Origin of the sequence: Campylobacter hepaticus (assembly GCF_001687475.2) — a bacterium.
Classification (GTDB): domain Bacteria; phylum Campylobacterota; class Campylobacteria; order Campylobacterales; family Campylobacteraceae; genus Campylobacter_D; species Campylobacter_D hepaticus.
Genome location: NZ_CP031611.1, coordinates 980,415 through 1,038,085, shown reverse-complemented (window position 1 = coordinate 1,038,085; position 57,671 = coordinate 980,415). Strand labels below are relative to the sequence as shown.

55 protein-coding genes and 1 pseudogene (2 of these 56 cut by a window edge) are annotated in these 57,671 nt (G+C 26.4%); 26 read left to right on the top strand and 30 right to left on the bottom strand.

Going from position 1 to position 57,671, the window contains the following annotated elements; all coding sequences use genetic code 11:
• The 11 genes from A2J15_RS05100 to A2J15_RS05050 all read right to left on the bottom strand — a co-directional run.
• On the bottom strand, window positions 1-2,447 hold the 5' portion of the coding sequence (locus tag A2J15_RS05100) for an autotransporter outer membrane beta-barrel domain-containing protein (protein ID WP_116980501.1). The gene continues 2,182 nt to the left of window position 1, outside the view; 2,447 of the gene's 4,629 nt are visible here — the first part of the coding sequence; it begins with the start codon at window positions 2,445-2,447; its stop codon lies beyond the left edge, outside the window.
• A 249-nt stretch (window positions 2,448-2,696) separates the two neighbouring features.
• On the bottom strand, window positions 2,697-3,452 hold the full coding sequence (locus A2J15_RS05095; protein WP_066777667.1) for a TSUP family transporter: 756 nt from the start codon (window positions 3,450-3,452) through the stop codon (window positions 2,697-2,699).
• 1 nt (window position 3,453) lies between these two features.
• A complete protein-coding gene (locus tag A2J15_RS05090; protein WP_066777664.1) occupies window positions 3,454-4,224 on the bottom strand; it encodes a TIGR02757 family protein in 771 nt (256 codons plus the stop codon).
• 10 nt (window positions 4,225-4,234) lie between these two features.
• The gene (gene flgK, locus A2J15_RS05085; RefSeq protein ID WP_066777661.1) at window positions 4,235-6,061 is read right to left on the bottom strand and encodes a flagellar hook-associated protein FlgK; all 1,827 of its coding nucleotides are present in this window, start codon (window positions 6,059-6,061) and stop codon (window positions 4,235-4,237) included.
• 9 nt (window positions 6,062-6,070) lie between these two features.
• A complete protein-coding gene (locus tag A2J15_RS05080) occupies window positions 6,071-6,505 on the bottom strand; it encodes a flagellar protein FlgN (RefSeq protein WP_066777659.1) in 435 nt (144 codons plus the stop codon).
• Between the two features lie 42 nt (window positions 6,506-6,547).
• Entirely contained in the window at window positions 6,548-6,739 is a 192-nt protein-coding gene (locus A2J15_RS05075) for a flagellar biosynthesis anti-sigma factor FlgM (protein WP_066777656.1), read from the bottom strand.
• A gap of 66 nt (window positions 6,740-6,805) precedes the next feature.
• Window positions 6,806-7,135, bottom strand: coding sequence for a rod-binding protein (locus A2J15_RS05070; RefSeq protein WP_066777650.1), 330 nt, complete (start codon window positions 7,133-7,135; stop codon window positions 6,806-6,808).
• Window positions 7,135-8,181, bottom strand: a complete 1,047-nt coding sequence (locus A2J15_RS05065; RefSeq protein ID WP_066777645.1) for a flagellar basal body P-ring protein FlgI — start codon at window positions 8,179-8,181, stop codon at window positions 7,135-7,137. Before A2J15_RS05065 ends, A2J15_RS05070 begins: the two co-directional genes overlap by 1 nt.
• Before the next feature lie 64 nt (window positions 8,182-8,245).
• Entirely contained in the window at window positions 8,246-8,878 is a 633-nt protein-coding gene (rsmD, locus tag A2J15_RS05060) for a 16S rRNA (guanine(966)-N(2))-methyltransferase RsmD (protein ID WP_116980500.1), read from the bottom strand.
• Complete coding sequence (locus A2J15_RS05055; protein WP_066777640.1) at window positions 8,868-9,251, bottom strand: ornithine carbamoyltransferase; 384 nt, start codon at window positions 9,249-9,251, stop codon at window positions 8,868-8,870. The genes rsmD and A2J15_RS05055 overlap by 11 nt, the downstream gene beginning before the upstream one ends.
• On the bottom strand, window positions 9,248-10,321 hold the full coding sequence (locus A2J15_RS05050) for a hypothetical protein (protein ID WP_066777637.1): 1,074 nt from the start codon (window positions 10,319-10,321) through the stop codon (window positions 9,248-9,250). The genes A2J15_RS05055 and A2J15_RS05050 overlap by 4 nt, the downstream gene beginning before the upstream one ends.
• Before the next feature lie 88 nt (window positions 10,322-10,409).
• Between A2J15_RS05050 and A2J15_RS05045 the strand changes: the two genes are divergently transcribed.
• Window positions 10,410-11,231, top strand: a complete 822-nt coding sequence (locus A2J15_RS05045; RefSeq protein ID WP_066777635.1) for a thiamine-phosphate kinase — start codon at window positions 10,410-10,412, stop codon at window positions 11,229-11,231.
• A complete protein-coding gene (gene truD / locus A2J15_RS05040) occupies window positions 11,200-12,318 on the top strand; it encodes a tRNA pseudouridine(13) synthase TruD (RefSeq protein ID WP_066777632.1) in 1,119 nt (372 codons plus the stop codon). Before A2J15_RS05045 ends, truD begins: the two co-directional genes overlap by 32 nt.
• Window positions 12,319-12,340: 22 nt before the next feature.
• On the opposite strand, the gene A2J15_RS07750 is transcribed toward truD, so the two are convergent.
• The 7 genes from A2J15_RS07750 to A2J15_RS05005 form a co-directional block, all read right to left on the bottom strand.
• Window positions 12,341-13,825 (bottom strand): hypothetical protein, encoded by a 1,485-nt coding sequence (locus A2J15_RS07750; RefSeq protein ID WP_240621313.1) that lies wholly within the window; start codon window positions 13,823-13,825, stop codon window positions 12,341-12,343.
• 202 nt (window positions 13,826-14,027) lie between these two features.
• Window positions 14,028-14,615, bottom strand: a complete 588-nt coding sequence (cysC, locus tag A2J15_RS05030; RefSeq protein ID WP_066778119.1) for an adenylyl-sulfate kinase — start codon at window positions 14,613-14,615, stop codon at window positions 14,028-14,030.
• A gap of 8 nt (window positions 14,616-14,623) precedes the next feature.
• Window positions 14,624-16,336 carry an SLC13 family permease gene (locus A2J15_RS05025; protein WP_066778126.1) on the bottom strand — a complete coding sequence of 571 codons (1,713 nt, stop codon included), beginning with the start codon at window positions 16,334-16,336 and terminating at the stop codon, window positions 14,624-14,626.
• Window positions 16,333-17,748: a sulfate adenylyltransferase subunit CysN gene (gene cysN, locus A2J15_RS05020; RefSeq protein WP_066778120.1), complete on the bottom strand. Its 1,416-nt coding sequence runs from the start codon at window positions 17,746-17,748 to the stop codon at window positions 16,333-16,335. Before cysN ends, A2J15_RS05025 begins: the two co-directional genes overlap by 4 nt.
• A complete protein-coding gene (cysD, locus tag A2J15_RS05015) occupies window positions 17,748-18,653 on the bottom strand; it encodes a sulfate adenylyltransferase subunit CysD (RefSeq protein ID WP_066778122.1) in 906 nt (301 codons plus the stop codon). Before cysD ends, cysN begins: the two co-directional genes overlap by 1 nt.
• Before the next feature lie 36 nt (window positions 18,654-18,689).
• Window positions 18,690-20,276: a hypothetical protein gene (locus tag A2J15_RS07670; RefSeq protein ID WP_185198696.1), complete on the bottom strand. Its 1,587-nt coding sequence runs from the start codon at window positions 20,274-20,276 to the stop codon at window positions 18,690-18,692.
• 240 nt (window positions 20,277-20,516) lie between these two features.
• Window positions 20,517-22,118 (bottom strand): glycosyltransferase family 2 protein, encoded by a 1,602-nt coding sequence (locus tag A2J15_RS05005; RefSeq protein ID WP_116980499.1) that lies wholly within the window; start codon window positions 22,116-22,118, stop codon window positions 20,517-20,519.
• Window positions 22,119-22,247: 129 nt separating this feature from the next.
• Here A2J15_RS05005 and A2J15_RS05000 point away from each other — a divergent pair, with 129 nt between their 5' ends.
• On the top strand, window positions 22,248-24,077 hold the full coding sequence (locus tag A2J15_RS05000; protein WP_116980498.1) for a DUF2972 domain-containing protein: 1,830 nt from the start codon (window positions 22,248-22,250) through the stop codon (window positions 24,075-24,077).
• Here the strand turns inward: A2J15_RS05000 and A2J15_RS04995 are convergent.
• The 8 genes from A2J15_RS04995 to A2J15_RS04960 all read right to left on the bottom strand — a co-directional run bounded on the left by A2J15_RS04995 (window position 24,066) and on the right by A2J15_RS04960 (window position 33,868).
• The gene (locus A2J15_RS04995; RefSeq protein ID WP_066777629.1) at window positions 24,066-26,576 is read right to left on the bottom strand and encodes a CDP-glycerol glycerophosphotransferase family protein; all 2,511 of its coding nucleotides are present in this window, start codon (window positions 26,574-26,576) and stop codon (window positions 24,066-24,068) included. The genes A2J15_RS05000 and A2J15_RS04995 overlap by 12 nt on opposite strands.
• Before the next feature lie 5 nt (window positions 26,577-26,581).
• Window positions 26,582-28,216 carry a galactosyltransferase-related protein gene (locus tag A2J15_RS04990; RefSeq protein ID WP_066777624.1) on the bottom strand — a complete coding sequence of 545 codons (1,635 nt, stop codon included), beginning with the start codon at window positions 28,214-28,216 and terminating at the stop codon, window positions 26,582-26,584.
• A complete protein-coding gene (locus A2J15_RS04985; protein WP_066777620.1) occupies window positions 28,216-29,163 on the bottom strand; it encodes a KpsF/GutQ family sugar-phosphate isomerase in 948 nt (315 codons plus the stop codon). Before A2J15_RS04985 ends, A2J15_RS04990 begins: the two co-directional genes overlap by 1 nt.
• Window positions 29,164-29,172: 9 nt before the next feature.
• The gene (locus tag A2J15_RS04980) at window positions 29,173-30,831 is read right to left on the bottom strand and encodes a polysaccharide biosynthesis/export family protein (RefSeq protein ID WP_066777617.1); all 1,659 of its coding nucleotides are present in this window, start codon (window positions 30,829-30,831) and stop codon (window positions 29,173-29,175) included.
• Window positions 30,832-30,833: 2 nt separating this feature from the next.
• On the bottom strand, window positions 30,834-31,952 hold the full coding sequence (locus tag A2J15_RS04975; RefSeq protein ID WP_066777614.1) for a KpsE/RkpR family capsule polysaccharide export protein: 1,119 nt from the start codon (window positions 31,950-31,952) through the stop codon (window positions 30,834-30,836).
• A complete protein-coding gene (locus A2J15_RS04970; protein WP_066777611.1) occupies window positions 31,952-32,614 on the bottom strand; it encodes an ABC transporter ATP-binding protein in 663 nt (220 codons plus the stop codon). The genes A2J15_RS04975 and A2J15_RS04970 overlap by 1 nt, the downstream gene beginning before the upstream one ends.
• Entirely contained in the window at window positions 32,611-33,393 is a 783-nt protein-coding gene (kpsM, locus tag A2J15_RS04965; RefSeq protein ID WP_066777608.1) for a capsule polysaccharide transporter KpsM, read from the bottom strand. The genes A2J15_RS04970 and kpsM overlap by 4 nt, the downstream gene beginning before the upstream one ends.
• Before the next feature lie 67 nt (window positions 33,394-33,460).
• Window positions 33,461-33,868, bottom strand: coding sequence for a hypothetical protein (locus A2J15_RS04960; protein ID WP_066777606.1), 408 nt, complete (start codon window positions 33,866-33,868; stop codon window positions 33,461-33,463).
• Window positions 33,869-34,309: 441 nt separating this feature from the next.
• Here A2J15_RS04960 and dut point away from each other — a divergent pair, with 441 nt between their 5' ends.
• A complete protein-coding gene (gene dut, locus A2J15_RS04955) occupies window positions 34,310-34,990 on the top strand; it encodes a dUTPase (protein WP_066777597.1) in 681 nt (226 codons plus the stop codon).
• Between the two features lies 1 nt (window position 34,991).
• Window positions 34,992-35,702 (top strand): EI24 domain-containing protein, encoded by a 711-nt coding sequence (locus A2J15_RS04950; protein WP_066777594.1) that lies wholly within the window; start codon window positions 34,992-34,994, stop codon window positions 35,700-35,702.
• Here A2J15_RS04950 and tilS read toward each other — a convergent pair.
• Both tilS and rimO read right to left on the bottom strand, forming a co-directional pair.
• Entirely contained in the window at window positions 35,685-36,650 is a 966-nt protein-coding gene (gene tilS, locus A2J15_RS04945) for a tRNA lysidine(34) synthetase TilS (protein WP_066777591.1), read from the bottom strand. The genes A2J15_RS04950 and tilS overlap by 18 nt on opposite strands.
• Entirely contained in the window at window positions 36,640-37,959 is a 1,320-nt protein-coding gene (gene rimO, locus A2J15_RS04940; RefSeq protein ID WP_066777588.1) for a 30S ribosomal protein S12 methylthiotransferase RimO, read from the bottom strand. Before rimO ends, tilS begins: the two co-directional genes overlap by 11 nt.
• 80 nt (window positions 37,960-38,039) lie before the next feature.
• Here rimO and prfB point away from each other — a divergent pair, with 80 nt between their 5' ends.
• The 10 genes and pseudogenes from prfB to hddC all read left to right on the top strand — a co-directional run bounded on the left by prfB (window position 38,040) and on the right by hddC (window position 49,666).
• Window positions 38,040-39,137, top strand: a complete 1,098-nt coding sequence (gene prfB / locus A2J15_RS04935) for a peptide chain release factor 2 (RefSeq protein WP_066777586.1) — start codon at window positions 38,040-38,042, stop codon at window positions 39,135-39,137.
• Window positions 39,138-39,180: 43 nt separating this feature from the next.
• Entirely contained in the window at window positions 39,181-40,434 is a 1,254-nt protein-coding gene (locus A2J15_RS04930; protein ID WP_240621312.1) for an alpha-2,3-sialyltransferase, read from the top strand.
• A gap of 21 nt (window positions 40,435-40,455) precedes the next feature.
• Complete coding sequence (locus tag A2J15_RS04925; RefSeq protein WP_066777543.1) at window positions 40,456-44,166, top strand: glycosyltransferase; 3,711 nt, start codon at window positions 40,456-40,458, stop codon at window positions 44,164-44,166.
• The gene (locus A2J15_RS04920; protein WP_066777546.1) at window positions 44,166-44,711 is read left to right on the top strand and encodes a dTDP-4-dehydrorhamnose 3,5-epimerase family protein; all 546 of its coding nucleotides are present in this window, start codon (window positions 44,166-44,168) and stop codon (window positions 44,709-44,711) included. The genes A2J15_RS04925 and A2J15_RS04920 overlap by 1 nt, the downstream gene beginning before the upstream one ends.
• Window positions 44,711-45,751 carry a GDP-L-fucose synthase family protein gene (locus A2J15_RS04915; protein WP_066777549.1) on the top strand — a complete coding sequence of 347 codons (1,041 nt, stop codon included), beginning with the start codon at window positions 44,711-44,713 and terminating at the stop codon, window positions 45,749-45,751. Before A2J15_RS04920 ends, A2J15_RS04915 begins: the two co-directional genes overlap by 1 nt.
• 25 nt (window positions 45,752-45,776) lie before the next feature.
• Window positions 45,777-46,812: pseudogene (locus tag A2J15_RS04910) on the top strand (GDP-mannose 4,6-dehydratase).
• A 23-nt stretch (window positions 46,813-46,835) separates the two neighbouring features.
• Entirely contained in the window at window positions 46,836-47,774 is a 939-nt protein-coding gene (locus A2J15_RS04905) for an NAD-dependent epimerase/dehydratase family protein (RefSeq protein ID WP_066777550.1), read from the top strand.
• A 70-nt stretch (window positions 47,775-47,844) separates the two neighbouring features.
• Window positions 47,845-48,864 carry a D-glycero-D-manno-heptose 7-phosphate kinase gene (gene hddA, locus A2J15_RS04900; RefSeq protein WP_066777553.1) on the top strand — a complete coding sequence of 340 codons (1,020 nt, stop codon included), beginning with the start codon at window positions 47,845-47,847 and terminating at the stop codon, window positions 48,862-48,864.
• Window positions 48,852-49,010: a hypothetical protein gene (locus A2J15_RS07590; protein ID WP_162876107.1), complete on the top strand. Its 159-nt coding sequence runs from the start codon at window positions 48,852-48,854 to the stop codon at window positions 49,008-49,010. Before hddA ends, A2J15_RS07590 begins: the two co-directional genes overlap by 13 nt.
• A complete protein-coding gene (gene hddC, locus A2J15_RS04895) occupies window positions 48,998-49,666 on the top strand; it encodes a D-glycero-D-manno-heptose 1-phosphate guanosyltransferase (protein ID WP_066777555.1) in 669 nt (222 codons plus the stop codon). Before A2J15_RS07590 ends, hddC begins: the two co-directional genes overlap by 13 nt.
• Before the next feature lies 1 nt (window position 49,667).
• Here hddC and A2J15_RS04890 read toward each other — a convergent pair whose 3' ends face one another.
• A complete protein-coding gene (locus tag A2J15_RS04890) occupies window positions 49,668-50,588 on the bottom strand; it encodes a class I SAM-dependent methyltransferase (RefSeq protein WP_066777556.1) in 921 nt (306 codons plus the stop codon).
• Between the two features lie 116 nt (window positions 50,589-50,704).
• Window positions 50,705-50,878 carry a sugar transferase gene (locus tag A2J15_RS07745; RefSeq protein ID WP_227655904.1) on the bottom strand — a complete coding sequence of 58 codons (174 nt, stop codon included), beginning with the start codon at window positions 50,876-50,878 and terminating at the stop codon, window positions 50,705-50,707.
• Between the two features lie 94 nt (window positions 50,879-50,972).
• Between A2J15_RS07745 and A2J15_RS07740 the strand changes: the two genes are divergently transcribed.
• The 11 genes in view from A2J15_RS07740 to A2J15_RS07665 are tightly spaced (at most 25 nt apart) and all read left to right on the top strand, a layout consistent with a single transcriptional unit that may run on beyond the window.
• Complete coding sequence (locus A2J15_RS07740) at window positions 50,973-51,116, top strand: hypothetical protein (RefSeq protein WP_227655905.1); 144 nt, start codon at window positions 50,973-50,975, stop codon at window positions 51,114-51,116.
• On the top strand, window positions 51,088-51,609 hold the full coding sequence (locus A2J15_RS04885; RefSeq protein ID WP_227655906.1) for a PI-PLC domain-containing protein: 522 nt from the start codon (window positions 51,088-51,090) through the stop codon (window positions 51,607-51,609). Before A2J15_RS07740 ends, A2J15_RS04885 begins: the two co-directional genes overlap by 29 nt.
• Window positions 51,602-52,240: an HAD family hydrolase gene (locus A2J15_RS04880; RefSeq protein WP_066777557.1), complete on the top strand. Its 639-nt coding sequence runs from the start codon at window positions 51,602-51,604 to the stop codon at window positions 52,238-52,240. Before A2J15_RS04885 ends, A2J15_RS04880 begins: the two co-directional genes overlap by 8 nt.
• The gene (locus A2J15_RS04875) at window positions 52,234-52,971 is read left to right on the top strand and encodes a glycosyltransferase family 2 protein (RefSeq protein WP_066777560.1); all 738 of its coding nucleotides are present in this window, start codon (window positions 52,234-52,236) and stop codon (window positions 52,969-52,971) included. The genes A2J15_RS04880 and A2J15_RS04875 overlap by 7 nt, the downstream gene beginning before the upstream one ends.
• Window positions 52,952-53,287 carry a nuclear transport factor 2 family protein gene (locus tag A2J15_RS04870; RefSeq protein ID WP_066777563.1) on the top strand — a complete coding sequence of 112 codons (336 nt, stop codon included), beginning with the start codon at window positions 52,952-52,954 and terminating at the stop codon, window positions 53,285-53,287. The genes A2J15_RS04875 and A2J15_RS04870 overlap by 20 nt, the downstream gene beginning before the upstream one ends.
• 2 nt (window positions 53,288-53,289) lie before the next feature.
• The gene (locus A2J15_RS04865) at window positions 53,290-53,619 is read left to right on the top strand and encodes a hypothetical protein (protein ID WP_066777566.1); all 330 of its coding nucleotides are present in this window, start codon (window positions 53,290-53,292) and stop codon (window positions 53,617-53,619) included.
• Window positions 53,616-54,341 carry a glycosyltransferase family 2 protein gene (locus A2J15_RS04860; RefSeq protein WP_066777569.1) on the top strand — a complete coding sequence of 242 codons (726 nt, stop codon included), beginning with the start codon at window positions 53,616-53,618 and terminating at the stop codon, window positions 54,339-54,341. Before A2J15_RS04865 ends, A2J15_RS04860 begins: the two co-directional genes overlap by 4 nt.
• 25 nt (window positions 54,342-54,366) lie before the next feature.
• The gene (locus A2J15_RS04855; RefSeq protein WP_066777572.1) at window positions 54,367-54,762 is read left to right on the top strand and encodes an HAD-IIIC family phosphatase; all 396 of its coding nucleotides are present in this window, start codon (window positions 54,367-54,369) and stop codon (window positions 54,760-54,762) included.
• On the top strand, window positions 54,759-56,282 hold the full coding sequence (locus tag A2J15_RS04850; protein ID WP_066777576.1) for a capsular biosynthesis protein: 1,524 nt from the start codon (window positions 54,759-54,761) through the stop codon (window positions 56,280-56,282). Before A2J15_RS04855 ends, A2J15_RS04850 begins: the two co-directional genes overlap by 4 nt.
• On the top strand, window positions 56,279-57,007 hold the full coding sequence (locus A2J15_RS04845; protein WP_066777578.1) for a glycosyltransferase family 2 protein: 729 nt from the start codon (window positions 56,279-56,281) through the stop codon (window positions 57,005-57,007). Before A2J15_RS04850 ends, A2J15_RS04845 begins: the two co-directional genes overlap by 4 nt.
• Window positions 57,008-57,012: 5 nt before the next feature.
• A protein-coding gene (locus A2J15_RS07665) for a hypothetical protein (protein ID WP_193699176.1) crosses the window boundary here: on the top strand, window positions 57,013-57,671 show its 5' portion. It continues 604 nt past the right edge of the window; the window shows 659 of its 1,263 coding nt (coding positions 1-659); it begins with the start codon at window positions 57,013-57,015; its stop codon lies beyond the right edge, outside the window.

Here is a 57,671-nt window from a genome sequence, read left to right as displayed (position 1 = left end):
CCTGATTCTTTTATAAGAATAGCTGCTTTGCTTTCTTCATCACTTTGTTGGCTTTCATCAAGGGAGCGGCGTTTTCTGCTTTTACCATTAGCATCAGCTTTTATGGTGCCTTCGTTGACTAATTGTCCTTGTATTTGAGCGTCATTTTGTATTGTTATGCCAGATGTTATAGTGCCTTTGTTTTGAATATCACCTATAATTTTGGTATTTGTTCCACTTATGGTTATTTTATCGATAGTTCCTAAATTACTTATAGCTGTATTAGAATATGATTGAATTAATGCTCCATTATTTACATTTATATCTGCTATTTTACCTTTTGCGTTTAAAATAGCTTCTTGTCCTGATTTTATTGTTGAGTTATCAATGTTAAGTCCGCTTAAATTAGCTTGATTTTCTAATTTAATCGCATTTTGTTTTGCTTGAACTACAGCTTGATTTTTTAGTTCTATTTTAGAAGCTTGAGATCCTGTGCCTAAAAAAATTCCATAATGATTACTATAAATTCCACTAGCTATTTGAGAGCTTCCAACTATAATAAGTTCATCTAAATTTTGCCACTGTGCTATGCAAACACCAAAATGTTCTCCATAAACTATACTACCTTCTTCTAAAGTAATGGTACCAAACTTACCATAAGTTACAGAGATGCCAGCTTTTTTGGAGGCTATAAGACCTGTATTGGTTATATGTTTTATGGTTCCACCATTTTCTAATTTTATAGCAGCACCGTAATTTACAGTTTTATCATTGGCAATGATGCCTTTATTGACAAAATGATCAATATTGCCACCATATACATGTACACTTGTGTTGCCACCATATATAATACTTGTATTATAAACATAATTAATTTTTGCTGTTTTGTTAAATCTAATAGTATCATTACCATAAATAGTCCCACTATTAATGAAATTGTTAATAGTTCTATTACCATTTACTTCTATAGCATTACTTTGATCGTTATTAGTACTCTTAATAGTCCCACTATTGATAAAGTTTTTAACATTTGAACCATTAAAAATAATAGCTTGTTTTTTACCTTCTATATTTCCTGTATTAAGAATATTATCAATAATTGAATGTGCAAACTTAATAGCTTCTTGACTTGAACTCTCACTTTTTATAGTCCCAGCATTAATAAAATTAGTAATTCTTGTTTGTTTTAAAGTTTCTATGGCTTTGCCATTTTCAGCTTTAATAGTATCCATATTTAAGAAATCAGTAATAGTAGTATTACTTAAATGCAATGCAGTGTCTTTAGCTTGTATGGTAGCAGTATTGATAAAATGTTTGACTGTAGCTTTGTGACGATTGTTATTGCCACCATTGCTATCATTACCACTATCAAACTTAACCCCATACTTAGCCATATTACTTCCTATTAGACCCTCATTTAAAAAAAGATCTATAGTAGTATTACCATGGTTTTTATCAGGTCTTCCTATAAGTACACTAGCATTATTAGAACTATTACTATGATTACCTACAATAATACCTGTATTAATGAAGTTTCCTATTTGTGTATCTTTGCCTTCAAATAAAATACCATCACCATTTGAAGCATATATAATACCTGAGTTTTTAAAAGAATCTAATTGTATCTTTCCATTATTTTCTCCTTGAAAATAGATTCCATAATTTTCATTTGAATTTGATGATTGTGAATTATGAAATATAAGACCTTCATTGGTGAAAGTATTTATATTAGTTTTATCTTTAAAATTAATACCTGAATTATTTTCACCTCCTATAATGCCTTTATTATTAAAAGTATCTATATTAGCTTGATTAATAACTAAACCTCTTTGTTGTCCAAATATGAGACCTTGATTATTAAAATGATTAATATTTACATTAGGTGCTATCCATATACCGTTATTGGTAGAAGCATAAATATATTGTTCATTATTAAAAGTATCTATATTAATTCTAATCAATATTCCTGCTTCATTTCCTTGTAATACACCTTCATTAGTAAAAAGATGTATTGTAGCTTGTTTTGGGAATTTATCATAAAGAGCAAGACCAAATTTACTTCCTCCTATAGCTCCTGCATTATAAAAGTACTTTATTGTGGCATTATTTAATTCATTATCCATTCCTATTTGTATACTAGAATAATTTCCTTGAGCTTGAATGATTCCTTGATTATAAAAAAGGTAAATATTAGCATCTTTTTCAATATTTATAGCTGGTGAGTTATTAACTCTTATATTGGCCATTTTTTCTATCCAAATAAGACCAGATTTGTCTTGACCTTTACCAGAACTTATGGTTTTTGAATTTGTTTGATGAGAATTAATATGAGTGTAACCTTCATAAATTTGAGCTAGGGCTAAAGAGCTTAAACAAGAAATAGTAGCTAAAGATAAAATAAGTTTTTTGGAAGAAGCCATTACCCCCCCCGTGTTGTATACACTAGACTTTAAATATAATTTTTTCATAAAATATTATCCTTTATTTTAAAAAAATACAAAAATTGTAAAAACTAAAATATTATAAAAACTAGATATTGATTTTTAGTGTTTAATAAATTATTCAAACACAAACTTAAATGAATCAATTTATATAAAATGTTTCATCTTAAAAGTAAGATAAAATACATAAAGTAAATAAGCAATAATAAGTAATTTTGTTTTAAAGGAAGGTTAAAAGGGACTTTGTTTTTCATTTTTGTGGTTTTAGTGGGTTTTTTAAAAAAAATAATCCCAAGTTATTTTAAGAATCATTAGTCCTACTATGGTTAAAAATAGGGTTTTGATAAAGTTTGCCTTTGTTTTTAATACGAGTTTTGAACCAAGATAAGCTCCTAAAATTTGACCCATACCCATAAGTAAACCTATAGTCCATAAAATTTCGTATTGATAAGAAAAGATGATAAGGGCTATGATATTGCTTGTAAAATTTAAAATTTTTGTATTTATACTTGCTTTTTTCATGTTAAAACCTAAAAATACTACACAAGCAAAGATCCAAAAAGAACCTGTTCCAGGTCCTAAAAATCCATCATAAAAACCTAAACTTAAACCACAGATTAGATGGAAGAATTTGATGTTTTTTATTTTAGCTTGTTTTTCGTATTTTCCTAAATTAGGGCTTAGGGCAGTGTATAAAAAAGTTAAGATTAAAAAAGTTAAGATAATGAGTTTTAAGTGTTCATCTTGTATAAAAAGTACACTATAAGTTCCTAAAATAGCCCCTAAAGCGGTAAAAAAAATGCCCCAGGCAAGATGGGCTAAGGTGGTTGATTTAAAATAAGTTAAAGTAGCAGTAAAAGATCCAAAGACGCTTTGAAGTTTATTGGTTGCTAAGGATAAATGAGTAGGAATGCCACAAGCTATAAGAGCAGGTAGGGTAATAAGTCCTCCTCCACCTACAATAGAATCTATAAAACCTGCAAAAAGGGCTACAAAAAATAATACGAAATAATAAATCGTATCTAAATCCATTTTATTCCTTAAGGTTAAGAATCTCCTTGCTTTGTCCTAAGCGATAAAGTGCAAAGTCATATTTTATAGGATCATTAGGGTCTAGTTTTTTTAAATTTTGTGTTAATTCTAAAACACTTTTATAATCATATATTTTACGTTTTAAAAGTCCTAAAGTCAAGGAAATTTTATGCGTATGGGTATCAAGAGGGATTAAAAGGTCTTTAGTATGAATTTTTGTAAAAAGTCCTAGGTCAAGTTCATCTTTTCTTACCATCCATCTTAGATACATATTGTAACGTTTTAAAGTAGAGTGGGGCATGTTTTTCCAAATTTTTCCAAAGAAAAAGTCATAACCATGACTTGAGTAGGGGTTTAATTGTTGGATTTTTTTCATAAAAGCAAGTATGGCATCTGTAGTGTTTTGCCTTTTTTCATAAGCTTTTGTAAAAAGTTCATTAAGAGAGATTTCATTTTTTAATCGTGAAAGGGTGATGAAAATTTCTTGAATATCTTTTTCATTTTGAAAGCGGTATTTTAAAGCTTTGAGTTCTTTTTGAATGAGTTTTTGGTTTAAATTGAGTAAAGAAAAATCAAGTTTGTTTAAAAAATGCACTATATTTTTAGCATTTCCATAGGCAAATAAAGCACAAAGTAGGGCAATAAATTCATCATTATGAATTTTAGCGATTTGTAAAGGATCTGGCAGCTCAAAAAGAGAATGTAAAGTGTTTTTTTTCTTGGCTAGTTCATCAAGTTTGGCTTTTAGTTGGATATGGTTTTCATGTTTCATTACTCTAAAATTAAGATTTAAGTCCTAATAAAGTATCAAGCATTTGATCTACTGTTGAAACGATTTTAGCAGCAGCCCCATAGCTTGATTGGTATATAATAAGAGCGGCTAATTCTTCGTTGATATTGACACCGCTTTTTGATTGGTATTCGGTATAAACAGAATTGTAAAGGGTTTGATTGCTTGCATTAACAACATTGTTGCTTTCTCCATCTAGACCTATTTTACCTGTGAGTTTGCGATAATATTGCTCCATGGCAAGATTATCAATGGTTCCATCTTCATTGTAAAAGTTAACTTTTTCATATTGGAGTTGTATGATTTTATTAGCCATATCATTACCACTATCAACCCCGTTTAAGCTAGCTCTTAGTGTGCTTGGGTCATTGAGTATAGAATCTTTAACTTTCATATCGCTTGCATTGGTTCCGCTAAAAAAACCTCCTATGCTAAATGCGCCTGCAAAATTGGTTCCTTTATCTTCAATGGCTACTTTAAAACCTGGTTTTGCATTGATTTGAAACAAACCGTCTGCAGTTTTTGCATCATAGTGAAAAATCGCATTGATATGATCGTTAACATCATCGTTAGGGTTTTTGTTGTCATTATCATCTGTGTTGGAATTGATTTGGCGTATGATATCATTCATGGTTGTATTAACATCTATGGTAATGGTTTTGGTGAGTTTTTTATCGCCTTTTTCATCATAAATGACTATATCAAAACTTCCTGGTTGTATGGTTTTATCATAATTGACTAAGGGAATATTGCCATCAAGATGCGGTAAATAATCAGAACTTATGGAACTTTTAGCAGAACTAGCGTAAAGATTGTTGGTTTCATTGATCATGGTTTTAGCAAAGGTATTTAAATCATCCATGTAGCCTTGTATGATACCATCAGTGTATTTTCTTTCTTGTTTGCTATAATTTCTACCGCGTAAATCAAGTTGGGCTCCAAGTTGTCCTCCTTTGATTTGCGCGGTAAGATCGCGAACTTTTTCATCAGGTGTTTCATAATAAATGCTATAATATTTGTTTTTATCATCATAATCAAGCTTTAGAGGATGAAAATTGATCCCATCTACTATGCTATAACCTTCTATGCTTAGGTTGTATTGGTGACCTGGATCGCTTATGGTTGTATCAAAACGGTTGTCTTGATTGATCTCGTTTTTACTTGCGACTGCATTGACAAGTTTTGAAAGGGTGAGTTCAAGTTCATCTCTTTTGTCTCTAAGTTCATTAGCGTGTTCTGTTGTTAAGCCTTCTTGTCCATAAATTTGTTTGTTAAGAAGAGCGATTTGTTCGCCTATTTTATTGATCTCATCTACGGTAGCTTTGATATCATCATTAACCTTTTTTTGGATTTTATCTAGGGTGTTAAAGGTTTTGTTGATATTTTCTGTTAGGGTTTGTGAGGCTTTAACTAGTGCTATTTTTGTAGCGTTTTCATTAGGATTTGATGCAAAATCATTCCAGGCTTTATTATAACTTTCTAAGTCTTTTAAAATACCTGTGTTTTGCAAGTCTGGAAAACGTTGGGCTATTTCTTCTAAGACTGAAGCCATGTATTTGGTGTATTCGAGTTGATTTGAAGCACCTTTTAGTTTATAATATGAGTATTCATCATGTAAGCGTACTATGCTTTCTATAGCAGCTCCTGTGCCCATTTGTACATCGCCTGTGGTGATATATCCATTAGTTGTTTGTACTACTCTTTGACGTGTGTAAAAGGTTGCATTGGCGTTGGAGATATTGTTTCCAGTGGTTGCAATTTGTACCTCGCTTGCTTTTAAACCTGTAACTCCTGTATACAATGTTCCAAAAATACTCATTATAAATCCTTATGCTTTGATTTTAAAAATTGACTCTGGTTTTGTTTTTTTATCTCCATAAGCATGATTTGTTCCATCATTTATATCAAACATTTTATTGACTAAACCATCAAGAAAATCTTTTACGATTAGAACTAGTTTGGCGTATTCTTTATTTGCACTGTGGAGGGTTTGAAGATTGTTCTTAAGTAGATCAAGTTTTTCTTTATCTTCATCATCTAAAAGCTCGCTAAGTCCTTTAGTGCAGCTATTATTTAGCTCAACTAAAGCAGCATCAAGCTGCTTTTTAGCTAGGATGAATTCTTCAATGAGTTTGTTTTTTTCTTCTACACTGGATGTGACAGTTTCGTGTTTGGCTATTTTGATATTGTCTATATCTTCTTTGGTTAAGTTAATTAGTTTTGTTAAAATAGCATTAACTTCGTCAAGTCTTTGTTTAAGCATTTTTTCTCCTTTTTTTAACTCAAAAAAAGAGAATGATAATTTTTATATTAAAGCATCGGCAATCGCATCAGCTGTACCTTTTAGATTGATTGTATAAGTACCATCTTTAATTTGTTCTGCGATTTTTTTTGCCTTATCATTGTCTGTTTTTTGAGTGCTTTCCATTTTATTTTCTTTATTTACCTTACTTGGTGGACATAAGGTTGGACCACCATTTTGTATAGGATTTATCATTTTTCTGCCTCCTTGATTTTAAAATCATAATCCTTTATAAACTATATCGAATTAAATTAAATAAACTTAACCCCTTTCTTTTAAAAAATCGTATAATAGTTTTGAAAAACCTAATCCCCCGCTTAAAGCTTTACTCATAGTATCATTATATAAAGAAGAATAAATTTCATCACTAGCGTCTTTTCCAAAGAGTGAGTTTTGGTTTTTTAAGGATATGTCTAATATTTGTTTTAAAAAAATGGCTTCAAAAGCATCGGTTTGTTCTTTTAAGGCTTCATCTTCTTTGGTTTTGGTGGTGATGGTATTTTCATTGAGTTTGAAGCTTTTTATTTTATTTGTAGGACTTAATAAGGTATTGTCTATAGGATGAGTATTTAAAAAATGATTTGTTTTCATTAGATGATCTCCAATTCTGCATTAATTGCCCCTGCACGTTTTAAATTTTCCATAATGGCTATGATATCATTTGGGCTTGCTCCTAGTTTGTTTAGCATTCTAGCGATGTTGGCTACGGTGCTTTTTGTATTGTTGATTCTTAGTGTATTTGAATTAGGGTCTATAAAACCACCATCTTTCATATCAATTTCGTTTTGATTTGCTTGTGGGTTGCTATTAGGATCGATTTTTATAGTGATATCTTTATGTGTGATTAAAACAGGTTCTACTTCTATGTCTACCCCAGCTACAACTGTACCTGTTTTTTCATCAATAATCACTTTGCTTTGAGGTTTATAAGTGATATCTTGTTCTAAAACCTTTGCCATAAATTCAACATTTGAAAGGTCTTGAGGTTTGGTAAGTTTAATGGTACGTGAATCAATGGCTTTTGCTACACTTTCATCAAAGGTGTTGTTTAAGATGGTTTCTATATCATTTGCAGTTTTAAAGTCTGCTACTTTTAAACTTAGGGTTAAGTCGTTATTTTGGCTAAAATTTTGTGGAATTTCTCTTTCTACATTAGCCCCACCCATTACAGTTGCAGCAGTTGAATGTGTGCCTGTCCCACCTGGTCTTGGGCTTAATCCTCCTGTTGAGATGGATCCTTGAGCTATGGCGTAAATTTCTCCATCAATACCACGTAGTGCAGTAAGTAAAAGCGTTCCCCCTTGTAAAGATTTTGCATCCCCTAAAGAAGATACAGTAATATCAAGCTTATCGCCACTTTGTGCAAAAGCGGGTAATTTGGCTGTCACCATAACGGCTGCGGTATTTTTTGATTTGATATCGTTTGGGTCTACTTTGATATTCATACCTTGTAAGAGGTTGGATACAGATTGAAGGGTGAATTTAGAGCTTGTTCCATCTCCGCTACCATTAAGTCCTACAACTAGTCCATAACCTATGAGTTGATTGTCTCTTACGCCTACAGTATTGGCTATATCTTTGATTTGCACTGCTAAAATATGACTTATAAAAAATAAAGATATGATTAAAACTTTCATAGATTCTTCCTTGATTCTTTTAAGTTATTAGCTTGATAAAAGCAAAAAGCGTTCCAGTTGTGATTTAGATCCTATAAAAACTTAAAGTTGTTGACCCAAATTTTTTTTCTTTATCCTTTTTAAAATTTTGTATTTTTTCAGGAGTGGTTATTTGAGAATGATGTTCTAAAATGATAAGATATAAGGCATTTAGGTTTAGAGTATTGAGTAAATTATAAATTCTTTCATAAATATGGCTAAAATTTTCTCTTATGTGAAAAGGTGGATCAAGATATAAAATGATTTGATTTTGAGAATTTTCTATGAGTTTGGGTAAAATTTCAAAGGTGTCTGCATGAATGACTTTTAAGTTTGTGTCTAGATTTGAAGCGTTGTTTAAAGCGATATGATAAGCTTGAAAATCAAGTTCTATGGCATAGGATTTTAAAGCATAATTACTTAAAGCTTCAGCTGCCATTAAAGCGCTTCCTCCAAAGGCTTCAATAAAAATTTTATTTTTTAAATCTTGTCTTATGACATTAAAAACACAGTGTTTTACTATGCTTTTAGTACTTCTTGTGGTTGTTAAATCAGGCAAGAGGAATTTTTTCCCTTTATATTTTCCACTTTCTATATAGGTGTAGAGTTTGGGTTTTTGGGGGTGTTTTGTTGAGTTTTTATGGGAAAGGTTTTTGCTTTTTACTTTTTTATTCATCATGTAGGGCTTTGACAAGTTTGTTTTTTAAATCTTTTATGGCAAGTTCGATTTTGTTTTCATAGTCTTTTTTAAATTCATAAGCTATGGCATCTATTTTTTCTTCTAAGAGCTTTTTTTGTTCTAATGCGATTTTTAAAGCAGTGGCTTTTAGGGCATTATCAAATTCATTTAATGAGTTTAATAATGTTTCTTTGCTAAAAGGTATGTTTAAAAAGGGTGAATTTTCGCAGATGATAAATAGGGGTTTGCTGGAGTGAATTTTTGTATCACTAATGATAAAATCACAGTCTTTTTTCATCACTAGATGTTCTTTTAAAAAGAGTTCTAAAGTTTTTTCTATCATGGGATCTTTGCATTCTAAAGAAATTTTCATATTAAAGTAACCTTTAAGTTGTGTTTTTTTAAAGAGGGCATTTGTATGCCTTCAATAAGGGCTAAAAATTCAAAATAGCTTAAAATATAAAAATCTTCAAATTCTCTAGAGCTTGCTTGCATGAGTTTTTTTGCACAAATATCAAACAAGTAAAAGTCTTTTTCTTCTTTGACTACCATAAAATCAGCACCGCTATCATAAGCATCTAAAACGATATTTGCAGCCATTTTATAACTTAGCTCTGGATTTAAATTTAAAAGATTAAAACCATTATCTTTAAGACTGTTTTCATAAGAGATGAATTTAGCTTTAAGTTGGGATTTTAATTTTTGATCGGGTGTAAAACCATAAAAGGCTATGTTGAAGTCTTTAAAGTCGTGTTTAATTTTTTTAAGTTCTTTGATTTCATTATCAAAAGCTTCGATTTTTGGCAAATCAAAATTTAAGAGCTTCTTATCAAAAAGACCTAAAGTTAGAATTTCATCTTGTAATTTTTTTATGGTATGTTCTAAAGGTTTATAAGTACTTTGAAGATGATAAAAAATTCCTTTTTCATAATCGGATATGGTTTTTAAAATTTCTAGTTTTTTATCAGGATATTTTTCTATCATTTTTGCTGCTAGATAAAATACGCTATCGCCCATGTATTGAGGAAGAAATTCTAAAATTGGACTTTGATAATACAAATAATCATAGCTAGCATAAAGTTTTTTATCTTCATTATTTCCAAATTTTGCAAGATGCTTATACTTTTGCAAAAAATCATCTTTATTGATAATAAGATCTTTGATGGCTCTTTTAGTACTTAAGGGTTCTATGCAAAGATTAAAATCATGCTTTTTTATGATCGCTTCTAGTGGGGTAAAAAGAGGCATGGTTTCTTTGTTTACTACTATATAAGCATTTTCATCTTGATTAAAATGAAAATAAATATCATCATCTTGTATTTGTAAAAGTAAATCATATAAAGTTGCGAAATTTTCATAATTGTGATAAACATAAGGTTTGTAATAAGCTTCGTAATCTTTGTCTTTATCAAATCTAAAAATTCTAAGTTCTAATTTTTTCATGATATATCCTTAAACATTTATATATTATATAAAATTTTTTTAAAATTCACTAGAATTTAAAAGGAAATTTTATAAAATTACTTTTAGTATGAATAAAGAAGATTTTATAATTCAAGCTTTTTTAAATAAGAAAAATGGTGATGATGGTGCTATTGTTGGTAAATGGTGCTTTAGTAAGGATTTATTTTTTGAAAATATACATTTTAAAAGAGAATGGTTTGATTTAGAGCAAATTGCTACAAAGGCTATGCTTGTTAATATTTCAGATGCTATTGTGATGAATGCTAAACCAAAATATGCACTTTTAGGACTTGCGCTTCCAAAAAATTTAAGTGAAGATGAGATTGTAATTTTGCAAAAAGGATTTTTAAAAACAGCTAGTCAATTTGATATAGAAATTATAGGTGGTGATACTATAAGTAATGATAAGATTGATATTAGCATTACTATAATTTCTAAATTAAATGGTAAAGCGGTTTTTAGGAAGGGTTTAAAACCAGGGCATTTGTTGGCTTATACAGGGGATTTAGGAGGGGGTTTAGAAGGGCTTAATACTTTGCAAAATGGAGGTATTTTAAGTTTAGATCATGTGTTTATAAAACCAAGATTAAGACCGGATTTTTTTTATGAACTTGCTCCTTATATTTCTTGTGCTATGGATATTTCAGATGGTTTAAGCAAAGATTTATCAAGACTTTTAAAGCAAAATAAATGTGGCATTTCTTGGTTTGAATCATTAAGCGATAATATACTTTATAGTGGAGAAGAATATGAAATTTTATTTGCTTTTGATGAGAAAGAGTATGAAAATATAGCAAATATTGCAAAAAAACATCAGGTAAAAATAAATGTTTTTGCAAAAGCAGTGAAGGGAAAATATGAATTTAGCGGAAAAGAGCACCATTTTTAAGCCTTTATATAGTTTAAAACATAGTCCTATTAATGTGCATTTTAGTAAAAATAGTGATGATTTTGTGGTACGTGAAAAGCCTTTATATGAGTTTAATGGCAAGGGAGAGCATCTTGTTTTGTATATCAATAAAAAAGATTTAACTACTAATGAGGCTTTAAAAATTTTAAGTCAGGCAAGTGGGGCAAAGATGCGTGATTTTGGTTATGCAGGGCTTAAAGATAAACAAGGTTCAACTTTTCAATATCTTTCTATGCCTAAGAAATTTGAGAGTTTTTTAGAACATTTTTCTCATCCTAAGCTTAAAATTTTAGAAATTTTTACTCATGAAAATAAATTAAGAATAGGTCATTTAAAGGGAAATTCTTTTTTTATACGTTTGAAAAAGGTTTTGCCAAGTGATGCTTTAAAGCTTGAACAAGTTTTGATTAATTTGGATGAACAAGGTTTTGCAAATTATTTTGGTTATCAGCGTTTTGGTAAATTTAAAGACAATTATAAAGAAGCCTTTGAAATTTTACGTGGCAAAAAAATGAAAAATGTTAAAATGAAAGAGTTTTTACTTTCAGCTTTTCAAAGTGAATTTTTTAATCGTTATTTGAGCAAAAGAGTGGAGTTGTCGCATTTTGTAAATGATTTTAGTGTTAATGAGCTTATGCAAATTTATGGTATTTCTAAAGATGAGGTTAAAGAGCTTAAAAAGCAAAAGAATTTTTTTAAACTTTTAAAAGGTGAAGTTTTGGGACATTATCCTTTTGGTAAGTGTTTTTTGTGTGAAGATTTAGATGTCGAGCTTGAGCGTTTTAATGCAAGGGATATTAGTGCTATGGGACTTTTAATGGGTGCTAAAGCTTATGAGATACAAAAGGGTTTAGCTTTAAATTTGGAAAATGAAATTTTTAAAGATATTTTGGAGTTTAAATCTCAAATGCAAGGATCAAGGCGTTTTATGTGGGGGTATTTAAAGGATTTAAAATGGCGTTATGATCAGCAAAAGGCTCATTTTTGTATGGAATTTTTTTTAGAAAAGGGATCTTATGCTACTGTAGTTTTAGAAGAAATTTTACATAAAGATTTGTTTGAATAAGGCATAATTTATATGTAAATTTTTATCTTTTTTTACATCGAGTTAGGTTTGTAATGATGAAAAAGATAAATTTGATATACCCCCCCCTGTACCAAGTTTTACTTGCCTTTATAAATTCTTTTCCTAATTTATAAGAAAGATGATTTTTAAATTTTATTGCTTCATTATAATCAGGATAAGTTTCTAAAGGAGGTAATTTTAAAGAAGGATATTTTTTTATTTTAAATTGATAAGCTTTTTGTTCTTGTTTATGTGAAATAACAATACTTATTAATATAAAAGGTAATAATATATAATTTAATACATTTTTAGAATTTATAATCATAGCTTGACCTAATTTATAAGAGAGTTGATTTTGAATTCTTTGTTTGGCTGTACCGTGTTGGGTTTGAAAGTATAGTAAGTTTTCTTTAGTTATTAGTATTTCATTATTGGTTTGCAAAGTTTCATTTAAATTATGTATTTGATTGTTTTGATTTTGAATTCTTTGTTCTTTATTTGCAATAATTTCATTTTTAGTTTTGATTATATCTGCTATAAATTCAGCAATTTTATCCCAATATTCTGGTTTCATTTCTATAAGTTTATAATTTTCTTTATAATTACTTAAATCTTTTTCAGGAAATAATCTTTCTTTATGTGGAAAAAATTCTTTTCTAACCCATTCATTATGGGATTTAAAAAAATTATAATATTCTAGATAATATTCTTTTTTAGGGGTAAAATATATATTTTTATTATAAAAATGATTTATACTAAAGTTAAGTAGAGTGTTAGTATTGTGATAACCTCCTAGTCCTAAATTATTTAAACGTTTTTGTAGCTCAATTCCAATTAAATCAAGACTTTGATTTTGATTATCTATAATAATAAAATTATTATTCCATTTAATATCTAGAATTTTTATAAAATCTTTTATTAAATTTTGTTTATAAAATTCATCTTTATGGAAAATTTTTACTATTATATTTTCTTTTTTAAAAAAATAAGAATAACTTTTTAAAATATATTTGTAATTAAAAATATGTTTTAATTTATTATTTTTAATAGATAAAGAGTTGTTAAAAATGTGATAATTACCTTTAATATTTTCAGAGTATAAAGAAGCTAGCATATCTTCTTGTGGTCTGAGATATATAATAATTTTAATTGTAGTAAACCCAAAAAGTTTTAATATTTTATGTAAAATTTTAATATAAATAGGATTATCAAAATCCCAAGTTAAACCTTCTGTTGACAATAAAATTGTTTTATTTGAATTTATTTTAAGTTCTTTTCTAAAGTTTATCATTATTTGTTTATATTTTTTTTCGAGAAACAATAATTTTTTGTTTAATCTTAATAATTTAATAATCCAAACTAAAGTGATGTGTTGGTGACCCCATTCAAGAATACTTTCAGGATATAAATAATTATACTGTAAAAGTAAATTTTTATTTTCAGTTAAAAAAGTTTGTATACTTGTAGTTCCAGTTTTTGGCATTCCTATATGTAAATAACAAGTCATTTGTGAATTTCACCGCCTAATTTATAGATGTTTTATAATAAAGTTTTTTTGCTAAGTTATCTATGAATTTTTTATTTTTTTTCATCATATTATATATAATTGTATGAATGATTACATTTTGTAACTTAAAAAGATATTTATTTTCATAATTTTAAAAAGTATTTATAAGGATAATTTTTACCATGTAGTATTAAATATTTAATTATATGATTTTTTTAAGATAATCTAAAATTATATTTACATTGTCAGCAATTTTGGTTTTAGAATTTATCAGGTAAATTTCAGGTTTTTGGGGTTTTTCATATGGACTATCTATGCCGGTGAAATTTTTAATTTCTCCATTTCTTGCTTTTTTGTAAAGACCTTTTGGATCTCTTTTTTCACAAATTTCTAATGGTGTGTCTACAAAAATTTCTATAAATTCATCTTTTTCTACTAAAGATCTTACCAAATTTCTTTCATTTTCAAAAGGTGATATAAAAGCACAAATTATTATTAAACCACTATCTACAAATAATTTACAAAGTTCTGCTATACGTCTTATATTTTCTACTCTTGAAGATTCATCAAAACCTAGATCTTTATTGATTCCATGGCGGATATTATCTCCATCTAAAATGTAAGTATGATATCCCAAACTAAAAAGTTTTTTGTCTAAAGCATTAGCTAAAGTAGATTTTCCGCTACCACTAAGTCCTGTTAACCATATAACGCATGGTTTTTGTTTTTTGAGTTTTGATCTTTGTATTTTGGTAATAGTAGTGTTATGCCAAGTAAGATTAGTGTTCATTTTTATCCTTAAAAATTAAAAACCAAAGGTATACCTATTAACACTATAATGCTATAAATAATGGAAACAATTATTCCTATTTTAATAAAATCTGTAATTTTATAATTACAAAGTGAATTAACCATTAGATGAGTTTGATAACCATGTGGAATCATAAATCCAGCGCTTGCTCCATAAGCAATAGCAAATATAAAAGGTAAAGGATTTACTTCTAAAGCTTGAGCAGTTGCAAAAGCTATAGGGAAGGTTAAAGCTGCTGCAGCATTGTTGGTGATAAATTCAGTTAAAATTAGTGTTAAAAGATAAATTCCGATAAAACTTCCATAAATTCCATAGTGTCCAAAAAAACTTGTAATAAATTCAGCTATATCTTTAGCTAAACCACTATCTACTAGTACTTTAGTAATAGCTAAGGAGGAGCCTACTATCATGAAAATATCAAAAGGAAAACGTCTTTTTATTTCATCAAGTTTAATAAATTGAAAAAGAAGTAGAAATCCTAGATAAAGTAATAAGGCTTTACTAAAAGAAATAAAATTTAAAGCTGAAAAAATAATTGCACTTAAAAAAGCTATTATAATAATTAAACTTTTTTTAATATCTAGTTTTTGATTTTGTTGAATATTTGAGAGTAGATAAAAATTCTTAGTAAAATTATCTCTTGAGGTAAAATCTTTACCTACAGCTAAAATCATTCTATCTCCAGCATGTAAAATAGTTTCGCCAATTTTTTTAATGTAATTATTCCCTCTTTGCAAAGAAATAATAGCAGCGTCAAATTTAGATCTAAAATTTGCTTTTTTTACATTTTTTCCGATTAAATTTGAGGTTGGAGAGATTATAACATCAACAAATTGACTGTTTTTAAATTCATAACCATCTATAAGTTTTAAACCCTCAAATTGATTTAAGATTTTTAGTTGAGAAATATCTCCACTAAATATAAGCATATCTTTAGCTTGTATAATTTCATTATGTGAAACAGGAGTGATGTTTTGATCATTTCTTTGAATTTCTGTTAAAAATAGATATTGTAAATTTCTAAGTTTGTTTTCTTCTATGCTTTTGCCTATTAAAGAACTATTTTCTAAAACTTTTAAGGCTATTAAATATTCTTTTATATCTTTATTTTTATTTTCATAAGAAGGTAAAAGTTGGTTAAAAATCATTAAAGTTAAAATTATACCTATAATCAAAGCTATACCTATGGGCAAAAAATCAAATATTTTAAGATTTGGTAAGCCATTTTGTACTACAAAAGAATCAATAATTAAATTAGTAGAAGTGCCTATAAGTGTAGTAACGCCACCTGCTATAGCAAAATAAGAAAGAGGAATTAGAAGTTTTGAAGGAGCATGAAATTGATTATTTTTAACCATGCTCATAAAGCTTGCAACTACTGCTGTATTATTTAAAAAAGCTGAAGTTGTAGAAGTAATCATACCTAGTTTTAAAAGAGAAAGATAGTAATTTTTTCCTATAATAAATCGGCTTACCCATTCTATTATAATTGTTTTTTCTATTGAGATAGAAACTAAAAGCAATAATATAAGTGAAATTAAAGAATTATTTGTATAGGAATTTATCCAAGTTGTAAAATCTAAATAACCTATAATATAATAAAATCCGGCTAAAGCACCAAAAAGAATAGCAGGTTTTATTTTATTGTGTATGAGTAAGGCAAGTAAGATTAAAAGTGTAATACCAACTATAATTTTCATATTTTTTTGCATTCCCATTCTGGATAATTTTTTCTTATGAACGCATTAAGTTCAATTTCAGCTTGCGTATAAATTTTTTGATCTTGTTTTGAATCTAAAATTTTCATTATCATACCTGCAGCTAGAGTTTCATTGCTATATTTATGGATGATGATAAATGAGCCTAAAATTTTATTATTTTCATATTCTTTAAGTGCTAAATTGGTATCTAGTTTTAAGGTGCAATGTGCAATATCATTGAGCATTAATTTTGTAGCATGTTCTTGTTGAAAGGTATTGATATTTTTTTTATAATTAATGCTTTTAAATTTTACATTGCAAAGATTATGAGCCCTTTTTATAAGATAATTTTCTTCAAGATTTAGTGTTTTTTCATTCATCCATATAATCATTGCTTCAAAAATATTGCTGATATTAAGATTATGATTTATAGATGTTAAAATATCTCCTCTAGAAATATCAATTTCATCTTCTAGACATATATTAACAGCCATTCCATTAAAAGCTTCGTTTTGAGTTGAGATAACTTCGTTTGTATTTAAAACTTTTAAATCTTTAATATCACTTGTAACAATGCTTTTAATTTTAGATTTTTGCATAGAAGGTAAAATAATAACTTCATCTTGTAACTTTATGTGTCCACTAATTATATTTCCACAAAAACCACGAAAATTTAAATGGGGACGATTAACATATTGTATGGGTAAAATAAAATTATCTTGAAGAGTTTTATCTATTTTGATATTATCTAAAAGTTTAAGCAAAGTTGCACCTTTGTACCAGAAGAAATTTTTACTTTTTTTAATAATATTTTCTCCATTTAATGCACAAATTGGTATAAAATGTGTTTTAATATTGTTTTGAAGATAAGGTATAATTTCTTGATAATCTTTGCAAATTTTATTAAAGATTTTTTCGTCATAAGATACTAGATCCATTTTATTAATAGCAATAATAAAATGTTTAATACCAAGTAAGCTTACTATATAAGAATGTCTTTTAGTTTGAGTTAAAACTCCTTTTCTAGAGTCTATAAGTATGATAGCTATATCAGCAGTACTTGCTCCTGTTGCCATGTTTCTAGTATATTGTTCATGACCTGGAGTATCGGCTATAATAAAATTGCGCTTATTGCTAGTAAAAAATCTATAAGCTACATCTATTGTAATACCTTGCTCTCTTTCACTAGAAAGTCCATCTACTAAAAGCGCAAAATCAAGTTTATTTCCTGCATTTCCTATTCTTTTGCTATCTTTTTTTAAAGTCTTTAATTGATCATCAAATAAGCTTTTAGTATCATATAATAATCTTCCTATAAGAGTGGATTTTCCATCATCCACACTACCGCAAGTGATAAAACGACAAAGTTCTTTATTTGTATGTTTGTTAAGATATTTTTTTATGTTTTGCATTAAAAATATCCTTGTTGTTTTTTCTTTTCCATACTGGTCTCTTCATCATTATCTATGAGTCTTCCTTGTCTTTCACTTGTTGTACTTGTGAGTAATTCTTGTATAATATCAAGTACATTTGATGCATTTGAATGAATAGCTCCTGTTAAAGGATAGCAACCTAAAGTTCTAAATCTTACAAGTTCTTCTTTAGCATTTTTGGTAAGCTCTTTTGGGATTCTTTTATCATCAACTAAAATTTTGGTTCCCATATATTCAATAACTTTTCTTTTTTTAGCAAAATAAAGACTAGGTATAGGAATATTTTCAAGATAAATGTATTGCCAAATATCAAGTTCAGTCCAATTGCTTAATGGAAAAACCCTTATAGATTCCCCTTTTTTGTGGCACCCATTATATAAATTCCAAAGTTCTGGACGTTGATTTTTTGGATTCCAAGCATGATTTTCATCACGGAAAGAATAAATTCTTTCTTTAGCTCTTGATTTTTCTTCATCGCGTCTAGCTCCTCCAAAAATAGCATCAAATTGATATAAATCAAGCATTTGTTTTAAAGCTTGGGTCTTCATAATATCAGTATGCATACTTGATCCATGTGTAAAAGGAGATATATTGATTTCTTGACCTTTGGGGTTAATATAAACTATTAGTTCCATGCCTAATTCTTTAGCCCTTTGATCTCTAAATTTGATCATTTCTTTAAATTTCCAAGTTGTATCTATATGCACTAGAGGCATAGGTGGAATAGCTGGATAAAAAGCTTTTTGCAAAAGATGGAGCATTACAGAACTATCTTTACCTATGCTATAAAGCATAGCAGGTTTTTGAAATTGAGCTATAGTTTCACGAATGATAAAAATAGACTCATTTTCAAGTTGTTTTAAATGAGTAAAATTTAAAGTCATATATTTTCCTTTGATTGCCTTACTTCCTTTTTTAATTTAGGCACATCTTGAAGAAAAAACTTGATATACCCCCCCCCTGTACCAATTTTTATTAGCTTGTATAAGAGCTTGACCTAATTTATAAGTAAAACTATTTTTTAATTTTAAAGCTTCATTATAATCAGGATAAGTTTCTAAAGGAGGTAAAATTAAATTAGGGTTATCTTTTATTGAATTTTGATAACCTACTTGTTCTTTTTTATGTTTATCTTTTATATAGGATAAAACATAAAACATTCTTATATAACCCCATAGACTTTTTGAATTATCTATTATAACTTGACCCAATTTATAAGCAAGATGATTTTGAATTCTTTGTATAGCTGAATTGGTTTGAATGAAAATAACTCTAGAGTAATCCATATTTATTTTTATTCCTAAAGATTTAGCAAGTTTTTTACTTTGTAATTTTTTAATAATTAAATCTTGTTCTAAATTAGCTAATTCCAAAGTTGTTTTTTTAAAGGATATTGAGTTGATGATATCTTGTAATTTTTTTATTTCGTTTTGTGCATTTGGATCGATATTTTCTTTTTGGTTATTTAAAATTAAGGTAATGATTTCTTGAAAAAATAAAATAATTTGTTTGAAATCATCATTATCTATTTTTTCAATATGCCAATTTTCTTTATAATTGTTAAGATTGATAGTGGAAAATAGTTCTTGGTTGTTTAAGTATTTAGTTTCTATTTTTTTTATTTCTTCATCATAAAATTTATTATAATTAATATATATTGATTTTTTTGGTAGAAAACTGCTTCTTGTAGAAAAAAATTTTTCCATTATTGTAGTAAAAGATGAAACAAGATTTTTTTGAATGATTAAATTGGCAAAGTTTATATTTTCATATAAAATATTACATATGTTAACTCCTAATATATCTAAAGATTTGTTTTTATTGTTTGCTTGTTTAAAGGAGGGATTTTGCGTTATTTGGAAAATTGATAAAAAATCATCTATTAAATTATTGTTGAAAAATTTATTTTTATCGTAGCTTTTTATGATTAGATTATCTTGTTTAAATATTGTAGAATAAATTTCCATAATTTTAGAATATTGCAATTGATATTTTATCATAAAATGAATATCTTCATTAGGATTTTTTAAAAAAATATTTGCATAATTTGAATTAGCTCCTTTTATAGATTGAGTATAATAAGCAATAAAATAATCAGCAGGTCTTCTAAAATAAACTATAATTTTAATATTTGAAATACCAATAAAATGTAAAATCTCTTTAAAAATAGTTAAAAATTCAAAAGAACTACATAATTGATAAATTCCTTCACAAGATAATAAAACAGCTTGTTTTGAATTAAGTTTTTCTACCTCTTTTTTTATGATTTGAATTTCTTCTTGATAATCTAAAAATATATGTTTATTTTTATAAAATATATCTAAACTTTTATTTGATTTCTTCCAAAGTGTATCTAATAATTTGGGAATGAACCAATGATCTAAGCTTCCTTTGTAATTAAGATAGCATAAATTATTTTTTAATAATTCATTTCTATTATTTGCTAAAAAGTGTTGTATTGTAGTTGTACCTGTTTTTGGTGTTCCTATATGAATATAAGCGGTCATATTTTTACTCTATTATTGTAAGTTTTAAAGATTTTATTAAAATTCCAATTATCCATAAATTCTCTTTCTTAATTTTTATTGGAATTAAAATTGTAATATATTTTACTAAAAAAATATTTAAAATATAATTTTTTAGTAATTTTATTTCTTGGGATAATTTACATCATTTTGTTAGTTATTAATTATTGTATAAATTAATTGATTTTTATAGATTATTTTTTGTTTAATTTAAGTATATCTTTAAGTAAAAATTTGATATACCCCCCCCCTGTACCAAGTTTTACTTGCCTTTATAAATTCTTTTCCTAATTTATAAGAAAGATGATTTTTAAATTTTATTGCTTCATTATAATCAGGATAAGTTTCTAAAGGAGGTAATTTTAAAGAAGGATATTTTTTTATTTTAAATTGATAAGCTTTTTGTTCTTGTTTATGTGAAATAACAATACTTATTAATATAAAAGGTAATAATATATAATTTAATACATTTTTAGAATTTATAATCATAGCTTGACCTAATTTATAAGAGAGTTGATTTTGAATTCTTTGTTTGGCTGTACCGTGTTGGGTTTGAAAGTATAGTAAGTTTTCTTTAGTTATTAGTATTTCATTATTGGTTTGCAAAGTTTCATTTAAATTATGTATTTGATTGTTTTGATTAGTTATTATAGTTTCTTTATCTTGCAAATTTATATTTAAATTACTTATTATTTTTTTAAATGATAAAATTTTTTCTATATAAAGTTTTTTAGGAATTTTATTTAAGATATTTAAAGGATCTTTATTGCAATTTAGAATTGTCCAAAGAGCTAAGATTCTATCATTTAAAAGATTATTTAAAATTGTATCGGGATATTTTTTTGGAATTTTATTTTGTATAAAATTTAATAGTTCTATACAAGTTAAAGCTTCGCTGCTAATTCTATGATAGGATTTGGTTTCTTCGATATTTTTAAATTTATTATAAATATCTTGCATATATGGATTAATCCAAGTATTTTCATTTTGATTGGTGTAGTCACATAAACTATTTTTTCTAATCCTATAGTTATAAAGTTTACGAGGTAAATACGAAATAAAATTACAAGAAAGAAAGAGACTTATTCCAAAAAACACGTCTTCGTGTATGGTTTGATTGATAAAATAAAGATTATAATTTGTAATATGTTTAAATTTAATCATTCCATTCCATGCAAATGAAAACCATGTAATTTTAGTATGTTGATATTGCTCAATCCAATCTAATGGAGTTATTATTCCTTCTTTAAAATTATATCTATCGTGATAAGTTATATTTTCAAAATTTATATTTTTGGTTTCATAATAAAATTTCCAATCAAACCAAACTATCTCTACCCCATCCATTCTAGGAACACATTCTTCTATACAATTTAATTCCCAGTAATCATCACTGTCTAGAAAAATAATATAATCTATTTTAGGGTTTTTAAATTCTTTTAAATCTTTTTCATCTTTAAAAGCTTTAAAGCTTTTATATACTTTGTGTATATTATAAGGATTATGTTTAGATAATTGAAATTCTATTAAAGTATTTTCTTTAATATGTGTAGTGATATTTTTAAATTCATATTCTTGGCTAAAATATTCTATGCCTACATTTCTAGCAGAAGATAAACCTCCATTTTCTTTATCAAAGAGTATAAATCTTTCATCTTTTAAAGTATATTCTTTAGCTATATTTAGTGAATGTTCATCTGTACTTCCATCATTTACTAATACAATTTGTAAATTCTTATAAGTTTGATTGATTACACTATCTAAACATTCTTTTAAATATTTTTCTACATTGTATACAGGTATGACTACGCCAACGGTTTTCATGATTTTATAATCCTAAATAATCAACAAAATAATTTTTATTTAAAAATTTAAGATTGATTATATAACAATACTATATAATAATAACTTAATTTTTAATATTTAAATAATAAAATTTTCAAGGAAATCTTAATGTATAATCGCAATTCGGCTATACAAAGAATAAAAAATCATCTTGCTTATAAATTAGGTCAAGCGATGATTGATTTTAATACTAATGGGGGGGGGTACATAACATTATGTAAAAAACTTTATCTTATAAAAAAACAACATAAAAAAGAACAAAAAATTTATCAAGAAACTATACAAGTATTTCCTCAACTTCAATATCCTGCTTTAGAAACATGTAATGATTACGAACAAGCTTTAAAATATAAATTTCACTTATCTTATATGCTAGGCGAGGTTTTAATCAAAGCTTATCAAACTTGGTATAAAGGGGGTGGATTTAAGTTAAAAAATGATATTAAAAGAGTTAATAAAGAATTTCAAATTTTTAAAGAAATATTTAAAGAATTTCATCAAATCAATGTTAGTATGCTTCAAGGATTAATAAAAAATAAACAATTACTTCTTAAAGAATTTCAAAGAATAAAAAATATATTAAAAATTCATCAAGATTATAAAGCTATACTTGATAATATTTTTCATAATTTTATTTATTTTATACAAAATTTTGATCTTATAGAAGAATGGTTATTATCAGATGATTTTTATGAAAAATATAAAAAAGAAAATCATCCTTATCCTTCTTTACTTGATCCTAAAAAACTTAATGATAAAAATGAAAAAATTAATTATCACACTATACCAGCTGAGCTTGCATGGGAAATGAATTTACCTTTGCCGGATAATTATGAGTTTGTGTGGTTAGCTTCTTCTTTATCAGGGCATGGTGCAATGACAATGTATTTTGAACTATGTGATATAAATATATGTAAATGCATTCATCATAATCCAGGTATAATGTATTCAAATATTCTAGCACAGCTATTAAATAATACTACAAAATATAATATTATTGCATATACTGATTATACACATGTATATGTTTATAGAAATGACCTTGCTAGATTTTTAAGTCTCTTACATAAAAACAAACCTATATTATATTTAGTTAGAGATCCTATTTCAAGACTAAAAACTGGAGTTAATCATATCAATTTTAAAGTTGATAAACTTGATTATTTTAATTTAAATACACCTATAGATAGAGTTTTAGATAGAGATACGTATTATTTTGAAGCTACTGTTCCAACATGTGAACATATTAAAACATATTGGATTTATGCTGAAAGTTTTTTTAGACTAAATTTCTTAACACAATGTTTTAAAACAGAGAATATTATCTATTTGGATATGCAAAAAATTAAATCTGAATATATTTTAAAGACCTTAAAAGAACTAAATAATTTATTTTCATTTAAAAGAATACCTGCACAAGAAAACATTGATAATGGCATGACATTTGATGAATTAGGTGTATTATTTCCTATAACACTTCTTGCAAATTTAAAAGATATTGATGAAAACAATATTGATGAAACATTTGAAATCCTAATTACAACAAAACAACTTTTAAAACTTTATAAAATCAAGAATTATAAAGAAATTAATTTTTTATTGTTTAAACATAAAATACCTTTTGAAAATCTAATTTTTTGTATTCAGGAAGAAAAAATTACTAGTTTTAAAAATAATTTAAATTTAATCAAATATCTTCAATCTTATTTACAAGAATTTGTTGATAAGCTTGAAATAAAAATTAATTTAAAAAAACAACATTTAATTAATGAGCAGCAAATTCTACATTATTTCGCTAATAATATGTCTTTAGCAAAAAAATGGGAAAAGATATTTAAACAAGAATTGATTCACATCAAACAACATCGTCCCGATATAGTTGCCTCTTGGAAATATTATCAAGAATTTGAAAAAATGTGTGAAGAGTTAGATGGATAAAATTGCTTTTCTTGTTTTTTCACATATATTTAAATATTGAATTTGATCAACATGATTTACTTTATAATTATCAAACTGGAATTTAATTTCAGATAAAAGAGTAACAAAATCAAGAGCAATATTTCCAAATCCTTTTTTTTCATAATTAAAATATCCTTTTTGCATGGTATGTTTTTTAAAAAAATCTTCTTGATCAAATTGGTAATAAATAACAGGTTTTTCCAAAATCCCCATTTCAAAAGCTACACTTGAGTAATCTGTAATCATTAAAGAGGACTCACAAAAAAGTTCTTGCATACTAACACAAGGTACCATAATATAATCTGGTAAATTAAATTCTTTTACATAAGGTCTAATTTGTGGATGAGGACTAAAAACTATTTTATAATCATATTTTTCACACAATTGCCGTAATTTTTTACTGTGCAACAAAGAACCCCATCTATAAAAATATTCACTCTCACAAAATTTTGGATTAAATCTTCTTTTCATTAATTTTCTACTATAAGCACCTACTATATACTCCCTCCAAGTAGGCATAATAAGAACTTGTTTTGTAGTAGTTCTATTATTTTTTAACAAGGCATCCCATCTAGGAAATCCTGTTAACTTAGCTTCTTTAACAGTAAATTTATAACGATTAAAATCTCCTGCTATGGACTCATATTCATCTTTAAATCCTGTAATCAATAAATCAATTTTTCTTTGATTCAACCAAGAAGATAAATCATCTTTTGTCACACCATGCTGCAAAAAAACAAAATCCTTTGTTTTTAAAGTATCTTCGCCCAAAGCTTCAAAAAAATATCTATCAATATGAGATGAAATAAGTTTATCAGTCCTTAAAACCAAATATTTAAATTTCAAACTTTTTGGATCAACTAGTTTAAAACCTTCTTTTTTAAGCCTTTTATAATCATGAGATTTTTTTTGAAGTACAAAAGCTATATTTTGTTTAGGATAATTTTGCATGATATAACGATACAAATGTTCTGCATTATCATCAGCTCTAAAAGCCATATCAGCAAAAAGCCATAAAGAAGTGTTTTTATTTCTTCTTTTTTTTAATTTTTTTATCTGGAAAACAATGTCTTTGATATTACATTCTTTGTCTTGATAAATCATCTTAACTTTTTTATCATTAATAAAACAAATCATTTGTTTTGCATGTGTACTAATTTGAACCCAAATTCTTTTTTCATATATAAATACTTGATTTAAAAAATCATATTGTCTAATCTTAGAGCAAGTAATTTTTGCCATTTGATCATCAAAAACTAATTTAATCTTATCATCAAAATTTGCTGTATAAAATTTAATCAAAATTTCATCATTTTTATCATCTATTTGCTCGATAAAAACTTCATTTACAACTCCATGTTCTTTTTTAAAACAATATAAAAATCCCATTTTATACAAAAGTGAAAAAGAATCAAATTTAAAATTAAGTATAGTTTCAATTTCAATAAAACAAAAAATTTGCTCAAGCAAATGAAGATATTTTTGAATTTCATCTTTATTCATAAAAGATAATTTTTCAAAATGATTTAACAAATCTTTTATTTGCCAAAACAATTCATACAAAATCACATTTTGTATAAAAATAGGAGCAATACCTTCTTTTGCTGTATTTTTTAAAAGATCTAAATAACCCTTTTCTAAAACTTCCAAATAAGAAATTTTATTTTGCTGTCTTTTATCCAAAGTAGAACTTTTATCAAATCTTTTTCTATAAAAATATCTTGCATTTTTTAAGAATGCAGATTTTAAATTTGAATTCTTAAATAAATAAGTATTTATAAACTTTCCATCTTCAAAATTTAAAATTAAATCTTCATCAAAAATAAGCTCTTGTAAACAATCCCATTTTAAAAAACATGATGCAGCTGAAAGCTGAATATTTTCATTTAAATTAATATTACCACTTATAATTGGTTTTTGTTTAAATTTAAAATTTAAAGCATGAATATCCTTGTATAAAATCTTTCTTTTCTCTCTATAAAAAATAAGATTTGTAGCAACCATAGCTATATCATTTTGATTTTTTAAAAAACTATCCACTTCATAAAAATAATCCCTATCTAAAAAATCATCAGGATCGCTAAAAGTTAGCCAATCAAACTGTAAAGTTTTATCTTTAATATACTTCAAACCTAAATTTCTAGCACTAGCTTGACCGCCATTTTTTTTATACAAATAAATTATATTCTTAGGATATTTTTTTTGATATTGTTTAATAACATGTGCTGAATTGTCATTGCTACCATCATCTACAAAAATGATTAAAATATTATTTTTAAAATCTAATCTTTGACAAATGATAGATTTTAAAAAATCGGTTAAATATTTTTCTACATTATAAACAGCTGAAATAATAATATATTGATTAAAAGCTTTATATTTTTTTAATTTAAATTGTTTTAGAAAGATTTGAAAACAAATTAATAAACTTTTTAAAAAAAAAGTTATATTTTTTTGATATTTTGCCTTTAAAAACATATTTATCATTTTATTCTTTTTATTTTAAAATCTTCAAAAAAACCTTGGGGATTGAAAAACAATTTCCTAGCTAAACGATAAAATTTAGTATGTGAAATGACACTCATTATAAAATCAAAACCTGAAATTTTCATCAAAAACAAAAAAGGTTTAATTCTAGCAAGCTCATATAAATAAGGTTTATAAACAAAAGATTTTAAAGAATAAAAAGTTTTATCATATTTTTTTCCCATAAATATTTTTTCTTCATCAATGATAATTTGATAAAAATTACCTTCATATTCAAAACTATATATTTGATTAATCAAGTGATAAAGTAATTTATAAATATCACACTTAACATCACAATTTTTCTTTGCAAAATCAAAAATAACTTTTTTTTCTTCATTATTTAAATTTAAAAAATACTCTTTCACATTCTCAAGTTCTTGTTCATTTAAATTAAAATAAGGTTCATATTTTTGACCCAAACTTCTTGAAAATAACCAAGAATAAGGCAAAACACCTTTTTTAAAATAAATGAGATCTAAATGACTCAAACTATTTATTAAAGATTCATTTCTTATGTTTTCATCCAAAAATATTTTAGTAATTTTTTTTTCCTTTAAAAAATCAAATAAAAAAGAAAATTTTAACTCCTTATTTACATAAAACTCATCGATATTTTTATAAATAAATTCCCCCATATAAACACTAATATCTCTAAAATCATAGCTAATATCCCTAAAAAGAACTAAAACTTTTTCATCTTTAGCTTTAAAAACTTGCAAAGGTTTTAAATTATGCATTTTAATATTTTTTAAATGTTTGTAAAAAAGTTGATGATTTTGATCTTTATTTTCCATATAAGCGTTTTGATTAGGTTCTATATGCCAAAAATGATACATATAAATACCATGAAAAGAAGCTTCATAGCCAAGCAAAGAAAACCAAGATCGAAAACCCTTAAAATTAATAAAATTCCAATTTCTAGCATCATAATTTAAATTAGAAGGCATTTTTTCGAATTTTACACAAGCAATTAAAATTCTTGCAAAAAGATCAAAATCCTCATAACCATGACCTATAAATTTTTCATCATTACCACCTAATTTTAAAAACTGATGTTTATTAATAATAACACTTGAAGTAGAACTTAAAGCGAAAAATTTTACCCAAGTATTTCTCCCCATAAATAAATCTTCTTGTATTATAGTATCCCAAAATTGTTCATCATATTGTTTTAACATTTTACTAGCTTTTTGATTAAGATACACCACAGGTAAAACCATTAAAGCATTAATATTTTGAGAAATATTTTTAATTTGAATTAATTTTAAAATTTTTTGAAAACCTTCAAAAGAAATATAACAATCTATATCTAAAAATAAAAGAACATTACAATGAGCATAACTTGCACCTAAATTTCTACATTTTCCTTGAGAAAAATATGCTTTTTGCGTTTCATCTTTTAAATAAATATGTCCATTATCTTCTATGATTTGTTTTAAATTATGCTCTAAAGAAGAATATCCTTCAACAAAAATATATTCTATATTTTCATCGCTTTTTAAATATAAAGCCTTACTAATCACTCTATCTTTAATGTAAGATCTCTCTTTACTTAATCCAAAAGGAATAATAACCGATAAAAGAGCCATTAAACATTTCCTATAGCATAAAGCTGGATAATACCTACAACCCTTTCTTTTTTTCCCACAATAATTTCTTTGATCTTATGTTTAAGCATAATCTCCTCTGCTTCACTTGCCATAGCATCTATATCTACTATTTTTGGATTAGTACTCATGATTTCTTTAGCTTTAAAATCAAATCTTGGTTTATCATTTGCTTTTAAAGCACGACGCAAATCTCCATCTGTTATAATTCCAACTAATTTCTCATTTTCAAGCACTACACAAAGACCTAATTTACCGCTTGTCATAATATCAACAAGATCATTAAATTCAGTATCAGGATGTACTATAGGAAGATTAGTAGAAACCATAAGATCTTTAACTTTAGTTAAAAGCTTACGTCCTAGGCTTCCTCCTGGATGAAAAAGTGCAAAATCATCTGGTTTAAAATTTCTAACCTTCATCAAAACTGCAGCTAAAGCATCTCCCATAGCCAAAGTTGCAGTAGTAGAAGACATGGGAGCAAGCTGCAAAGGGCAAGCTTCTTCTTTTATAGCTATATTTAAAAATACATCACCTTGTTTAACAAGGGTAGAATTTTGTCTTCCACACATAACTATCAAAGGAATTTTACGCTTTTTAACAACAGGAATAATTTTTAAAATTTCTTCTGTTTCTCCTGAATTTGAAATAGCAATTAAAACATCATCAGGAGTAAGCATACCAAGATCGCCATGTAAAGCTTCTCCAGGATGGATAAAAAAACTTGGAGTGCCTGTGCTTGCTAAAGTAGCAGCAATCTTAGCCCCTATATGACCTGACTTTCCCATTCCACTAACTATACAACGCCCTTTAGTATTTAGCATCAAATCAATGGCTTGATTAAAATTTTCATCTAAATGTTTAACCAAATCCAAAACTGCTCTAGCTTCTTTTTCAAAAATTCCCTTTGCTATTTCAAAAATATCCATAATCAAACCTTAAAAATTAAGCACAACATTCGTTGCAATAGCAATTTGATAAAGAATTTGAGTTAACATTGAAAAAATTTGTAAATTCTCACTTTCAACCTTTGGTAAAACCAAAATAGAATCTCCAGGTTTCATATCCACACCATTACGATACTTTTCAGCTTTACCATTACTTCGTATTACAAGAATTTTTGAAGTATCAGCCCTTTCTGCATAACCTCCTGCAAGATTGATATAATACTTTAATTCTTTAGCTTTATCATATACAAAAGCACCAGGTAAAGATACTTCACCTTGAACTATAACAAGATTATTTTTACTTGGTACATTTATAGTATCACCATCTTCTAAAATCACCGCTTTATAAGACTTAGGATTATCAATTACGATTTGTCCTTTAGGTTGTGCTTGTTTAGCCCTTTGAATAAATTCTAATATAGTCCTTGCTTGCTGGGCTCTTATTGCTGCACCCTGAGCTGTAACAGAACTACTCGTTAAGGCTAAAGTTTCAAGCTCCTTAAGCTGAGCATTAATAAGTTCTTTTTGAGTCCTAGCTACACTTTTTCTAAAAACTTGCAAAGCTTGCATATTTGATTGAGGATTAGTTTTAATCAATCTAGCAACATCTTCTAAACTTGTTCCTTTAGCAAGAACTAAAGTTTTTAAACCATTATGCTCACCATTTACTGTTATAGTTATATTTTGTGCAATGTATTCAGGATGAAATTCTACTTCATCACCAGTTTTAATTAAAACTTTTGAAAATTGCATTTTATTATAAGTGTTTACATCTAACTTATGATTTTCTTTATAACTTTTTACAACGGCATTAGTTACAATAGGTTTAGCCCCACATACTCTAGCTAAATCAGCTAAAGTTTTAATATCACTAGCCAACTCAAAACGAAAAGGTCTTTGTACATCACCTTGAACAAAAGCGTAATTTTGCACATTTCCTACTAAAATAACATCTCCGCTTCTAAAAGGAAAAAGATCCATTTGCCCTTTTAGTAAAAAATCATACAAATCAACCTTTTTTATGACCTTATTATTGCGTAAAATTTCAATATCTCTAAAACTTCCATATTCTAAATTAATCCCACCTGCTTTATCAAGGTATTGTATCACAGAATCAGAGCTAAGTCCTTGATAAAGCCCTGGAGTATTTACACTTCCTGTAACAAAAACACTAACATTTTGATAAGTATTCATATCCGCATAAACAAAAACATTATTTTTATAAATTTGATTAACACGAGCTTTAATAACACTTACAAGAGCACTATTGTTCACACCCAATAAATTTATAGCCCCTACTTTAGGAATAAAAATATTACCTTGAGAATCTACTACTAATACTTGAGCAAATTCAACAGCACCCCAAATTTTAAGACTGATTTGATCACCTACTGCAATTTTATAGTCTGGATTATAAACCCTTTGATTATAATTTTTAAAATTTCCATTAAAAAGATGGGATCCAAAAACCAAATCTTTATGGATATTAAGAAGTTCATTTTCTTTATTTGTAGTATTAAAGTTTGAGCTTATATTTTGATCTATAATATTTGGATTAAGATTTTGATCATCCGCAGCAACAATTTGGGATACATCCACAGCTCCAAAACATAAAATACAAGTAAAAAATAAAATCAATATTTTTTTCATTTTTAATACTTATGCTCCTCTATAATCATTTTAATAAATTTAATAATCCAAAAAATTAAAGATAATACAATAAAGGCTGTTAAAATATTATAAATTCTTTCAGGATATTTTGCACTTTGTGGTATATCCGGACTTTGGATAATAACAAGTTGTTTGATTTTTCTTAAAGCTCCTATTCTAGCACTTTCATAAGCTTTTAAAGCTGCTTCATAAGCTTTTTGCGTAAAAGCTGCTTCTATACTTAAATCTTGAAATTTGGCGGCTAAATCATTAAGCTTTTGAGAAGAATTATTAGCTGAAATTTTAGATTTTTCTTTTAAAAGTTGTTTTTTAATAGCTGCAATTTCATCCTTAAGGGCTATAATTTCAGGTGCAATATCATTCATATAACTTTGTAAAGTTAATAATTTTGCTTCTTTTTGAGCTAAATTAGCTTCAATTTGTCCTATTAAATTAGCTTTGGTTTCAGCTTGCTTAAGAGGATTAAAAACCCCATATTTATTTTGAAAAGCGATTAAATTATCTTGTGCTTTTTGATAACGCTCTTTATATTTTTGAACTTCACCTTCAGCAAAAGCCATTTGTTCTCTTGCTGCTTGATGAGAAATTTCATTAATAAATTTTTCACTTTCTTGCATAATAGTTTGAGCAATCAAATAAGCTGATTGAGGAGTAAAACCTTCTACTTCAACCTTTAAAAGCTTAGTCGTTTCATCACTACGCACTCTAACCCTTGCTTGATAGTACTTAAGATAAGATTCCATAGAAGTAAAATCCCAAATTTTATAAGCTAAATCTAAGTTTTGTTCTTGATAAAGATGTTTAAGCTTGATTTTTTCATCTAGAATTTTTAACATATCATTTGATTCTATATAGCCTTTTAAATAATTTATATCTTCACTTGTTGTAGAAACACCTCCAAGCAAAGACAAAATTCCACTTGCTTGAGCACTTTCCCCGCTTGTTGATCTTACATCTAAAACCATGGTGCTTACATAACGAGGGGCTGCAATCAATACATAATAAATCACAACAAAAATCATAATAAACCAAACAATTTTAAAAGAATCAAATATACTTAAATCTTTGATTTTTTCTAATAAAGTTTTATTTTCTTCCATTAAGCTTTTCCTTGATATACAGCTATTCCCTCATCAACATCATCATAAACTGTAATTTGTCCATTTTTCATATAAATTATTTTATCACACCATTCTTTAATTTCAGCTACGTTATGAGAAACCATGATTACTTTTGATTTACTAAGTCTTTCTCTATACAATTTAACACTTTTTTCTCTAAAAGCAGGATCTCCAACAGCACCAGCTTCATCGATTAAATAATAATCAAAATCAAAAGCCATACTAAGTCCAAAAGCTATCCTAGCACTCATACCTGAAGAATAAGTCTTCATGGGTTCATCAAAAAATTTTCCAAGTTCAGCAAAATCTTCTACAAACTGTACTTTTTCTTGTAATTCTTTACCCTTATAACCATATACCCTAGCTACAAATTTAGCATTATCCCTAGCAGTTAAAGACCCTTGAAAGGCTCCATTTAAACCTAAAGGCCAAGATAATTTTTTATTGGTTATTATCTTACCGCTATCAGGAAGTTCTGCACCACTTAAAAGTTTCATAAGGGTTGATTTGCCTGCTCCATTATATCCCATTAAACCTATACTGCAATTTTCAGGGAATTCAAAAGTAAAATTTTTAAAAACATAATGCCTTCCACCATTAAATAAAGGATATGATTTGGTTAAATTAAGTAATTTTATCATTCTTTTTTCGCCGCAGTTAAAGCTTGTCTATTATAATAATAAAAAAAGAGCCCCATAAACAAAACAAGCAAGATCCAAAACATAGCATAAAAATAGCTATATTCATCTTGCAAAGGATAATTTTCAAAAAAATTAAATTTTAAAAGCTCCATGATATGAAGCAAAGGATTATAATAAAATAAATCAAGCAAGGGTCTTGGAGTAAGCCAGGTAGGAAAAATAATACCAGAAGTCCAATAAAATACTATACTAAAATAACCCAGCAAAGTTCTTAAAGGTTCTACAAAATGCCAAATAATAGCAAAACAAATTCCTAAGGCAAAAGCTGAACATATGAGTAAAAAAATGGAAAATAAAACCCCAATTAAATGAATGGGTAATACATCAATCCTAAAAAACCATCCTGCAAAAAAAAGCACAGTAACAAAAATAACAAAATAAATACAAAATTCCAATAAAGTTCTAGCAATAAAAACATGGATAGGTTTTACAGGTTTATAAACAAAAAGAGCTAAATTAGCCTGAGTTCCATTCATAAGTTGAGTAACTATACTTCTAAACATAAAAAAGGGCATAATACCACTAGTTAAAAACATAAAAATAGAAATGCCTTCAGGCATGACTTGATGATGATATTCTCTTATAACAGTTCCTATAATAGTCACTAAAAGTACTATACTCATAGGTTCTCCAACTACCCATATATAACCTAAATATCTATTTTTACCAAATCTAGTTTTTAATTCTCTAAAAAACAAAGCGTGAATTACATTTAACATTTATATACCTAAATTTTGGATAAGCTATAATGATAACTTATTTTCTTAAACAAAAATCATAAAAATTTTATTTTTTATAAAACTCAAGTTTTTTACTAAGTTTTAAAGCATTATCCGTAAATTTTAACCAAAAAAGTTCTAAAGCATAAATTTTTGCACTCTTATCCAATCTTGCAAAAGGAAAGCGAGAAAAATAAATTTTTATTTGTTCTTTACTAGCTATTTTAAATTCTGCTTTAGCTTGAATACCTTTTAAAAAAGCTATCTTATTGTCTTTGGCTATATTTAAAGCTATATTAGGATTTTGACTGGTTAATTTTATATGCTTAGTATGTTCATGTGAAGCAATAATAAAAGCTAAATTTTCCTCATCAAAAGCATAAAAAGCATTAGCTATATAAACACCTATTTCATCTATCATAGCCCAAGATAAAAGGCGTTCGCTTTTTATAAATTCTAAAATTTTTTTATCCATTTAATAAAATTATACTAAAATATTTTTAAAAAAAACCGATTTATATAACATAAGTATAACAAGGAAGTTAATATAACTTCATGCTTATATAAATTTAAAGCAAAAATAAGCTTTATATCATTAAAAGCATAAGTTATATAAAAAATGGAGGAGGCAAAAGTCTTTATCTTTTAGGTTTATATTTAGTTAATTTTATCATTTTAACTAAAATAATATTTGGTATTTATCATATCAAAGAACTTAAACTTATTTAGATTAAAGACTTTTTTACAAATCAAACTTTGCGATTTTAAATAATAAAAACAATGAATATTATTTTATATAAGGTTAAAAATTTTATAAAAAATAAAAAACGACTTTAAAAGCTAAAGAAAATCACAATCATACAATAAATCTTTACGCTTAAATTATATAATATTTAAAAATATAAGGAGTTTTTAAATGACAAATATAGAAATTTTAGAAAATATGCTCAAACTCCAACAAAAACTAAATGACCAAACTAATGGTTTAAACTGGGAAGATGGCTATACTAAAGAAGGAAAACTTATAAATTGGAAACGTTGCATCTATATGGAATGTGCTGAACTTATAGATTCTTTTAATTGGAAACATTGGAAAAATATTTCTAATCCTATAAATTGGGAAAATGTACGTATAGAAATTGTAGATATTTGGCATTTTATTTTAAGTCTTTTACTTGAAAAGTATCGTGATAAAAATTTTGAGCTTATTGCTACAGAAGTTAATTCTGTAAACGTTTTTCAAGACTTTTGCAAGGAAGAAGAACATCCCAATGAGAGTGATATTTATGATATTTTAAATGATATAGAACTCATTATTCATAAATGCAGTGGTTTTGGGTTTGATCTTGGGGAATTGCTTTGGATTTATTTCACCCTAGCAATTAAATGCGGTCTTAATCTTGAAAATCTTTATAAACTTTATATAGGAAAGAATATTTTAAATATTTTTAGACAAGATCATGGTTATAAAAATGGTAGCTACAAAAAAATATGGAATGGAAAAGAAGATAATGAAGTCTTAAATGAAATCTTAAAAGAAGAACTTCACTTTGACACCATTTATAAAAAACTAGAAAAATCTTATCAAAAAGCTTAAAATGAATATTCTCAAGCTTAGCATTAAAGATTTTTTTAGTATAAAATTCCTAAAATTTGCCCTTATTCCTTTAATCTTTAGTCTTTTATGTATGACTCTTTTGGGAATTTGGGGGTTTTCTAATTTGCTTGATTATTTTAATGCTTTATTTAGTGTAAGCGAGGATTCTTTTTGGGCTTGGTTTTATACCCTTCATTTTATACAAATTTTAATTACTATTATAAGTTTTTTATTTTCAGCTTTTATTGTTATCTTTGCTTCAGTTTTCTTAGCTCTTATTATAACTTCTTTTCTTACTCCTTTTATTGCTAAAGAAATCAATAAAAAATATTATCACTATGAAAGTCAAAATATTTCAAGTATAAGAGTATTTTTTGAATTTATTAAAATATTTTTAAAATTTATAGGGATTTTCTTACTTTGCACTTTAGCTTTATTTTTACCTTTTATCAATATTTTTGTATATTATTTTGCTTTTTATTATCTTTTTCATAAACTTTTGATGCTAGATATTACAAGTTCAATTTTAGATAAAGACAATTTCAATCATTTTAATGCAAATTTTTCATCTTTTGAATTTAAATTTAGCACACTTTGTTTTTATCTAATTTCGTCCATACCTCTTTTAGGACTTTTTTTACAGGTATTTTTTGTGATTTTTCTTATTCATTTGGGTTATCAAAAAATATTAAAATTAGAAATTAAGCATTAAAATATCAATTTTATGATTATATAAATAAGCCCTTAAAAGCTTAGGAATTTTAGCAATTCTACATGAGTCTTTAAAAGTTTTAGGCAGTTTATCACAAGTTTCATATTCAAAAACTATAGCACTTGTATTTTTATAAACAATACCTATTTTTCCACTTAAAACACAATCTGTTTTTAACAATTCTTTTCTTTGTGCTGCACTTAAAATCAAACCCTTCATTTTAACTGCTCTAGCAATCAAACTTTCTTTTTTAGGGCAAATAATCATTCCTTGTATTTGCTTTATACTTTCAAAATCATAAAGTTCTTTTCTTTCTTTATCAAGATAAGCAAAACTTCTTTTTAATCCTTGATGAAATTTACCTACAAATTCATTTGAAAAATTTTTTCGTATATAATTTCTAAAATACTTTTGATCATCATTACTCTTATCATAAAAATAAAAAATATTTTCTTGTTTTAAATAAGATAAAATTTCATTTTTATCTATAAAAAGCAAAGGACGCACTATGGTATAATTTTTTCGTTTTTCACGCTCTTGCATACCCAAAATTTCAAGCAAACCAGCCCCACGTGAAATTTGCATTAAAAACCATTCAAACTGATCATTTAAATGATGCGCTAAAATAAGATGTTCATACCCTTGTTCAAAACAAATTTGATCAAAAAAATCATAACGAAAATCTCTAGCATTTTTTTCAAAATTATTCTTAAAAACAGGTGCACTTTTAATAAAAATTTTTTTATGGAATTTTAAAGCAAGTTTCTTAGCTTCTAATTCTTCTAAATCACTATTTTTTCTCATTTTATAGTTTATCATCGCTAAATCAAAATCAATTTGTTCTTGTAATAAAAAATAAAAAAGTGCACTAGAATCACTCCCATAAGAAAAGGCTAATAAATTTTTTCCCTTTCTTAATAAATTTAAAATCTCTCCTTTAAGCTGCATGTATTTTTCTTAAAGCTTTAGCAATAAGTTTGTTATCTACATTTTGAATGATTTCACATTCATAAATTTGTCCTATTTCCAAATTTCCACATTCGCTTTCATTAATAAGAATTTCTCCATCAATTTCTCTATCCCATCTTAAATCTTTTCCTGCTATAAAAAATTCACCTTCACTACTTTCTCCAGAGCAAATAACTAAACGTTTTTGTCCCACTTCTTTTTCAAAACTTTTTTCTATGCATTTATCTACAAGTTTTTCTATCACATCAAGTCTTTGATTGATCACTTTAAAAGGCACTTGCTCCATGTAAAAAGCACAAGTATCTTCTTCTTTAGAATAAGCAAAAACACTCACTCTATCAAAAGCAAAATCTTTTAAAAACTCACAAAGTTCTTTAAAATCCTCATCACTTTCCCCAGGGTGCCCAACAATAAATCCTGTACGCAAAAAGCTATCTGGGGCGCTTCTCATTAAAGAAAGCATTTCTTTAAGTTTATTTTGATTTACACCGCGTTTCATGATTTTAAGCATATGATTGCTAATATGCTGCAAAGGCATGTCAAAATAATTAACAAAAATTTTAGAATCTATAATACGTTTGATTAAGTTTTCACTTATGCTTGTTGGATAAAGATATAAAATTCTAGCCGCTTCAATACCTTGAACTTTTTCTACTTCATCAATTAAACGTATAAGACCATCTTTTTGACCCTTATCAAATAAATAAGAACTTGTATCTTGTGCGATAAAGGAAAAGTCCTTATAACCTCTTGCTACTAATTCTTTAAGTTCTGTTATAATGCTTGCTATTTCACGTGATTTTAATCTACCTTTAAAGTTTGGAATAGCACAAAAAGAACATTTTTGATTACACCCTTCAGCAATTTTAATAAAAGCATGAAAATTTGAACCTGTGATAATACGTTTAGCATTTTCACCTTGCAAATAGGTTGAATTAGAAAATAAATTGGTTTTTTTAAGTATCATTTCATCGATTCTTTCATAATCACCCACACCAGTAAAAAGATCTACTTCTGGAAGCTCTTTGATCAACTCCTCACGGTAGCGCTGCATTAAACAACCCGTTACAACTAAAAGCGAATCTTTTTTTCTTTGATTATGCAAATCTAAAATTGCATTAATACTTTCTTGTTTTGCACTATGGATAAAACCGCAAGTATTTATGATTAAAACATCAGCTTTACTTGGCTCATCACACAGCTCATAAGCACTAAGTCTACCTAACATAATCTCACTATCAACTAAATTTTTATTGCATCCTAAAGACATTAAAAAAAGTTTTGGCATATTTTTCCTAATTATTAATGTTGTTTTGATATAATACCTAAAAAATCAAAAAAATATAATTATAATTAAAGAAAAATTTTATGGATAATTACGAATTTAGTGAACTTTTAAAAACTCTTAAAAATAAAGTCAATAATATAGCTTCTATCATTAAACCTGAAAATATCAAAACAAGACTTAAAGAAATTGAAGATCTTGAAAATTCTTCATCTTTTTGGAATGATGTTAAACAAGCAAGCATTATAGGCAAAGAAAAAACTAAAATCACTAATTTACTTAAAAACTATGAAAATGCTTTTAATATTTTAAATGATGCAAGCGAACTTTTTGATCTTGCTAATGCTGAAAATGATGTAGAAACCTTACAAGCTTTATTTAACGAGGCTAGCAAACTTGAAGATAGCATTACTGATCTTGAAATTTCCATGCTTTTAAGCGGGGAAAATGATAATAAAAATGCTATAGTTTCTATCCATCCTGGCGCAGGTGGAACAGAAAGCAATGACTGGGCAAGTATGCTTTATAGAATGTATCTAAGATTTTGCGAAAGAGAAGGATTTAAAGCTGAAACTTTAGATTTTCAAGAAGGCGAAGAAGCAGGACTTAAAGATGTAAGTTTTTTGGTCAAAGGGGAAAATGCTTATGGCTATTTAAAAGCTGAAAATGGTATACACCGTTTAGTAAGAACCTCTCCTTTTGATAGCGCAGGTAGACGTCATACAAGTTTTTCAAGCGTTATGGTAAGCCCTGAACTTGATGATGATATAGAAATCCAAATCGAAGAAAAAGATATAAGAATTGATTATTATCGTGCTAGTGGAGCAGGAGGACAACATGTTAATAAAACAGAATCAGCTGTTAGAATCACACATTTTCCAACAGGTATAGTTGTACAATGTCAAAATGATAGAAGCCAACACAAAAACAAGGCTACAGCCTTTAAAATGTTAAAATCAAGACTTTATGAACTTGAACTTGCAAAACAACAAAATAATGCCAACACAAATGAAAAAAGCGATATAGCCTGGGGACATCAAATAAGATCTTATGTGCTTTTTCCTTATCAGCAAGTTAAAGATAATCGTAGTGGACAAGCTTTTTCGCAAGTAGATAGCATTCTTGATGGCGATATTAAAAAAATGATAGAAGGTGTTTTAATATCCCTAAAAACAGAATAACAAAAGAATTAAAATCAATCTATCTTCATTTTAAGGATAATCTATGCAAAATATCATCATAGCAGGAAATGGACCTAGTCTTAAAACTATTAATTATCAAAGATTACCTAAAGAATATGATGTTTTTAGGTGTAATCAATTTTATTTTGAAGATAAGTATCATTTGGGAAAAAATATCAAAGCTGTATTTTTTAATCCAGGTGTTTTTTTAGAACAATACCACACTACTAAACAACTCCAATTTAATAATGAATATACTATAGATAAGATTATTTGCTCTACATTTAAACTACCTTTTATTGAAAATGATAATTTTATAAATAAATTTTATGATTTTTTTCCTGATGCTAAACTTGGCTATGAAATTATTGAAAATCTTAAAGAATTTTATGCTTATATCAAATATAATGAAATTTATTTTAATAAAAGAATTACTTCTGGTATATATATGTGTGCTATAGCCATAGCACTAGGGTATAAAAACATATATTTGTGTGGGATAGATTTTTATGAAGGAGAAAATATTTATGCTTTTAAAGCCATGAGTGAAAATATAAAAAAATTATTTCCCTACATGATAAATTTCAAACCTTCAAATTGCCATTCTAAAGAATATGATATACAAGTATTAAAATTATTAAAATCACTCTATAGTGTTAATATCTATACCCTATGTGATCATAGCACTTTAGCCAATTATTTTCCTTTATCTGCTTATGCAAACAATGATTTTATTTTAGAAAACAGATACGATAATTGTATCAATGATATTTTATTAGCCAAAGATATGCCAGGAATTAATTTTTATCAAAATCAATTACCAATTAATATTGAAACTACAATACTTAGTTTTGAAAATATTATTAATTCTAAAAACAATCAAATACATAATTTAAATGAAACTTTGCAAACCAATAATGAAATACTAATAACTAAAGAAAACTTACTATACTTTCAAACCCAACACGGTACAGCCAAACAAAGAATTCAAAATCAACTCTCTTATAAATTAGGTCAAGCTATGATTATAAATTCTAAAAATGTATTAAATTATATATTATTACCTTTTATATTAATAAGTATTGTTATTTCACATAAACAAGAACAAAAAGCTTATCAATTTAAAATAAAAAAATATCCTTCTTTAAAATTACCTCCTTTAGAAACTTATCCTGATTATAATGAAGCAATAAAATTTAAAAATCATCTTTCTTATAAATTAGGAAAAGAATTTATAAAGGCAAGTAAAACTTGGTACAGGGGGGGGGTATATCAAATTTTTGTATCAAACTATTAAAAAAGAAATAAAAAGGAAATCATGAAAACCGTTGGCGTAGTCATACCTGTATACAATGTAGAAAAATATTTAAAAGAATGTTTAGATAGTGTAATCAATCAAACTTATAAGAATTTACAAATTGTATTAGTAAATGATGGAAGTACAGATGAACATTCACTAAATATAGCTAAAGAATATACTTTAAAAGATGAAAGATTTATACTCTTTGATAAAGAAAATGGAGGACAAAGTACAGCTAGAAATGTAGGCATAGAATATTTTAGCCAAGAATATGAATTTAAAAATATCACTACACATATTAAAGAAAATACTTTAATAGAATTTCAATTATCTAAACATAATCCTTATAATATACACAAAGTATATAAAAGCTTTAAAGCTTTTAAAGATGAAAAAGATTTAAAAGAATTTAAAAACCCTAAAATAGATTATATTGTATTTTTAGATCCTGATGATTATTGGAGTTTTGATTGTATTGAAGAATGTATTAAAAGATCTGATCAAATGGACATAGTTTGGTTTGATTATCAAATGTTTTATGATAATATCGAGGAAAAGCATTATAAATATAAAACTAATTTAACTCAATCGCAGATGCAAATTTATGAATATTATAAACCAGAAAAAATTACAGCTTTGCAATGGATTCAAAGGTGTTTAAAAATTCAAGCTGACCTTCCTTTTTGGTGTGTGTGTGGGGGTATATATTCTTTTGCCTATTTGCAAAAAATAAAATTAAAATTTTTGGATGGTTTGATTCATGAAGATGTACATTTTGGTATATTACTTTTTGCTCAAGCTGATAATATTTATGTATTTCCAAAAGTCTTATATTATTATCGTATACGTAAAGAATCTACAGCTTCTTATGATAAGGTTGCAAGTAAATCCAGCGTACCTCCTTATATCCAGGATTTATATAATATTTTTAAAGGAGATATAAAAAATATTAAAGAATATCATACAAAAAGTAGTATTTTTTTGAATGCATGGTATATTAGAGAATTTATTGCATATAATTATGATAAAGATAAGGGGATATTATTAGAAGAAGCTTTGTTTGTATTTTTGTATTTTTGGTATTTTGATTTTTCTGAATTAAGATATGATCCTAGACAAGTTAAAGAACTTTTTAAACAACATAAACCTATTTATAAAATTAATGCTAAACGCTATCCAGAATTTGAGTTTTTTTCTAAATATGGACTGGTAAGATATAGAATTTTAAATCATCTTTCTTATAAATTAGGATATATTATTACTCATAGTAAAATATATAATTTTTATTTAATACCGTTTAGATTAATTTTTGAATGTGTAAAATTTCAAATTAATAAAAAACAAAAAATACTTCCTAGATTAGATGAATATCCTGATTATAATGATATTGTGCGAGTAAAAAATCATCTTTCTTATAAAATAGGTGAAACTTTAATTAAATCAATGAAACAATGGTATTTGGGTAAACCTTTGATTTTGCCTTTTATTTGGTATAAAATATATAAAAAGAAAAAAGTGAAAAAAGCTAATTATAATAATGATAAAAAATCTTATTTTTTACTTCCTGATTATGCTTTGATTAATATTTCTCAAAATAAAAAAGCAATGCAGAGTTCTTTGAGTATTTATTCTAAATTTAATGATGCTTCTAGACTGATAAATACCAAGATTATTCTTGAAGATACAGTTTGTACTTCTAAAGATGAAGAATCTTGGTGGATGGTTGATTTATTAGACTTATATTTCTTAGAAAAAATAAAAATTCTTACAAATAAGAATATTTTTTTAAGATCTAATGTACATGATATTAAAATTTATATTTCAACTAATAACATACAATGGACATTCATTCCTCAAGATTTTTATTTATGGAAATATAATAATCTTGAATGTAATATTATTTTATCTCATAAAATTCAAGCACGATATGTGAAGATAGTTTTAGAAAGAAAGGTTCTGAATTTGGCTAAAGTTGAAATTTTTAAAAAAAGAAAAAAAGGTTATATTATATCATCTAAACCAGATGGATTAGGGATGAGAATAGCTAGTATTTTAGTAGGTATGTATTTAGCTAAAAAAATGGATTTTGAATTTGGATTTTTATGGCATAACTCTATAGATTTAGCTTTTATGGGGATTACAGAATCTCATAAAAATGAAAAATTGAATTATTTGGGTAATTGTATGGATGAGGTTGATGTTGTCTTTGGTGAAGATTTTATTGAAAAATATTTATTACCTTCAGAAGGATTAGAATATAGTCATGGTAATACTATAAGAAAATATCAAAGAACTTTTGAATTTTTAAATAGTGAAGAGAATTTTGAACAAGAATGGGGATGGTATTCTACAGATATTTTGCCAAGCTTATGGATTGAAAACTGTGAAGAAAGTGAATGTTTATATGAAATACAAGAGATTTGTAAGACAATTAGTTTTTCAAAACAGTATCAAGATATCTTAGCTAAAGTTGAAAAAGATATTATGCAATTAAAAAGTAATTTTATAGCTTTGCATATTAGAGGAGGGGATATTATTTTTTCAAACATAAGAAAAGCCCCTAGTTTTACACCTGTTGTTGAGAGACTTTTTCCTTATGAGATTGCTTTAGAGCTTGCTATAAAAGAGCTAGATAATAACCATAATATTATAATTTTTGGACAGGATTTAAACGCCAATCAAGAATTGGTGCGTTATTTAAAATCTTTTCAGCAATATAGTCATTTAAATATAATTGATATTGGTTCTTTTATAAAATCTGATTATACAGAGATGCAAAGAGCTTTTTTTGAAATTAATTTTATGTCTAAAGCTGAAAAAATTTACTCAGCAAAAGAATCTGTTTTTTCAAAACTGGCTATGATGATTTCTGGACGCAATAAATTAATATCATTTCATGATGTTTTTTCAAACAGGCAACAATTAGAATTGATCAATCAAAATATGAATAAATTTCCTTTGCATTGCTTACAACAAGCTATGTCATTGTTTAGATTATTTCAACTTTCTAAAGAATTAAAATTACCTTTAGAGAATCAAATTAAATATCTTAATCAAGCTTTAAATTTTGATCATGATAATGATGGATATAGAATTTATATTATGCAATGTTTGTTTATCCAAGGTAATTATACTAAAATTAATCAGAATATTAAAGAAATTTTAGAAACGCGTTATGAGGCTTTTTTTCAAACTTTATTACCTTATTCTTTAGGTGCCTTTCATGAATGTTATGATGATTATATAAATTTTAATGATGAGCAATATCCTTATATCATTGTTGTAGGTTTTAAAATTTGTACTTTTTTAGGAGATGTTAAAAAGGCTCAATATTTAAAATCGATTTTGTTAAATAGTAAAAATGATACTGATAAAGAATTATTGCTTAGATATTTAGATCTAGATTGTTTGAGTGCTGTAGGTTATGTTAAATCAAGTATAAAATATAAATTAGGTAATGCTTTAATAAAAATGGAGATAATGAAAATATTTCATATTTTAAGACAGGAAAAAAAACAAAATAAACTTTTAAAAAATTATCCTATGCAAGATATAGATCTTAAATCTTGTCCAGATTATAATGAATCATTGGAATGCAAAAAACATCTTTCATATCAATTGGGTGATTTGTTGCTTAAAACTCATAAACAAAGATACAGAGGGGCTTATTTTTTATTACCTTATAAAATATATAAGCTTTATAAAAATTTTAAACGTAAGGGAAAATAATGGCAATAGAATTTGATATACAAGAATCAGATATTTTAAAAGGTGTTTATATTATAACTCCTAATAAATTTAGAGATTTAAGAGGAGAAATTTGGACAGCTTTTACTAGCGAAACTATAGATAAATTATTGCCAGAGGGATTAAAGTTTATACATGATAAATTTATACACTCTAAATATAATGTGATTCGCGGTATCCATGGGGATACAAAAACTTATAAATTAGCTACTTGTGTTTATGGCGAGGTGCATCAAGTTGTGGTAGATTGTAGAAAAGATTCTCCAACCTATTTAAAACATGAGAAATTTATTATCAATGAAGATAACCAGCAAATTATTTTAGTACCAGCAGGTTTTGGAAATGGACATTATGTTAGTAGTAAAAGTGCTGTTTATTACTATAAATGTGCTTATTTGGGGGAATATGTAGATGCTAATGAGCAATTTACTTATGCATGGAATGATGAAAGAATAGGCATTAATTGGCCTACTAATACACCTATTCTTTCAGAACGCGATATTCTTGCTATGAAAAAGGATAATTAATGCAAAAAGATTCAAAAATATATATAGCAGGACATAGTGGAACTGCTGGAAGTGCTATTTTAAAAAGATTAAAAGAATTAGATTTTACTAATATTATTATAAGAGATCATAAAGAATTAGATTTGCTTGATCAAAGAAAAGTTGCAGAATTTTTTACTTATGAAAAGCCTGATTATGTTTTTTTTGCTGCAGCTAAATTAGGACATTTAGGAATGAGGGTTCCTGCTGATATTTTATATGAAAATTTAATGATACAAAATAATGTTTTTCATAATGCTTATATGTATAATGTAAAAAAGCTTATTTTTTTTGGAAGCTCTTGGATGTATCCACAAAAAGCAATCAATCCCATTAAAGAGGAAGCATTGTTAAGTGCTGAGTTAGACTATGTAGCTGAGCCTTATGCTATTTCTAAGATAGCAGGACTTAAGATGGCTGAAGCGTATAATTTACAATATGATACTAATTTTATTTGCGTGGCCTTGACAAATTTATATGGAGAAACTAAAGATTTTGATTTTAAGACGGCTAAGGTTTTGCCTGCAATGTTAAGAAAAATTCATCTTGCAAAATTATTACACGAATCAAGATATGAAGAACTTTTATTAGATTTAAAGATTAGTGATTTAAATGAAGCAAAACAATATTTAAAAAACCAAGGTATTGATGAGAAAAGCGTAGAACTTTGGGGTAGTGGCAAACCAAGACGTGAGTTTATACATAGCCAAGATTTGGCTGATGCTTGTATTTATATCATGCAAAATATTAATTTTAAAGATTTATATATTAAAAATATAAAAGAAATCAAAAATACTCATATTAATATAGGCACTAATAAAGATCTTTGTATAAAGGAATTAGCAGAACTTATTAAAAAGATTGTAGCTTATAAAGGAGAGCTTAAATTCGATATTACTAAACCTGATAGTTCTATGAATAGATTATTAGATTGTTCTAAAATTCATTCTTTAGGATGGAAACATAAAATTGAACTTGAAGAAGGTATCAAAATGATGTATAATTGGTACTTAGAAAAGTGAAATATTATAAAATGATAAGGTATTTATGAAAAAAATAGCATTAATTACAGGTTTTACAGGGCAAGTGGGATCTCAAATGGCAGATTTTTTACTCGCCAATACAGATTATGAAATCATAGGTATGATGCGTTGGCAAGAAAGTATGGATAATATTTATCATCTTAGCGAGAGAATAAATAAAAAAGATAGAATAAGTATTTTTTATGCAGATTTAAATGATTATTCTAGTATACAAAAACTTTTTGAAAATAAGCGTCCTGATGTGATCTTTCATTTAGCAGCACAGTCTTATCCAAAAACTTCTTTTGATATACCTATAGAAACTTTACAAACCAATATCATAGGTAGTGCAAATATCTTAGAGAACATTAGACTTTTAAAAGTAAAGGATGGTTATGATCCTGTGGTTCATATATGTTCATCAAGTGAAGTCTATGGAAAAGCTAAAGTTGGTATTAAATTAAATGAAGAAACACAATTTCATGGAGCAAGTCCTTATAGTATAAGCAAAATCGGAACTGATTATCTTGGAAGATTTTACGGAGAAGCTTATGGAATAAAAACTTTTGTTACTAGAATGGGAACGCATAGTGGTCCAAGAAGAAGTGATGTCTTTTTTGAGAGTACGGTTGCTAAACAAATTGCATTGATTGAAGCTGGCTATCAAGAGCCTGTTATAAAAGTGGGAAATCTTTCTAGTGTGAGGACTTTTCAAGATTGTCGTGATGCTATTAGGGCTTATTATTTGCTTTCACTTGAAAGCAAAAAAGGTAATGTGCCTTGTGGTGAAGCTTTTAATATAGCAGGAGAAGAGGCTTTTAAACTTCCTGAAATTATAGATATATTACTGAATTTTAGTGATATAGGGGGGGGGTATACAGATAAAACAAGATGAAGATAGAATGCGTCCTATTGATGCAGATTATCAAATGTTTGATAACACAAAAATAAAAAGTTTTATCGATTGGAAAGCTGAAATTCCTGTTAAACAAATGCTTAAAGATTTGTTAGATCACTGGAGAAATGAAATTAAAAGAGGCAGAATTCCTTTAAATCGATAAAACTATCGATTTAAAGGAAAAATATGTCAAAAAAAGTTTTAATTACAGGTGGTGCAGGTTATATAGGTTCGGTTTTAACTCCAATTTTACTTGATAAAGGATACGAAGTTTGCGTTATAGATAATTTGATGTTTAATCAAATTTCTCTTTTGTCTTGTACGCATAATAAAAATTTTACTTTTATAAATGGTAATGCTATGGATGAAAATCTTATTAGGCAAGAAGTTGCAAAATCTGATATTATTATTCCTTTGGCTGCTTTAGTAGGTGCTCCTCTTTGTAAAAAAAATCCAAAGCTTGCTAAGATGGTTAATTATGAAGCCATAAAAATGATAAGAGATTGTGCAAGTTCTTCTCAAATATTTATTTATCCTAATACAAATAGTGGTTATGGGATAGGTCAAAAAGATACAATGTGTACTGAAGAATCTCCTTTATGTCCTATTTCAGAATATGGAATTGATAAAGTTCATGCAGAAGAATATTTACTTGATAAGGGAAATTGTGTAACTTTTCGTTTGGCAACTGTTTTTGGGATATCCCCTAGGATGAGACTTGATTTATTGGTTAATGATTTTACTTATCGTGCTTATAAGGATAGATTTATAGTACTTTTTGAAGAACATTTTAGGCGCAATTATATTCATGTTCGTGATGTTGTAAAAGGTTTCATTCATGGTATAGAAAATTATGATATAATGAAAGGTCAAGCTTATAATATGGGTTTAAGTGCTGCAAACTTAACTAAAAGACAGCTTGCTGAAACAATTAAAAAATATGTTCCTGATTTTTATATCCATTCTGCTAATATAGGTGAAGATCCAGATAAAAGAGATTATTTAGTTTCAAATGCTAAATTAGAAGCTACAGGCTGGAAACCAGATGTTTCATTAGAAGATGGTATTAAGGAACTTTTAAGAGCATTTGAAATGATGAAAGTTAATCGTTTTGCAAATGTTTAATTTATATGAATAAAAGTTAAGTATAGTTTTGCTATAATTTATATATAAATTATAGCAAATATGGATATCTATGAAAACTATACGTACACAAACTCCTTTACGCTTAGGTTTAGCAGGTGGAGGAACTGATATTAATTTATATTGTGATAAATACACGGGTTATGTTTTAAATGCTACCATATCTTTGTATATACATTGTACTTTGATTGAAAGAAAAGATAAAAAAATCATTTTTGATTCCCCAGATACCAATTCTTATGCAGAGCATGAAAGCAAAGAATTTTTAGAATATGATGGAAATTTAGATATTTTTAAAAGTATTTATAACCGTATAATTAAAGATTTTACAAAAAAACCTTTAAGTTTTTCTTTGCATACTTATTCTGATGTACCAAGTGGTAGCGGTTTGGGTGGAAGTTCTACTTTGGTTGTAGGTATTATAAAGGCTTTTGTAGAATGGCTTAATCTTCCTTTAGGAGAATATGAAATTGCTAAACTCGCTTATGAGATAGAAAGAGAGGATATGGGCATAGTAGGGGGCGCTCAAGATCAATATGCTGCAACTTTTGGTGGTTTTAATTTTATGGAATTTTATGATAATAAACGTGTTATTGTTAATCCTTTGCGCATTAAAAACTGGATAGCAAATGAGCTTGAAGCTAGAACAGTTCTTTATTTTACAAATATTACTAGATTGGCAAAAGATATAGAAGAGCATAAAAAAGGAAAATTAGGTGATGATAAATCATTAAAAGCTATGCATGCTATAAAAGAAGATGCTATAAAGATGAAAGAGGCTTTGTTTAAGGCTGATTTTGATACTTTAGCTTCTATTTTAGGTAAATCTTGGCAATCAAAAAAAATTATTTCTGATATTGTTAGTAATGATGAACTTGAAAGAATTTATAAACTTGCTATTGATAATGGGGCTTATAGTGGAAAAACAAGTGGGGCAGGAGCGGGTGGATTTATGTTTTTTTTCGTAGATCCTATTAAAAAATATGATTTAATTCAAGCTTTAAATAAAGAGCAAGGTTATGTGCAAGATTTTGCATTTGCAAAAGAAGGAGTTAAGTCATGGAAAATTTAAACTCTTATTCAATAGTTGCAAATGCGTATAAAAATGGAAATAAAACTTTACTAGTAAGTAATGGAGAAAGTATCCAATACACAATAATAGATCGCATTGTAGTTAAAGAAGAATTTTTTGGCAAAGGTTTTGATTGCAAGCAATAATACTTTGTGGAGGCTTAGGAATGCGTTTAAAAAGTGTGATAAGTGGTATTCCAAAACCTATGGCACCAGTAAATGGTAAACCTTTTTTAGAATTTATTTTTAAATACCTTAAAAAACAAGATATTAAAGAAATCATTTTAGCGGTTTCTTATAAATATGAAATAATACAAGAATATTTTAAAGATGAATTTTTAGGTATAAAAATAAAATACAGTATAGAAAAAGAGCCTTTAGGAACAGGTGGGGCTATAAAACAAGCTTTAAATTTTATAAAAGATAAGACTTATGTTTTAAATGGGGATACCTTTTTTGATATTGATTTATCTAAATTAAAGTTAAATCAAAGTAGAATTTGTTTTGCTTTAAAGTATATGCAAGATTTTGATAGATATGGTGCAGTAGAACTTGATGATCGACAATTTATTAAATCTTTTAAAGAAAAGGAATTTTTAAAGCAAGGTTTGATAAATGGGGGAATTTATCTTATATCTAAAACTATTTTTGAAGATTTCATCTTAGAAGATAAATTTTCTTTTGAAACATTTTTACAAAATAATTATAAAAATTTAAATGCTAGAGCTGAAATTTTCAAAGATTATTTTATAGATATTGGAATACCTGAGGATTATAAAAAGTTTATAATCTTGAAGGTATAATTTATAATAGTTTTATTTCTTTTTCTGTAGCAATAATATGATTTATATATCCTTTATTTCTTAAAGAATATATAATTTCTTCTTCATAAAGTGGTGCTGCTATTACAATAATTTCAATATTTTGAAAATTTTTTATATTTGGTTCTTGAATGGGAATTGAAGAATTTTGTAAATACATCCCTTGTTTTCTTGTATCAAGATCAAAACATTTTTTAATTTTTTCAGGATTTTTTAAAAAGGTTACAATGCTGTTGCCATGAGCTCCAGATCCGTAGATTGCGATATTTTCATAATCTTTTAAGAAATCATTTAATTTTTTTATATTTTTTTGAAAAAAGATTGAGATATTTTGATTAAAAATTTTAAAACTTAATTTTTTATGTATTTGATTATTAGATTTTTTTTGAAAAAATAATCCCATGTGTTGTTCTCTAAAAAGAGTGATTTCATCTATAAAATGACAACCTAAAGATTGCATAATATTAATTAAAGTATTTTTTTGATAATACCCACAATGATCATTAAAAATTTCATAAAATCTTTTATGCTTAAAAATTTCATTAATATTTGGAACTTCTATATATATTAAATTATTATTGTCAAGCAGCTTAATTACATTGTGTAGAAAATCTAAAGGTGTGTTAATATGTTCTAATAAATGTCTAAAGATAATGAAATTAATTTTATGTTGTAATTTGTTTTTTAAAATATTAATATCAAAAAATCCTTGTATGTGTGTGATATTTTTTACATGATCTATTTCTAAAGAAATTAAAGATGGATCAATTGTGTAAATAAAATTGACATCATTTACTAGAGCATTTACCATATCTCCACTGCCTGGAGCAATTTCTAGACATACAGTATTTTTATCAATATATTTTAAGCATTTATTTTTAATTATTTTTATGGTATTGCTCATGGTTTTAGAAACTATTTTGCGAGAGAAATAACCTTTATTTTGATATTCTTTAGAAATTTCTTGTAGATTAAAATTTGAATTAAATATATAACCGCATTCTAGACATTGTTGAAGTGTTATTGTGTTATTACCTTTGCAATATCCCCCCCCCCGATTTTTATATTATTAATATGTTTATAATTATTTATTGAAGTTGGATTTTTATCTAATTTGCCTGATGAGATGAAAACATTTTTTGCAATGAAAAGTTCTTTTTTATTGTTTTGACTTTGGCATAATGGACATGTCATAAATTTTCTCCTTATTTTAGTAAATTTTTAAGTAACTTATTATACTAATTTATGTTAATATTACTATAAATTATTAATTTTTATAAGGTTAAAAATGCAAATTCTTTCCCATCGAGGTTTATGGCATAAATGTCATGAAAAAAATACTCAAATATCTTTTAAAAGAAGTTTTCTTTGTAATTTTGGAACTGAAATTGATGTGAGGGATAATGGGGGGGGGTATAGTCATATCTCATGATATGGCACATGAAAATTGTTTAAAATTAGAAGATTTTTTTAAACTTTATAAAACATATGATACTAATTTACCTTTAGCTTTAAATATTAAAGCTGATGGGCTTCAAACCATGCTTAAACAACTTCTTGAAAAATATCAAATTTTTAATTATTTTGTATTTGATATGTCTATTCCGGATGCTTTAATTTATATTGATTTTAATTTTAATGTTTTTACTAGACAAAGCGAGTATGAAAAAAAACCTAGTTTTTATGAAAAAGCTTGTGGTGTTTGGATGGATGAATTTTATTCTCATTGGATTGATAAAAATACCATCAAGTATCATCTTCAAAAAGGTAAATTAGTTTGTATTGTATCGCCTGAACTTCATAAAAGATCTTATCAAAAAGAGTGGCAAGAATATAAAAAAATAGACAAAGAACTAAAAGCAGGTCAAAGGCTAATGATTTGCACTGATTATCCAGATAAAGCAAAGGAGTTTTTTTATGATTAAAATCAAAGCGATAATTTTTGATATGGATGGAGTGTTGATTGAAGCTAAAGATTGGCATTATGAAGCTTTAAATAAGGCTTTAAAGCTTTTTGGTATGGAAATTTCTAGATATGATCATTTAACAACTTTTGATGGTTTGCCTACTAAAGATAAGTTAAAAATGCTTTCTATAGATAGAGGTTTGCCCGAGTCTTTGCATACTTTTATTAATGAATTAAAACAACAATATACAATGGAGATAGTTCATAGCCTATGTAAGCCTAAATTTCGTCACCAATATGCTTTGTCAAAATTAAAAAATGAAGATTATAAAATGGCAGTTTGTTCTAATTCTATACGTAATAGCATTAAAATCATGATGGAAAAATCTGCTCTTAAAGATTATTTAGATTTTTATATTTCTAATGAGGATGTAAAACAAGGAAAACCTGATCCTGAAATGTATAATAAAGCCATAGAAAAATTAGGTTTTAATCCTAAAGAATGCATGATAATTGAAGATAATGAAAATGGTATAAAAGCAGCTAGATTAAGTGGAGCTAATGTGATGATAGTTCGTGAAATTGATGAAGTTAATTATGAAAATATAAAAAGTCATATTTTAAAATTTGAAAAGGAAGCAAAATGTTAAATATTGTAGTTCCTATAGCTGGTAAAAGCTATTTTTTTGATAATGAAAAAGATGGATTTCCTAAGCCTTTTATTGAAATTTGTGGAAAAACTATGCTTGAGCATTTTATTCAAAATTATAAAAATGTAAAAAATAAACGTTTTATTTTTATATTAAAAGAAGATGACGTGAAACACTATCATTTAGATGATGCTATTAATGTTTTAACAGATCAGCAAAGTAAAAATATCATTCTTAAAAATGAGACTAGAGGTATGGTTTGTTCTATTTTAATGGCTATAGATGAGATTGATCTTAATGAACCTTTGCTTATTGTAAATATGGATCAGATTCTTGAATACGATTTAAATCAATTAATTTCTAAATTATCTTTAAGTGATGCAGGTGTTTTAAGTTTTGAAAATGTTCACCCAAGATGGGCTTATGTAAAATGCAATGAAAATAATTTTGTTTTAGAAGCTTTTGAGAAAAAACCTGTAAGTAAAAATGCAATAGCAGGATTTTACTATTATAACAAAGGTAAATATTTTATAAAATCAGCTTTTGATATGATTAAAAAAGATGTTAATTATGATGGAAAATATTTTGTCGCTCTTACATTAAACGAGTTAATCTTGCAAAATAAAAAAATAATTAATATTTCAATTGATAAAAATCGTTATTTTACTTTTTATTCTCATGCAAAAATCAATGAATATGAAAGGATAAAAAATGCTTACGAAATTAACTAAAAAATACATTAATGCTTTTAATGATAAAAATTTAAATGAGTTAGAGACCTTATTTGATGAAAATTTTGCTTTAGAAGATCCTGTAGTAAAAAGAATAGAGGGAAAAGAGGAATGTTTACAAGCTATTAAAAAAATTTTTGAAGCTTGTAAACAGTTAAGTTTTAGTGCTAAAAATATTTTTCAAGATAAAAATACTACTTTTATAGAATTTATTTTAGTGCTTGATGATATGAGGCTTGAAGGTGTAGACATCATAGAATGGCAAGATGAAAAAATCATTGAACTTCGAGCTTATTTAAATGTACCTAAGGAATAATAATGAAAAATTACAAACTTGATGAAATGATTCGTGGATGGTTTATTGGTAATTTTGAACCAAGTATTTTTAAAACAAATAATGTTGAAGTTGGCATAAAAGAATATAAAACGGGTGATTTTGAAGAAAAACATCATCATAAGATTGCAACTGAAATTACAGTGATTGTAAGCGGTAAGGTTAAAATGAATAATAAAATATATTCTAAAGGAGATATTATAATGATTTATCCAGGAGAAGCTACAGATTTTGAAGCTTTAGAAGATACAATAAGTGTTGTTTTAAAATTTCCAGGAGTAAAGCATGATAAATATTTAGGAGAATGCAAGTGAATATAGTTATTCCTATGGCAGGACTTGGCAGTCGTTTTACTCAAGCTGGTTTTGATAAACCTAAACCTTTTATAGATGTTTTAGGTAAACCAATGATAATTAGAGTGCTTGAAAATTTAAAGTATAAAGACGCAAAATATATTTTAATTGCAAAAAAAGAACATTTAATTCAAGAAAAAAAATGGATTGATGACATTAAAAATAATTTTAATGTCGAATTCATAGGTATTAATAAGCTTACCGAAGGAACTGCTTGCACTGTTCTTTATGCTAAAAATTATATAAATAATGATGAGCCTTTAATAATAGCTAATTCAGATCAAATTATTGATATAAATATAATTGATTTTATTAATGATGGTTTTCAACGTAATCTTGATGGTTCTATTTTAACTTTCATAGATAAAGAGAAAAATCCAAAATGGTCTTTTGTAAAACTTAAAGATGATTTAGTAATAGAAATTAAAGAAAAAGAGGTTATTAGTGACTTGGCTAGTGTTGGAATTTATTTTTTTAGTAAAGGTCGATTATTTGTCGAAAATGCTATAGAAATGATTACAAGAGATGATAAAGTTAATGATGAGTTTTATACTTCTCCTGTTTATAATTATGCTATAAAAAATGGTGCTAAAATAGGTATTTATAATATAAAAGACGAACAAATGCATGGACTAGGAACTCCGGAAGATTTGAAAAAATATGAAATGCTAAATAAATTGTAAGATTAATTGTTATATAATTTAAACTATGAAAACCATAGTTATTGATTTAGATGGAACTTTGACAATTGATGAGGATAATGTAGATTATGCTAATAAAAAACCTAATTTTATTTTAATTAGTATTTTAAAAGAATATAAACAAAAAGGTTTTAAAATTAATATTTTTACAAGTCGCAATATGCGTACTTGGAATGCTGATATAGAAAAAATTCAAAAATATACTTTACCAACTATAATTTCTTGGCTTAAAAAATATGATATTCCTTATGATGAAGTAATTATTGGCAAACCTTGGTGTGGATATGAAGGATTTTATGTTGATGATAAAGCTATTCGTCCATCTGAATTTATAAATTTAACTTATGATCAAATTAAAGAACTTTTAAAAAAAGAAAACCCTTATAAAGATGGTGGAAAGTGATACTTATAACTTCTGCAAAATATTCATCTTCGGATTTTACTTTAGAATTTGGTAAAATTCCCCCTTCTTTTTTACCTCTTGGTAATAAAAGATTATATGAATATCAAGTGGAACTTTTAAAAGATTTAAAACAAAAGATTTTTTTATCTTTACCCAATGATTTTAAATTAAGCCAATTTGATAAAAAAGCATTAAAAGGATTAGGTGTTGAACTTTTATTTGTGCCCAATAATCTATCTTTAGGTGAATCTATAGTTTATTGTTTAAATATTTGTTGTGTTTTTAATGAAAGACTTTATATTTTACATGGAGACACTTTTTTTAAATATCTTAATTTTAAAGAAAATTCTTTACATGTTGCACAAGTTAAGGAGAATTATGATTGGGCATATTTAGATAGCGATTTTAATATTTTTCCAAAAATAGTTGATAATGATTTAATTTTAACAGGTGCTTATAGTTTTTCTTATCCTCAATTTTTAATAAAATGCATAGTTGAAAACAGTTATTCTTTTATAGAAGGCATAAAGTCTTATTCTAAAACCTATGCTTTTAATGTTATACAAAATGATACTTGGCTTGATTTTGGACTTATAACTAGCTATTTTCATTCTAAACAAGCTATAGGTACTCAAAGAATTTTTAATCATATAAATATTTATAATGGTTATATGAAAAAAACATCTTCTTGGAGTGAAAAAATAAAAGCAGAGATTCATTGGTTTGAAACATTACCTAAGGAATTATTTATTTATACTCCTAAGGTTGTAATCTATAAAGACAGTTATGAAATAGAATACCTTTATAATAATACTTTAGCAGAATTATTTGTTTTTGGAAAATTACCCACTTATGTTTGGAAAAAAATATTTAAATCTTTAAGAGAATTTTTAGATAATTTACATTCTTTTAAAACTAATGATAAAGATATTAATTTTAATTATAAAGAGAAAACTTTGCAAAGACTTGAGATATTTAGCAAAGAAAGTGGCATTAGTTTAAGTAAGGCTATGGTTATTAATTCTCAAAATTATCCAAGTATCTTGGAATTAATAGATAAACTTGATGTTTATATTAAAAATATAAATGATTTTTCTTTGATACATGGGGATTTTTGTTTTTCAAATATTATGTATGATTTTAGAGCTAACGCAATTAAAACTTTTGATCCAAGGGGTCTTGATTTTAGTGGAAAAATAACATCTTATGGAGATAAAAATTATGATTTTGCTAAATTAGTTCATTCTATTTTTGGACTTTATGATTTTATTACCGCAGGCTTTTTTGAATGTAAATTTCATAATAATGAGATAGAGTTTTTTATAGAAGAAGATGATAATATTTTAGATATTCAAGAAGTATTTTTAAGTATATTTGATATTAATGATAATATCAAAGCTTTAACTTTACATTTATTTTTATCTATGTTGCCTTTACATAATGATTTGAAAGAAAAACAAATGGCCTTTTTAGCTAATACTTTTATACTTTATGATAAATTTTTTAAGAAAAAACAATGATTATTATTTTTCCTATGGCAGGGCTTAGCAGTCGTTTTACTAAAGCAGGTTATGATAAACCTAAATATATGCTTGATTTAAGAGGATATAGTGTATTTTATCATGTTGTTAATAGTTTTAAAAGATATTTTAATGAATTTGAGTTTCTTTTTATATATAGAGATATTCAAGATACTAAAAATTTCATACAAAAAGAGTGTAAAAAGTTAGGTTTATTATCTTATCAAAGTGTCAAACTTGATAAAGAAACTTTAGGACAAGCTCATACAGTTATGCTTGGACTAAAAAAGGCGAATATAAGCGATAATGAAAGTATTTTAATTTTTAATATCGATACTTTTAGACCCAATTTTTCTTTGCCAACTATTTTGGATTTATCCAAAATTGATGGATATCTAGAAGTATTTGAAGCCGAGGGAGACCAATGGAGTTTTGTATTAACTGATGAAAATGATCGTGTTATTAAAACTACAGAAAAAGAAAGAATTTCAAGTCTTTGTAGTAGCGGGCTTTATTATTTTAAAAGTGTATTAGAATTTAAACAAACATTTGATATAATGAGAGATAAAAATGATTTAAGCAAAAATGAGTTTTATATAGCCCCTATGTATAATTATCTTATAAAAAAAGGTTTGCTTATCAAATATCATATAATTTCGTTAGATGAAATTGTATTTTGTGGAACACCAGATGAATATGAAAATTTAATTCAAAAAAGAGGTTAAACTATATGAAGAGATTAGCTATACATCTTTTTGGTTTTGTTAGAACTTTTAAAGATACTTATGATAATTTTAAATTAAATATTTTGAATATTAATATGCAAGATTATGAAATTGATATATTCATCCATACTTGGGACAAATATAATTCTAATAATACTTTAAAAGAAAAATTCGATTTATGGCATAAAGATTTAGATTATTATCCAACTATGAATGAAAAAAAACTAACACAAGATGATATAATATTGATTAATCACATATATAAACCAAAAAAAATACTGATTGAAACACTAGAAGAAGGTGTTTATGGTCATCCTATTACTCTTGATAAAGTTTCTAATTTAAGAAAAGCTTATGAAAAAGAAAATAATTTTAAATATGATGCATTTTTGTATACACGTTGTGATATAATGTTTAAAACTCCTATTAGAATTTTAGGATATATTAATTATTGGAAAGATAATGCAATTTTAGATACTAAAATAATTTGGTGCGGTCATTCTTCTTTTTCAAGAATGGCTATAGCAGATCCTAGAATAGTCACGGAATGCAATATTTTTTGGTTTACTAAATATGATATAAATGCTAATGATATGTATCATCATTGTCCTAATAATATTAATAAATTTTTATGGATTCCAATTGATTATTTGTTAAACAGAGA

What these genes read in the sequence shown, in the direction of transcription:
- A2J15_RS07750 (WP_240621313.1), bottom strand. Translation starts at nt 13,825, where the DNA reads ATGACTTGTTATTTACATATAGGAATGCCAAAAACTGGAACTACAAGT.
- A2J15_RS05065 (WP_066777645.1), bottom strand. Translation starts at nt 8,181, where the DNA reads ATGAAAGTTTTAATCATATCTTTATTTTTTATAAGTCATATTTTAGCA.
- A2J15_RS04975 (WP_066777614.1), bottom strand. Translation starts at nt 31,952, where the DNA reads ATGGAAGAAAATAAAACTTTATTAGAAAAAATCAAAGATTTAAGTATA.
- A2J15_RS04985 (WP_066777620.1), bottom strand. Translation starts at nt 29,163, where the DNA reads ATGGATATTTTTGAAATAGCAAAGGGAATTTTTGAAAAAGAAGCTAGA.
- A2J15_RS04960 (WP_066777606.1), bottom strand. Translation starts at nt 33,868, where the DNA reads ATGGATAAAAAAATTTTAGAATTTATAAAAAGCGAACGCCTTTTATCT.
- flgK (WP_066777661.1), bottom strand. Translation starts at nt 6,061, where the DNA reads ATGAGTATTTTTGGAACATTGTATACAGGAGTTACAGGTTTAAAAGCA.
- A2J15_RS04930 (WP_240621312.1), top strand. Translation starts at nt 39,181, where the DNA reads ATGCAAAATATCATCATAGCAGGAAATGGACCTAGTCTTAAAACTATT.
- hddA (WP_066777553.1), top strand. Translation starts at nt 47,845, where the DNA reads ATGAAAACTATACGTACACAAACTCCTTTACGCTTAGGTTTAGCAGGT.
- cysD (WP_066778122.1), bottom strand. Translation starts at nt 18,653, where the DNA reads ATGACTTTAAATTTTACTCATTTAAAACAACTTGAAAATGAGTCTATT.
- cysC (WP_066778119.1), bottom strand. Translation starts at nt 14,615, where the DNA reads ATGAACACTAATCTTACTTGGCATAACACTACTATTACCAAAATACAA.
- A2J15_RS04870 (WP_066777563.1), top strand. Translation starts at nt 52,952, where the DNA reads ATGCTTACGAAATTAACTAAAAAATACATTAATGCTTTTAATGATAAA.
- A2J15_RS04875 (WP_066777560.1), top strand. Translation starts at nt 52,234, where the DNA reads ATGTTAAATATTGTAGTTCCTATAGCTGGTAAAAGCTATTTTTTTGAT.
- prfB (WP_066777586.1), top strand. Translation starts at nt 38,040, where the DNA reads ATGGATAATTACGAATTTAGTGAACTTTTAAAAACTCTTAAAAATAAA.
- rsmD (WP_116980500.1), bottom strand. Translation starts at nt 8,878, where the DNA reads ATGATGAATAAAAAAGTAAAAAGCAAAAACCTTTCCCATAAAAACTCA.
- dut (WP_066777597.1), top strand. Translation starts at nt 34,310, where the DNA reads ATGACAAATATAGAAATTTTAGAAAATATGCTCAAACTCCAACAAAAA.
- A2J15_RS05045 (WP_066777635.1), top strand. Translation starts at nt 10,410, where the DNA reads ATGAATAAAGAAGATTTTATAATTCAAGCTTTTTTAAATAAGAAAAAT.
- A2J15_RS04855 (WP_066777572.1), top strand. Translation starts at nt 54,367, where the DNA reads ATGAAAACCATAGTTATTGATTTAGATGGAACTTTGACAATTGATGAG.
- A2J15_RS04865 (WP_066777566.1), top strand. Translation starts at nt 53,290, where the DNA reads ATGAAAAATTACAAACTTGATGAAATGATTCGTGGATGGTTTATTGGT.
- kpsM (WP_066777608.1), bottom strand. Translation starts at nt 33,393, where the DNA reads ATGTTAAATGTAATTCACGCTTTGTTTTTTAGAGAATTAAAAACTAGA.
- A2J15_RS04970 (WP_066777611.1), bottom strand. Translation starts at nt 32,614, where the DNA reads ATGATAAAATTACTTAATTTAACCAAATCATATCCTTTATTTAATGGT.
- truD (WP_066777632.1), top strand. Translation starts at nt 11,200, where the DNA reads ATGAATTTAGCGGAAAAGAGCACCATTTTTAAGCCTTTATATAGTTTA.
- A2J15_RS04885 (WP_227655906.1), top strand. Translation starts at nt 51,088, where the DNA reads ATGGGGGGGGGTATAGTCATATCTCATGATATGGCACATGAAAATTGT.
- A2J15_RS04920 (WP_066777546.1), top strand. Translation starts at nt 44,166, where the DNA reads ATGGCAATAGAATTTGATATACAAGAATCAGATATTTTAAAAGGTGTT.
- A2J15_RS04915 (WP_066777549.1), top strand. Translation starts at nt 44,711, where the DNA reads ATGCAAAAAGATTCAAAAATATATATAGCAGGACATAGTGGAACTGCT.
- A2J15_RS04995 (WP_066777629.1), bottom strand. Translation starts at nt 26,576, where the DNA reads ATGTTTTTAAAGGCAAAATATCAAAAAAATATAACTTTTTTTTTAAAA.
- A2J15_RS07745 (WP_227655904.1), bottom strand. Translation starts at nt 50,878, where the DNA reads ATGACATGTCCATTATGCCAAAGTCAAAACAATAAAAAAGAACTTTTC.
- A2J15_RS05075 (WP_066777656.1), bottom strand. Translation starts at nt 6,739, where the DNA reads ATGATAAATCCTATACAAAATGGTGGTCCAACCTTATGTCCACCAAGT.
- A2J15_RS07670 (WP_185198696.1), bottom strand. Translation starts at nt 20,276, where the DNA reads ATGACCGCTTATATTCATATAGGAACACCAAAAACAGGTACAACTACA.
- A2J15_RS05055 (WP_066777640.1), bottom strand. Translation starts at nt 9,251, where the DNA reads ATGAAAATTTCTTTAGAATGCAAAGATCCCATGATAGAAAAAACTTTA.
- cysN (WP_066778120.1), bottom strand. Translation starts at nt 17,748, where the DNA reads ATGCAAAACATAAAAAAATATCTTAACAAACATACAAATAAAGAACTT.
- A2J15_RS07590 (WP_162876107.1), top strand. Translation starts at nt 48,852, where the DNA reads ATGGAAAATTTAAACTCTTATTCAATAGTTGCAAATGCGTATAAAAAT.
- A2J15_RS05070 (WP_066777650.1), bottom strand. Translation starts at nt 7,135, where the DNA reads ATGAAAACAAATCATTTTTTAAATACTCATCCTATAGACAATACCTTA.
- A2J15_RS05000 (WP_116980498.1), top strand. Translation starts at nt 22,248, where the DNA reads ATGTATAATCGCAATTCGGCTATACAAAGAATAAAAAATCATCTTGCT.
- A2J15_RS05025 (WP_066778126.1), bottom strand. Translation starts at nt 16,336, where the DNA reads ATGAAAATTATAGTTGGTATTACACTTTTAATCTTACTTGCCTTACTC.
- A2J15_RS04880 (WP_066777557.1), top strand. Translation starts at nt 51,602, where the DNA reads ATGATTAAAATCAAAGCGATAATTTTTGATATGGATGGAGTGTTGATT.
- A2J15_RS05005 (WP_116980499.1), bottom strand. Translation starts at nt 22,118, where the DNA reads ATGAAAACCGTTGGCGTAGTCATACCTGTATACAATGTAGAAAAATAT.
- A2J15_RS04890 (WP_066777556.1), bottom strand. Translation starts at nt 50,588, where the DNA reads ATGAGCAATACCATAAAAATAATTAAAAATAAATGCTTAAAATATATT.
- rimO (WP_066777588.1), bottom strand. Translation starts at nt 37,959, where the DNA reads ATGCCAAAACTTTTTTTAATGTCTTTAGGATGCAATAAAAATTTAGTT.
- A2J15_RS05090 (WP_066777664.1), bottom strand. Translation starts at nt 4,224, where the DNA reads ATGAAACATGAAAACCATATCCAACTAAAAGCCAAACTTGATGAACTA.
- A2J15_RS04845 (WP_066777578.1), top strand. Translation starts at nt 56,279, where the DNA reads ATGATTATTATTTTTCCTATGGCAGGGCTTAGCAGTCGTTTTACTAAA.
- A2J15_RS04990 (WP_066777624.1), bottom strand. Translation starts at nt 28,216, where the DNA reads ATGGCTCTTTTATCGGTTATTATTCCTTTTGGATTAAGTAAAGAGAGA.
- A2J15_RS05050 (WP_066777637.1), bottom strand. Translation starts at nt 10,321, where the DNA reads ATGAAAAAATTAGAACTTAGAATTTTTAGATTTGATAAAGACAAAGAT.
- tilS (WP_066777591.1), bottom strand. Translation starts at nt 36,650, where the DNA reads ATGCAGCTTAAAGGAGAGATTTTAAATTTATTAAGAAAGGGAAAAAAT.
- A2J15_RS04925 (WP_066777543.1), top strand. Translation starts at nt 40,456, where the DNA reads ATGAAAACCGTTGGCGTAGTCATACCTGTATACAATGTAGAAAAATAT.
- A2J15_RS04950 (WP_066777594.1), top strand. Translation starts at nt 34,992, where the DNA reads ATGAATATTCTCAAGCTTAGCATTAAAGATTTTTTTAGTATAAAATTC.
- A2J15_RS05080 (WP_066777659.1), bottom strand. Translation starts at nt 6,505, where the DNA reads ATGCTTAAACAAAGACTTGACGAAGTTAATGCTATTTTAACAAAACTA.
- A2J15_RS04980 (WP_066777617.1), bottom strand. Translation starts at nt 30,831, where the DNA reads ATGAAAAAAATATTGATTTTATTTTTTACTTGTATTTTATGTTTTGGA.
- A2J15_RS05095 (WP_066777667.1), bottom strand. Translation starts at nt 3,452, where the DNA reads ATGGATTTAGATACGATTTATTATTTCGTATTATTTTTTGTAGCCCTT.
- A2J15_RS04905 (WP_066777550.1), top strand. Translation starts at nt 46,836, where the DNA reads ATGTCAAAAAAAGTTTTAATTACAGGTGGTGCAGGTTATATAGGTTCG.
- A2J15_RS07740 (WP_227655905.1), top strand. Translation starts at nt 50,973, where the DNA reads ATGCAAATTCTTTCCCATCGAGGTTTATGGCATAAATGTCATGAAAAA.